This is a genomic window from Camelimonas sp. ID_303_24, assembly GCF_053543495.1.
Genome location: NZ_JBLLJM010000022.1, coordinates 57672 through 108979 on the forward strand (window position 1 = coordinate 57672; position 51308 = coordinate 108979).

35 protein-coding genes and 1 pseudogene are annotated in these 51308 nt (G+C 64.2%); 17 read left to right on the plus strand and 19 right to left on the minus strand.

From position 1 onward, the window contains the following. Nucleotides 1–399: 399 nt before the first annotated feature. Nucleotides 400–609: a NepR family anti-sigma factor gene (locus tag ACERNI_RS15805; RefSeq protein WP_448834216.1), complete on the plus strand. Its 210-nt coding sequence runs from the start codon at nucleotides 400–402 to the stop codon at nucleotides 607–609. A 65-nt stretch (nucleotides 610–674) separates the two neighbouring features. Here ACERNI_RS15805 and ACERNI_RS15810 read toward each other — a convergent pair whose 3' ends face one another. After that, nucleotides 675–1142, minus strand: coding sequence for a GNAT family N-acetyltransferase (locus ACERNI_RS15810; protein WP_448834217.1), 468 nt, complete (start codon nucleotides 1140–1142; stop codon nucleotides 675–677). A 256-nt stretch (nucleotides 1143–1398) separates the two neighbouring features. On the opposite strand from ACERNI_RS15810, the gene ACERNI_RS15815 reads away from it, so the two are divergent. Further along, the gene (locus tag ACERNI_RS15815) at nucleotides 1399–2103 is read left to right on the plus strand and encodes a hypothetical protein (protein WP_448834218.1); all 705 of its coding nucleotides are present in this window, start codon (nucleotides 1399–1401) and stop codon (nucleotides 2101–2103) included. A 363-nt stretch (nucleotides 2104–2466) separates the two neighbouring features. On the opposite strand, the gene ACERNI_RS15820 is transcribed toward ACERNI_RS15815, so the two are convergent. Continuing rightward, the gene (locus ACERNI_RS15820) at nucleotides 2467–4101 is read right to left on the minus strand and encodes an inorganic phosphate transporter (protein WP_448834219.1); all 1635 of its coding nucleotides are present in this window, start codon (nucleotides 4099–4101) and stop codon (nucleotides 2467–2469) included. A gap of 382 nt (nucleotides 4102–4483) precedes the next feature. Between ACERNI_RS15820 and ACERNI_RS15825 the strand changes: the two genes are divergently transcribed. Beyond that, on the plus strand, nucleotides 4484–6148 hold the full coding sequence (locus ACERNI_RS15825) for a Na/Pi cotransporter family protein (RefSeq protein ID WP_448834220.1): 1665 nt from the start codon (nucleotides 4484–4486) through the stop codon (nucleotides 6146–6148). A 97-nt stretch (nucleotides 6149–6245) separates the two neighbouring features. Here the strand turns inward: ACERNI_RS15825 and ACERNI_RS15830 are convergent, their stop codons facing one another. The 4 genes from ACERNI_RS15830 to ACERNI_RS15845 all read right to left on the minus strand — a co-directional run bounded on the left by ACERNI_RS15830 (nucleotide 6246) and on the right by ACERNI_RS15845 (nucleotide 10061). Continuing rightward, a complete protein-coding gene (locus ACERNI_RS15830; protein ID WP_448834221.1) occupies nucleotides 6246–6998 on the minus strand; it encodes a 2OG-Fe(II) oxygenase in 753 nt (250 codons plus the stop codon). 113 nt (nucleotides 6999–7111) lie between these two features. After that, nucleotides 7112–7777 carry a hypothetical protein gene (locus ACERNI_RS15835; RefSeq protein WP_448834222.1) on the minus strand — a complete coding sequence of 222 codons (666 nt, stop codon included), beginning with the start codon at nucleotides 7775–7777 and terminating at the stop codon, nucleotides 7112–7114. A gap of 263 nt (nucleotides 7778–8040) precedes the next feature. Further along, entirely contained in the window at nucleotides 8041–9258 is a 1218-nt protein-coding gene (locus ACERNI_RS15840) for an ABC transporter substrate-binding protein (protein ID WP_448834223.1), read from the minus strand. Nucleotides 9259–9431: 173 nt separating this feature from the next. Beyond that, complete coding sequence (locus tag ACERNI_RS15845) at nucleotides 9432–10061, minus strand: TetR/AcrR family transcriptional regulator (protein WP_448834224.1); 630 nt, start codon at nucleotides 10059–10061, stop codon at nucleotides 9432–9434. A 267-nt stretch (nucleotides 10062–10328) separates the two neighbouring features. On the opposite strand from ACERNI_RS15845, the gene ACERNI_RS15850 reads away from it, so the two are divergent. Both ACERNI_RS15850 and ACERNI_RS15855 read left to right on the plus strand, forming a co-directional pair. Continuing rightward, complete coding sequence (locus ACERNI_RS15850; protein ID WP_448834225.1) at nucleotides 10329–11153, plus strand: SDR family NAD(P)-dependent oxidoreductase; 825 nt, start codon at nucleotides 10329–10331, stop codon at nucleotides 11151–11153. Between the two features lie 134 nt (nucleotides 11154–11287). Continuing rightward, entirely contained in the window at nucleotides 11288–12847 is a 1560-nt protein-coding gene (locus ACERNI_RS15855; protein WP_448834226.1) for an acyl-CoA synthetase, read from the plus strand. 109 nt (nucleotides 12848–12956) lie between these two features. On the opposite strand, the gene ACERNI_RS15860 is transcribed toward ACERNI_RS15855, so the two are convergent. The 5 genes from ACERNI_RS15860 to atzF form a co-directional block, all read right to left on the minus strand. Then, complete coding sequence (locus ACERNI_RS15860; protein WP_448834227.1) at nucleotides 12957–13922, minus strand: alpha/beta hydrolase; 966 nt, start codon at nucleotides 13920–13922, stop codon at nucleotides 12957–12959. A 106-nt stretch (nucleotides 13923–14028) separates the two neighbouring features. Further along, nucleotides 14029–14808, minus strand: a complete 780-nt coding sequence (locus tag ACERNI_RS15865; protein WP_448834228.1) for an ABC transporter ATP-binding protein — start codon at nucleotides 14806–14808, stop codon at nucleotides 14029–14031. After that, nucleotides 14801–15658 (minus strand): ABC transporter permease, encoded by an 858-nt coding sequence (locus ACERNI_RS15870; RefSeq protein WP_448834229.1) that lies wholly within the window; start codon nucleotides 15656–15658, stop codon nucleotides 14801–14803. The genes ACERNI_RS15865 and ACERNI_RS15870 overlap by 8 nt, the downstream gene beginning before the upstream one ends. After that, complete coding sequence (locus ACERNI_RS15875; RefSeq protein ID WP_448834230.1) at nucleotides 15655–16620, minus strand: ABC transporter substrate-binding protein; 966 nt, start codon at nucleotides 16618–16620, stop codon at nucleotides 15655–15657. The genes ACERNI_RS15870 and ACERNI_RS15875 overlap by 4 nt, the downstream gene beginning before the upstream one ends. 49 nt (nucleotides 16621–16669) lie before the next feature. After that, nucleotides 16670–18520 (minus strand): allophanate hydrolase, encoded by a 1851-nt coding sequence (atzF, locus tag ACERNI_RS15880; protein WP_448834231.1) that lies wholly within the window; start codon nucleotides 18518–18520, stop codon nucleotides 16670–16672. Nucleotides 18521–18671: 151 nt separating this feature from the next. Between atzF and ACERNI_RS15885 the strand changes: the two genes are divergently transcribed. Further along, nucleotides 18672–19574: a LysR family transcriptional regulator gene (locus ACERNI_RS15885; protein WP_448834232.1), complete on the plus strand. Its 903-nt coding sequence runs from the start codon at nucleotides 18672–18674 to the stop codon at nucleotides 19572–19574. Nucleotides 19575–19628: 54 nt separating this feature from the next. Here ACERNI_RS15885 and ACERNI_RS15890 read toward each other — a convergent pair whose 3' ends face one another. Beyond that, complete coding sequence (locus ACERNI_RS15890) at nucleotides 19629–20900, minus strand: glycosyltransferase (RefSeq protein WP_448834233.1); 1272 nt, start codon at nucleotides 20898–20900, stop codon at nucleotides 19629–19631. 383 nt (nucleotides 20901–21283) lie between these two features. Beyond that, on the minus strand, nucleotides 21284–21487 hold the full coding sequence (locus tag ACERNI_RS15895) for a hypothetical protein (RefSeq protein ID WP_448834234.1): 204 nt from the start codon (nucleotides 21485–21487) through the stop codon (nucleotides 21284–21286). 378 nt (nucleotides 21488–21865) lie between these two features. On the opposite strand from ACERNI_RS15895, the gene ACERNI_RS15900 reads away from it, so the two are divergent. After that, nucleotides 21866–22282, plus strand: a complete 417-nt coding sequence (locus ACERNI_RS15900) for a DUF930 domain-containing protein (RefSeq protein ID WP_448834235.1) — start codon at nucleotides 21866–21868, stop codon at nucleotides 22280–22282. Nucleotides 22283–22460: 178 nt separating this feature from the next. Here ACERNI_RS15900 and ACERNI_RS15905 read toward each other — a convergent pair whose 3' ends face one another. The 3 genes from ACERNI_RS15905 to ACERNI_RS15915 all read right to left on the minus strand — a co-directional run bounded on the left by ACERNI_RS15905 (nucleotide 22461) and on the right by ACERNI_RS15915 (nucleotide 25422). Next, nucleotides 22461–22808 (minus strand): hypothetical protein, encoded by a 348-nt coding sequence (locus tag ACERNI_RS15905; protein ID WP_448834236.1) that lies wholly within the window; start codon nucleotides 22806–22808, stop codon nucleotides 22461–22463. Nucleotides 22809–23504: 696 nt separating this feature from the next. Continuing rightward, nucleotides 23505–24215 (minus strand): response regulator transcription factor, encoded by a 711-nt coding sequence (locus ACERNI_RS15910; protein ID WP_448834237.1) that lies wholly within the window; start codon nucleotides 24213–24215, stop codon nucleotides 23505–23507. 292 nt (nucleotides 24216–24507) lie between these two features. Then, complete coding sequence (locus tag ACERNI_RS15915) at nucleotides 24508–25422, minus strand: LysR family transcriptional regulator (RefSeq protein WP_448834251.1); 915 nt, start codon at nucleotides 25420–25422, stop codon at nucleotides 24508–24510. A 939-nt stretch (nucleotides 25423–26361) separates the two neighbouring features. On the opposite strand from ACERNI_RS15915, the gene ACERNI_RS15920 reads away from it, so the two are divergent. The 4 genes from ACERNI_RS15920 (at nucleotide 26362) to ACERNI_RS15935 (ending at nucleotide 32980) form a co-directional block, all read left to right on the plus strand. Further along, nucleotides 26362–27897, plus strand: a complete 1536-nt coding sequence (locus ACERNI_RS15920; protein ID WP_448834238.1) for an ATP-binding protein — start codon at nucleotides 26362–26364, stop codon at nucleotides 27895–27897. A 997-nt stretch (nucleotides 27898–28894) separates the two neighbouring features. Beyond that, nucleotides 28895–31549, plus strand: coding sequence for a YadA-like family protein (locus ACERNI_RS15925; protein WP_448834239.1), 2655 nt, complete (start codon nucleotides 28895–28897; stop codon nucleotides 31547–31549). A 4-nt stretch (nucleotides 31550–31553) separates the two neighbouring features. Continuing rightward, on the plus strand, nucleotides 31554–32165 hold the full coding sequence (locus tag ACERNI_RS15930; protein ID WP_448834240.1) for an invasion associated locus B family protein: 612 nt from the start codon (nucleotides 31554–31556) through the stop codon (nucleotides 32163–32165). Between the two features lie 65 nt (nucleotides 32166–32230). Then, nucleotides 32231–32980, plus strand: coding sequence for a helix-turn-helix domain-containing protein (locus ACERNI_RS15935; protein WP_448834241.1), 750 nt, complete (start codon nucleotides 32231–32233; stop codon nucleotides 32978–32980). A gap of 115 nt (nucleotides 32981–33095) precedes the next feature. Here ACERNI_RS15935 and ACERNI_RS15940 read toward each other — a convergent pair. The 3 genes and pseudogenes from ACERNI_RS15940 to ACERNI_RS15950 all read right to left on the minus strand — a co-directional run. Next, nucleotides 33096–33380 (minus strand): annotated as a pseudogene (locus ACERNI_RS15940) (transposase); the annotation flags it as partial. A gap of 154 nt (nucleotides 33381–33534) precedes the next feature. Next, complete coding sequence (locus tag ACERNI_RS15945) at nucleotides 33535–34176, minus strand: response regulator (RefSeq protein ID WP_448834242.1); 642 nt, start codon at nucleotides 34174–34176, stop codon at nucleotides 33535–33537. Next, nucleotides 34166–35599 carry a sensor histidine kinase gene (locus tag ACERNI_RS15950; protein ID WP_448834243.1) on the minus strand — a complete coding sequence of 478 codons (1434 nt, stop codon included), beginning with the start codon at nucleotides 35597–35599 and terminating at the stop codon, nucleotides 34166–34168. Before ACERNI_RS15950 ends, ACERNI_RS15945 begins: the two co-directional genes overlap by 11 nt. Before the next feature lie 748 nt (nucleotides 35600–36347). Here ACERNI_RS15950 and ACERNI_RS15955 point away from each other — a divergent pair. The 6 genes from ACERNI_RS15955 (at nucleotide 36348) to ACERNI_RS15980 (ending at nucleotide 51168) form a co-directional block, all read left to right on the plus strand. Continuing rightward, nucleotides 36348–43880, plus strand: coding sequence for a peroxidase family protein (locus ACERNI_RS15955; RefSeq protein WP_448834244.1), 7533 nt, complete (start codon nucleotides 36348–36350; stop codon nucleotides 43878–43880). Nucleotides 43881–43962: 82 nt separating this feature from the next. Next, nucleotides 43963–45759 (plus strand): type I secretion system permease/ATPase, encoded by a 1797-nt coding sequence (locus tag ACERNI_RS15960; protein WP_448834245.1) that lies wholly within the window; start codon nucleotides 43963–43965, stop codon nucleotides 45757–45759. Further along, on the plus strand, nucleotides 45756–48350 hold the full coding sequence (locus tag ACERNI_RS15965; protein WP_448834246.1) for a calcium-binding protein: 2595 nt from the start codon (nucleotides 45756–45758) through the stop codon (nucleotides 48348–48350). Before ACERNI_RS15960 ends, ACERNI_RS15965 begins: the two co-directional genes overlap by 4 nt. Before the next feature lie 46 nt (nucleotides 48351–48396). Further along, a complete protein-coding gene (locus tag ACERNI_RS15970) occupies nucleotides 48397–49743 on the plus strand; it encodes an HlyD family type I secretion periplasmic adaptor subunit (protein ID WP_448834247.1) in 1347 nt (448 codons plus the stop codon). Between the two features lie 160 nt (nucleotides 49744–49903). Beyond that, a complete protein-coding gene (locus tag ACERNI_RS15975) occupies nucleotides 49904–50338 on the plus strand; it encodes a response regulator (protein WP_448834248.1) in 435 nt (144 codons plus the stop codon). A 149-nt stretch (nucleotides 50339–50487) separates the two neighbouring features. Beyond that, nucleotides 50488–51168 (plus strand): LuxR C-terminal-related transcriptional regulator, encoded by a 681-nt coding sequence (locus tag ACERNI_RS15980; RefSeq protein ID WP_448834249.1) that lies wholly within the window; start codon nucleotides 50488–50490, stop codon nucleotides 51166–51168. Nucleotides 51169–51308: the final 140 nt, after the last annotated feature.

Sequence of the window (51308 nt, forward strand, 5' to 3'; positions counted from 1 at the left end):
CCTGGGCGTATGCCAGGATGCAGTGCGCCAGGATGAAAGCGGGGGCTCGCATGGGGATCACTGGAGGCGAAAGGTCTGCGCGACGGGCGCTTCTCTGGACAAGGTCCACGAATTGGCCTTCTGGCCTGGTGTTTGTTGACATGTCCTGAAGCCCAACCCGCAGATTTGCACCAAATGATAACCGCCACAGTATCGATAAGTTCCAGCTTTTTGGAACAAACTGGCTGGAATGGCGTTTGGCACTGGACGGTATGGGCGCCGGACCCATGGAGACAGCCAGTTTCTGGCATGAATCTTCAGGGCTCTTGCGCTGGGGCGACCGGCAGATTTGATGCGGATTGCGACAGGGAAGCACGCAATGATTTTGGCAAATGGGCGCGTCGGGGAGGCCTGGGCGCAATGAGCGGCTGGCGAATGGATGAGAACAGGAATGCCGCCAGCTGGGGCGGGGATGATGCGGCCAGTCTGTCGCATGGCATTGCAGACGCGGCCGTTGCAGCAGTCGGCCAGGCGATCGGCTTGCAGCTTCGGACCGTGTACAGCGAGGCGGTGCGCAACCCCCTTCCGGAGCGGTTTCAGGCGTTGCTGGAAAAGCTGGATAACGTCTGAGCCCGCGGACCCTTGTCAGCCGCGCGGCGTCAGCCACGCGGCGCTCAGCCTCCGTCGCGGGCCTGTCAGAGCTGCTTCTGCATGATGACGAAGGTTTCGCCCGCTGACGCGAACTGGTCGATGACGCGCCACCCCATGCGGGCGTAAAGGCCCGGCGCGGTGGACGTGTAAAGCGAGAGCCCCGTGATCCCGAGCTTGCGGGCGAAGGTTTCGAGTTCGTTGATCAGAAGCCGCGCATGGCCATGGCCGCGGTGCGGCGGGTCTACATAAAGTCCGGCCAGCCAGGGGTTCAGTTCTGGCCTGCCGGGAAGATCGTCAAGACAAAGCGCTATCATGCCTGCCGGCCTGTCCTGGACGAGCAGCGCCATCACCATTGGCAAGGGGCCGGGCCCTGCCGCGCAGGTCTTTTCAAGCGCGATGATGTCGGCGCGTGAACGGTCTCCATCACTGAAGAAGGCGTCCCAGCGCCATGCGCCGGTTGTCTCCGCCAGGTCCGGACGCTCCGTCAGCTTGACAATACGCGTTGCGGGCATGGGCGGGGCGGCGACATGGCTGCCTGTCTTTCCCCTTGAGCCGTCGCTGGCAGCAGGAGTGGGGGAGGTTGCGCCCCCGGCTGGTCTGGGCGGCCAGTTGTCAGGCATGGAGCAGTCCAGAAGCGTGTGAAGCCCGTCATGCGGGCGGGTCTCTGGTTGATGGCATGTCCATGCCTCCGGCGCCACCCTGATCCGCGCTGCGGCATGATGGGTGGTCTGCGTGACGCCGGCGGGGCTGGCGGCGCCAGGTATCCTCATGCTTTTGATGACCGGGCGCGCGCCGCCGCCAGGCAGGTCGGTGTTGCAAGTCCGTATCGAACCCGCGCCCGGCGTCCGCCATCTCGCGAAGCGCGCAGCCTGGAGTCGCCATGGCAGCCGGCAAGGGCGGGATGGGGCGGGTGGCGGGACGGATTTCAAAGCGCGTCAACCGTTGCCGTATCTTGACCAGTTCCCGGATCAGGCGCAGCTTTACAGCAATTCCGCAGGCTTGATCTGCCGGCTTTTTCCAGGACAGGAGCTACATATGCAGCAAATACAGAAGCGTGCTGGTCAAACTCCCTTGCGAGGCCTTCTGGCTGGAGGAACGGGGCTTGTGTTCGCAGCCGTTGCTGGAACGATCGCGCTATCCGCCTGCCAGACCAAGGCTCCGGCTCCGACGGGCAATCTGCTCACCGCCGCCGGATTTACCACGAAAGTGGCGGACACCCCGGCCCGGCAGGCCAAGCTGGCCGCCATTCCGGCTGGCAAGATGATGGCCCGGCAGGTAAAGGGCAAGACCGTGTATGTCTTCGCTGATCCGAAGGGGTGCAACTGCGTCTATATCGGCGATGAGACGGCCTATCAGAGTTTCAGGCAGTTGGGGCGCAACCGTTCGCTCCCCTCCGATCAGTCGCTGGTCGCTGAAATGAATTCGGAGAACAGTTGGGACTTCAATTCGATTGGTCCCGGACCGAACTGGTAAGCTGACGCCGGTTGAACCGCCCGGCCTCCGGGGGAAATGCCCGGAGGCAAGCGGCGGGCTCCCGTCCGGAGCGCCTTCGCGAAACGCGGGACCTGCTTTTCGCGAAGGGAATGCATATTTTCGGCGCGCCCATTTCTGACGCACTGGAAATGCCCCGCGACGTCCTTCGCGACGTCCGCCATATAGATCTGCGCGTTGCGGGTCGTGGATACGCCAGCGCCCTGGCGGCCAGAGCCTGGCTCAGGGCTTGCTCCAGGCGCTGATGCGCGTTCAGACGCGCGACGCCGGCCCGCATGGCGCGGCCCCGGCTCTTGATTCAGGACTTCCTGGGCCAAAATGCCCTTAGCCATGACCTCGTCAGGGTCAAACCATCTGCCGGAAAATCGCGTAGAGCGCGCCGGAAAGCAGGATGGCGCACGGCAGGGTCAGCACCCAGGCCATCAGCAGGTTACGGATGGTCGCGAACTGCAGTCCCGAGCGGTTCGCCGCCATGGTTCCGGCGACGCCTGAGGACAGCACGTGGGTTGTGGAAACCGGCAGGCCGTAGACGTCCGCCGCAAAGATCGTGCCAGCGGCGACAAGCTCCGCCGAGGCGCCCTGGGCGTAGGTCAGATGCGATTTGCCGATCCGCTCGCCCACCGTGACGACAATGCGCTTCCAGCCCACCATGGTGCCGAGGCCAAGGGCAAGCGCCACGGCGATTTTCACCCACAGCGGAATGAAGCGGGTGGCGGCGTCCAACTCGGTCTTGAAGGCCTTGAGTGTTGCCGCCTGCGCAACGGTCAGGCCGCTCTTGCTGTCTTTTGTCAGCAGGCGGATCGCCTCCGAGGCCAGGTACAGGTCGTTGCGGATATTGCGCACCGAAGCGGCTGGCGTCTTGCCGAGATCGCCGACCCGGGCGGCCTGGGCCGAAATATCATTCACCAGGGCCGCCAGGGCCGGATAGGTCGTCGCGCTGATGGCGCGGGTCGCGATGTAGTGCGACACGGCCGGACGCGGATCGCCTGAGGCGCCATTGTCTTCCAGCCCGCCATGGGTCGCGGCCATGGCGGTCATGACCTGGGCGGCGTCATGCGCGGTGACGTTGAAGGCCGCGACATGGTTGGGCGCCGGCGAGCGGTTCAGGGCATAGGCTGTCGGCGCGGCGCCGATCAGGATCAGCATGATCAGGCCCATGCCCTTCTGGCCGTCGTTGGAGCCATGGGCGAATGAAACGCCGGTGCAGGTGGCGATCAGCACGCCGCGGATCCACCATGGCGGCTGGGCGCCTTTGGGCTCGGCATAGAGTTCCGGCTTGCGCACGAGAAATTTCAGGGCCAGCAGCAGCAGCGCCGCCATGCAAAAGCCGAACAGGGGCGACAGCAGCAGCGACCAGCCGATCTCGGTGGCCTTCGACCAGTCGACGCCCGAGGTCCCGTTCTGGCCGGCAAACAGCGCATTGGCGACGCCGACGCCGATGATCGAACCAATCAGCGTGTGCGAGCTGGAGGCGGGGAGGCCGAGCGCCCATGTGCCGAGGTTCCAGATGATCGCCGCGATGAGCAGGGCGAACACCATGGCGAAGCCGGCTCCCGTGCCCGCTTGCAGGATCAGCTCGACCGGAAGCAGCGCGATGACGCCAAATGCCACCGCCCCGCTGGAGAACAGCACCCCGAGGAAATTGAAGACGCCGGACCATATCACGGCGACGTTGGCGGGTAGCGCATTGGTGTAGATGACCGTGGCGACCGCGTTCGCCGTATCGTGGAAGCCGTTGACGAATTCGAAGCCGAGCGCGATCAGCAGGGCCAGTACAAGCAGGGCGAATGGCGTCAGCGCGATGGCCGGCGCATCCGCCGCCATGACGTCGCTGTAAAGGCTGAAGGCCGCATAGGCGAGGCCAGCCGCGAGCAGCCCGAAGAATCCGGCAAATGCGGCGAAGCTGGTTTTTTGCGCGCGCTGGGTCCCCGTTACCGGGGCAGACGCTGGACGCGATAGCATGAGTGTGGTGTCGGCCATGGTCGCACTGGAGACATCGCGTCAGCCGGCGCCTGGCTGGCGCCGTCATTAAGCCGTCACATGACAAGCGAAGGCCTTTTTGGCAAGATGCGGCGGACGCGAAATCCCGTCGAATTCCCGTTCGCATTGATTGACGCGGGTTCCGCGGCCCGGATTCAGCTTTCAATTGCTCGCGATATCTGATGGCTTTGGCGCCTTGTGGCGCCTGCGGGCTCCGGCAGGGCGGCCCGGTCAGGTCCTGGGGCCGCCGGCGTCTTTACGGTCATCGAAGCCCGAAGCGGTTTCTGGCTCCGGTTCGTGGTGAAGCAGGGAACCGGGGCGGTATCGTGCGTCCGGTTGCCCGGAAACGTCCAGATTGCGCTGGGCAGGCGGAAGGGCGCTCATGTCGACACTTGTTGTCATTCTTGGCGGCGTCGGGCTGTTTCTGCTCGGCATGACCGTCATGACCGACGGCCTGAAGGCCCTTGCCGGCTCCTCGCTGCGCACGGTGCTGGGCAAGGCGGCGGCCACGCCGGTCTCCGGCGCCTTCTGGGGCGCGGTCATTACCCTGCTGGTGCAATCGTCAAGCGCGGTGACGATGACAACCATCGGCCTGGTCAATGCCGGCCTGCTGACTTTCCCCCAGGGGCTTGGCCTGGTGTTCGGCGCCAATGTCGGCACCACGGGCACCGGCTGGCTGGTGGCGTTGATCGGCGTGCGGGTCTCGCTGTCCACCTATGCCCTGCCGCTGATTTTTGTGGGCGCGCTGACGCGGCTGCTGGCCAGCGGCCGCATCGCCGCGAGCGGCGGCGCCCTGGCGGGTTTTGCCCTGGTGCTCTACGGCCTCACCACGCTTCAGCAGGGGATGGGTGGCCTCGCCGAAAGCCTGCACCCCTCCGATCTGCCGGCTGTGCTGGGCATGCCTGGGGTCAACTGGCTGCCCGGCATGGGCAGCCTGATGGTCCTGATCTTCGTCGGCCTGGCCATGACCGCGGTAATGCAATCGTCGACCGCCGCCATCGCCGTGACCATCTCCGCCTTTTTTGCCGGCGCGGTGAGCCTGGAGCAGGGCGCGGCCCTGATTATCGGCCAGAATATCGGCACGGCGACGAGTTCGGCGCTGGCGGCAATTGGGGCCAGCGTCACCGCGAAGCGTCTGGCCCTGGCCTATGTACTGTTCAAGCTGATCGCGGCGCTCATCGCCATCGCGGCGTTTCCGCTGACCACGCGGCTGATGCAGGGCCTGTCGTCGACGCTCGACGGCACGACCCTGCTGGCGGCCTATCACACCGCCTACAATGTGATCGGCGTCGCCGTTCTCCTGCCCGCCACCCAATGGTTCACCCGGGTGGTCACCCGGATGTTGCCGTCGCGGGAAACGGCGCTGGAGCGCGCGCTTGATCCCAGCGCGCTCGCCAGCCCGGTGATCGCTGTCGAAACGGCGCGGCGGGTTGTGGCTGATGTTCTGGAAACCACGGCTGCTTCGGCTTCCGCCGCCCTCGCCGGCGGCAGGGGCGCGGTCGAAACCGGGGCCGCCGCCGCCACGCTGGAGAAAGTATGGGCGTTCCTCTCCGGGCTGGAGGAAAAGCCGGAAAGCGCGGAGGAGCGCCTGCGTCTGACCAGCACATTGCACGCGCTCGATCATGTCGCGCGCCTGATCGAGGCGCTTGGCGCAGAGCCACCCGGCGCCATCCCGGCCGATGCGCCGGAGAGCGCCGCCGTCGCGCTTTGCGATGCGACGCTGCGCGACGTCCGGACAATTGCCGGCGCCATCGCCACGGAAACCGCGCTCAGCACCCAGGCGGCGTCCATTGGCTGGACCCCATCGGCGCCGGACGCGGCGGCGCTGGCGAGAATGGCCGCCGCGGCGAAACAGCTCGGGGAGATGCAGCGGGGGCTCCGGGCTGAGGCGCTCGCCGCCGTGGCGTCTGGCAAGCTGACCGCGTCAGAGGCGCTCACGCGGATCGATGCAACGCGCCGGATGGACCAGGTCGCCAGTCATGCCTGGCGCGCCGCTGCCCACCTGCTCGGCCAGGGCGGACCCCGCGTCGATCTCAACAACGCCTGAGGGGGACAATGAAAGCGGACGCGGGCGGGGCATGCCGTCTCGGCGGCGCTTTCCCCGCCCATGGCGCCAGACAAGGCGTGCGCCCAGCATTGTCCGCTCAGCGGGCGTCGTGAAAGATGATCCCGACGGTGTGGCGCATCCCCGAGCGGACGCGGCTGACGCCATGACGCAGATTGACGCGATAATTGCCCTTTGCGCCCCGGACCGGCCGGTTGTGGACCGCAAAGGCGATGGCGTCGCCCTGCCGCAATGGCGCCACCTCAACCCGGCTCTGCATGCGCGGCCGCTGTTCGGTGAGCGCGAATTCGCCGCCGGTGAAGTCGCGCCCTGGCTCGGAAAGCAGGATCGCCACCTGGAGTGGGAACGACAGGTCGCCGTAAAGGTCCTGATGCAGGCAGTTGAAGTCGCCGGGGCCATATTGCAGCAGCAGCGGCGTCGGCCGGCTCTGGCCGGCGTCGTGGCATTGTTGCAGATACGAGGCGTGATCGGCGGGGAAGCGCTGGTCGATTCCCATGCGCCCGTTCCAGTCGTCGGCGATGGCGGCGAGACGCGGATAAAGCGCCGTGCGGAGGCTGCCGATCAGGTCCGGCAGCGGATATTTGAAGTAGCGATATTCGCCCTTCCCGAAACCGTGCCGCGCCATGATGATATGACTGCGGAAATGGCGCTCATCGCCATAGAGCGCGGCAATGTCGCCGCATTCCGCCGGCGTGAGCAGTTTCGGCATGACCGCGCAGCCGTAGCTGTCGATTTCGCTGGCGAGCGCCCGCCAGTCGCAGGCGGCGACCCGCGCTTCCACGGACATATCCGTAGGCGCCGGGGCGATGGCGTTGATGGAGTGCTGCTTCATGCCACCGCCTCCTTGCGGTTCTGCTGGCGTTTGCGCGTGACGTTTCATGTGCGCGATGTCTTTGCGTGTGGCGCCTTCGCGCGGCGCCCTGGGCGACATCGGGCCAAGGGGCCTCAAAACGACCCACCGTCGCCCAGACTGGGGCGCGTGGCGCTGATCGAGGGGTGGAGCACGGGCTGGTAGCCCGCCGTCAGGGTCAGAACAGTCGACGGCGGGGTGAGCAGCCAGTCCGCGGTGCGCAGAACTTCCGGTCTCCCATAACCTTCGGCGGTCCAGCGATGGCCAAGGCCCCCCCGCAGGACCCAGGCCTCGCCGCCGACAGCAACAACCGCCCCGTCCGGCAGGTCCGCAGGAGGCCGCATGGGCGGATGCAGGCGCTTGCGCGCATGATCGGGACGTTCGGCATCGAGACGCTCGGCGTGGAGCACGCGATCCATCTGCGCGGCGGAGGGGGGCATCTCGCCCCGCGCTGAGGCCCAGCACGCCTGAAACCGCCTGGCGGCCTCACGGCGGCACAGAAAACAGGGGCGGTGCCCGGCGGCGAGCGCCACGGCTTCATCAAGGAAAAACAGCTCCGTCCATGACCGACGCGCCATGACGGCGCGACGCCGGCCCCTGTAGGCGCAGTCGCACACAAGCCAGGCCCGCGTCGCCCAACGTCTGGCCAGCAGGGTCTTCGTCGCCGGGTCGTGGATGATGCCGCGATTGCCCGTAAACAGACCCCGCTGGGCGATGGCGACGATCTCGCCAAACGGCGTGACGCGGTTCTGGAGAGGCATGGCATTCCTTTCGGGCCGCACGCTCCGGTCACGGTTCCTGCTGGCTCTGCCACACCATGCGACGGGCGCGGGCCGCAGGCACTCCGGATCCTGCTGTCAAATTCTCCGGTGCGGCCAACGACTGTTTCTGCGGCCAGTTGGGGCGCGGAAGGAGCCAGTGACGCCAGGCGGCCACCGCCGGATCAGCGCCCCCGATCGACGTCCAGGCGGGGCGTTGCCGGCGTCATGCGCGACGCCAGCCTTCTCCGGTCCTGAAACCTCGTTCACCGCATGTCGGCGCTGATCAGCTCACCTTCCATCACCCAGCTCACGCCGTTGAAGCGTCCAATCTGCATCTGGCGAATGGGCGAATAATCAGCAGGCGACGTATTCACCCGGATGCCGGGCAGGAGCATGGGCAATTCAACCTCAGACAGGTTCGTTGCCTGTTTCAGCAGGTTTTCCCGCGTCAGGTTATCGCCGCACTGTTCAAGCAGACGCACTGTCAGATAGGCCGTTGCATAGGCGATCACATTGCTGCTTTCCGAGATGTTGCCATGCTTGTACCATTCATCGAAGAATTTCTTGTAGGCGATCACATCCGGCGCATTGGCCCAGTAAGGATCATCCGCGCGCTTGAAAGCAAAGGCGCTGAGGAAGCCTTTGGCATTCTCCGGGCCCGCCGGCCGCAGCACCGTGCCGATGGATGCCGTCACGGCCGCAAGATAAACCTGCGGTTTCCAGCCGGTTTCGGCAATTCTCCGGATCGCCTGGGCGCCGAATTTGGGCGTCGCCATCAGGAAGAGCGTGTCGGCGCCGGTGGCTTTCAGGGCGACAATCTGGGAATCAATGGTTGTTTCAGATGTTTCGTAGCTGAGTTCCTTGACGATCATCGACGCGGCGGCCGCCCCGAGGCCATCCCGGAACCCCTTCGCGTAATCACGCCCGGCGTCATCATTCTGGATCAGGATGCTCACCCTGGCCTTGGGGTTGTGCTTCAGAAGATGTTGGGCGAACACCCGTCCTTCCATTTCGTAGAGCGCATAAAGCGCTGTTGAATATGGATAGTTCTCCGGATCGTTCCACTTCGAGGCGCCAGAGGCGATGAGCAGCTGCGGAACCTTTTTGGCGTTCAGATATTTCTGGACGGCGGAGCTTGTGACGGTGCCCACCTGGCCGATCATGGCGAACACTTCATCCTGCTCGACGAGCTTGCGGGTTTGCTCAACGGTTTTCGCCGGATTGTACGCGTCGTCCAGGCTGATGAACCTGATCTTGCGTCCGTTGACGCCGCCGCGCGCATTGATCATCTCGTAATAGGCGGCGCTGAGATGCCCGACGGCGCCGTAGGCTGATACGGGCCCGCTATAGGGAACGGTGTGGCCAATCCGTATTTCCCGATCATTGGCGCCCTTGCTGTATTCCGCCGCTCCGGCGGGGGGACCGCAGGACAAGATCGCGGCGGCGAATACGGGAGCCAGAACAGCTCTGATGCCTGACATCTTCCTCTCCTTTGCAGACGATCATTGATCGCACTGGGGCCGGGAGCATCCAGATGCTGGCCAGTGCCCCCCGGCGCGGTTGCCAGCCAGACGGCAATGTCTGGTCGGTCAGAACGCACTCAAAACAAGGAAAACAGCAGCCGTTGCCGGGCAATATGGATCGGAAAACGGCTCTAGTCGCCGGTCGGCGGCGCTCCCGTCCCGGCAGCGCCTTCCTGGGCAATTCCTGTGGCAAGCGCGTCCAGATAAGACTTCGCCACGGCCTGCAACGGGCGCGGGCCGTCTGGGCGCCACCATTTCGTCAGATGGTTGAAGGCGCCGAACAACATGCTGGTGGTCAGCAACGGGTCGCAGGGGCGGATGGAGCCATCCTCAATGCCGGCGCGCACGAGGTTGCGGACATCGCGATGCAGGGCGCGTTGCCGTTCACGGCTGCTGTCGCGAAGCGGCTGGGGGATGTCGTTGAGATTGATCAGGACGAGGCAACGTCCGAAGTCGCTGCAGATCAGCTCCGCATAGCGCTCGAAGAAGATGCGGACCTGGCCATAGCCGTTGACGCCCTTCTGCTGTCCTTCAGCCAGCGCCGCCTCGATCGACTGGAGGGCCTGTTTGCGACAGTTGTCCAGAAGCTGGTCTTTCGATTTGGCGTAATAATACAGCGCCGCCGCGGTCGTTCCGAGTTCGGCCCCGATGTGGTTCAGGGAAGTATTGTGATAGCCCCGCCGCGCGAATACGCTGCCGGCGGCCCGAATAACCTCCTGACGTTTGTCCTGATAGCGTTTGACCCGCACCGTTGCATCCATGAAAGCTGACAGCCCTGTTCGCAGTTACGTTCTGCTGGAACGCGCTCCCGGAGAGGAAGCCCCGGGAACGTGCTCTTGACATGCGATTCACTACATATCAATTTTATTGAACGTTCAATAGAATTTTAAAGCGCAAACGGTTTCAGGCGCCTGCAACCTGTCGGCAAAATGGCGGTTCATGGCGGACCTGAGGGGGGCTGTGACCCGCCGGGGCGTTCAACAATACCGCAGCCTGAACAACAGGCCGGAAGACAAGGGATGGAATACATGAGGCAGCTTGAGGGTCGCGTCGCGATCGTTACGGGGTCTGGTCGCGGAATTGGGCAGCAGATCGCGCTGCGCCTGGCCAGGGAAGGCGCGAGCATCGTCGTCAACGATCTGGATGAGGCGCCAGCCGCGGAAACCGTGACCCTGATCCAGGACAGCGGCGGCAAGGCCGTGGCCTGCGCCGGCGACGTCTCCGACAAGGACTTTGGCCACCGCATCGTCAGGACTGCCGTCGATACCTTCGGCGATTGCCACATACTGGTGAACAACGCCGGTTATACGTGGGACAACGTCATCCAGAAAATGTCGGATGAGCAATGGGATGCGATCATTGATCTGCACCTGAGCGCCCCATTCCGAATTCTGCGCGCCTTCTTTGACCACCTGAAAACCGCGACCGAAGCCGAAAAAGCCAGGGGCCTGCGGGTGGTGCGCAAGGTCGTCAATATCTCCTCGACCTCCGGGGTGAACGGCAATGCCGGGCAGTCGAATTACTCATCCGCCAAGGCCGGCGTGGTTGGCCTCACCAAAGCTGTCGCCAAGGAGTGGGGACGCTATGCGGTCACCGTCAATGCGGTGGCGTTTGGCTATATCCAGACGCGGCTGACCCAGCCGCTGCAGGCGGGCGACAGCGGGACGATCGACGTCGATGGCCGGCAGATCAAGGTCGGCGTCCAGGGCGGGCGGATCGCGGCGCTGAACCAGATGATCCCGCTTGGACGGGGCGGAACCCCGGAAGAGGCGGCGGGCTCTGTCTACCTGTTCTGCAGCCCCGACAGTGACTACGTCAGCGGCCAGTGCCTGGTGGTCAACGGCGGCGCCTGATCCGGATCATCCAGGCGGCCGCCGTCTGGCATGTGGCGCCGCCAACGTGACGGCGCAACTGTTGGGACGCGACCGCCCGGGCTCGCCGCCTTGTCCGGCGTCCATGCCCGCACTGTGTGTGGCGGAGGAAATACATGCATCTGACCGAAGGCCTGAGGCGCGCCTGCGCCGGGCAGGGAGACGCCGTAGCGGTGGTGTTTGGCGGGCAGCGCTGGACCTGGAGCCAGTTCGGCGACCGGGTGGCGCGCCTTGCGTCCGTGTTCCGCGCCCATGGCGTGGTTGCCGGAGATCGCATCGCCATGCTGGGGCACAGCAGCCACCGATATCTTGAGTATTACTACGCCGCGCTCTGGAGCGGCGGCGTCATCTGCCCCATGAACACCCGGCACAGCCTGCCGGAACTGCTGTACCAGGCTGCGGATTCCGGGCCTGCCGTCCTGATCGTGGATGATGCCTTCATCCATCTGGCCGGGTCGCTTCGCCAGGCCCTGCCGGATCTGAAGCTGGCCCTGCACGCCGGCGATGCGGACGCGCCGCCCGGCATGTTGTCCTATGAGGCCGAATTGGCGGGCAGCTCTCCCTGCGCCGACGCTGAACGGGGCAATGATGATCTTGCCTGCCTGTTCTATACGGGCGGCACCACGGGCCGCGCCAAGGGGGTGATGCTGAGCCACGCAAACCTGCTGGCGAGCATACGCAGCAATATGACGGCCTCAGGCCCGATGCCGCCTCCGGCGAGCCTGCACGCCGGGCCGCTGTTTCATCTGGCGGCGGGCGGCCGGGTTTTCTCAACAACCCTTGCCGGGGGGCGGCATATTGTGCTGCCGGCGTTCGCGCCGGCCGATGTGTTGCGAACCATCGCGCGGGAAAAGGTGACAGCCGCGACCTTCGTGCCCACCATGCTCGCCATGGTCATGCGCCACCCGGAGTTTGACGCCCATGACCTGTCCAGTCTTGAGCTGATCAGCTATGGCGCGTCTCCGATGCCGGAGACGCTGCTGCGCGAGGCCATTCGCCGGTTTCCCAAGGCCCGTTTCGCCCAGTCCTACGGCATGACGGAAACATCGCCCCTTGTGGCCCGCCTCGGGCCGGAGGATCACCAGCCGGATGGCCCGGCAAGCCACCGGTTGCGCTCCGCCGGCCGGCCCGCGCCGGGGGTCGAGGTGCGCATTGTCGACGCGGAGGATCGCGCTCTTCCGACCGGGGAGGTCGGAGAGATCATCGTGCGGGGGCCGAATGTGATGTTGGGGTACTGGGGCAAGCCGGAGCAGAGCGCCACCGCCATGCGCGGCGGTTGGATGCATACGGGCGACGCCGGGCGGCTTGATGCGGATGGCTACCTGTATGTGGTCGACCGCACCAAGGACATGATCATTTCGGGCGGAGAAAACATCTATTCCACCGAGGTGGAGAATGCGCTCCTGCAACATCCCGACGTGGCCCAGTGCGCGGTGATCGCCGTGCCGGACGCCACATGGGGCGAAGCGGTGCACGCGGTTATCGTGCCGCGCGAGGGCGCCGACCTGGATGCCGACGGGCTGGTCGCCCATTGCCGGACGCTCATCGCCGGCTACAAATGCCCACGGAGCGTTGAGTTCCGTAGTGATGGCCTGCCCCTGTCAAGCGTCAACAAGGTCGACAAGGCCAGGCTTCGCGAACCGTTCTGGAATGTCGAAGGCCGGCAGGTGAACTGATGCGCATCCGGGCTTGCGCATCGTCGAGCGTCGCAAGTCCAAGTATGCCCGTGCGAGCCGCTCCCGCCCGCCAGGTGGCCAGCGGGCGGGCGAGGCGAAGCGGGCCGGTTCAGGAGAGGGCGGCCCCGGTTTCGGGGACTTTTGCCCAGGGTTGCGCAGGTAATCGGGATGCGCGCAACATGTCGCGCGCCAGCGCGGTCAGCGCGCCATCCGGCCGGGCCAGTTCCTGAAGAATGGTGAAATGATTGGCGCCAGCGACAGGCGCGGCGCGACAGGGCCGGCCGGCCGCCGCGCTGGCTTCCGCCAGCGCCCGGGACTGGCGCTGCAATTCGGGCAGTTCATGCAGCCCCCAGGCAAGCGCCAGCGGCGCGGCGCGCGCGGCCGCCGGCCGGTGAAGCGGGCTGCACCCGACGATCTCATCCGCGGAAAGCCTGAGGGCGTCGTCCAGATAGCTGGCGGCGATCGGCGCCAGATCATGAATGCCGGAAATGGCCAGCACGGCGTCGACCTCCGCCATGTCCAGACAGCACGCCGCCAGGTGCCCGCCCGCCGACCAGCCGGACGCCATCAGCTGGTTGCGGGCAACGCCGCGCGCGGGTCCCTGGTCGCGCAGCCAGCGGATAGCCGCGCGGATTTCGCCAACGATGTGCGTCAGAGAGGCTTGCGGGGCCAGCGTGTAGCCGGGCAGGGCGACGTCAACGCCGTGCGCCAGCAACCCTTCCGCCATGCAGGAGAACATCTCCTTGCTGTTCCGCTGCCAGTAACCGCCGTGAATAAAGACAAACAGCGGCGCGTTGTCCTGGCCAGAGCGGAAGATATCGATGCGATTGCGGGGGGCGGAGCCATAGGGCAGGTCGAGCAATTCGGGCTGCCGGGCCCTGAGCGTCGCGCTGCGGGCCGTCCATTGCGCCAGCCAGGCGGCGCTGTCCGCTACCGCGACGGAATTGTTGTAGGCGGCGTCCAGCTTCCCCCTCCCCCAATTGCGCCAGCTCTCCCCATCGCGCCTGTTCTTCCCCTCGCGCCAGCTTCCGGCCTGGGGCGGGAGCGGGGCGTCGCGTGTGGCTGCATCGGTCATGACCGCTCCTGCGATGGTGGGTTTGGCAAGCACACCGGAGCGGGATCCGTTCAACCAGAAACGCATCCCGCCCAAACTTTTCGGGTTCCCGTGATCTTTCGCCGGATCACGCCGCCTTGCGGGCGTGGTGGCTGTGCAGACGCTGGTTCAGGTCGCCGCGAATGGCGTTGAACGCTGGCGAGGCGACGTCGCGGGGGCGTGGCAGATCCAGTTGCAGTTCACTGTCGATGCGCCCCGGCCCCGGCGACATGGCCACAACGCGGTCGGACAGGAACACCGCCTCTTCGATGGAGTGGGTGACGAACAGCACGGTCAGCCCGGTGCTGGCCCACAGGCCCAGCAATTCGTCCTGCAGGCGGTCGCGGGTCATGGCGTCGAGGGCGCCGAAGGGTTCGTCCATCAGCACCACCTCCGCGTCATTGGCCAGCACGCGGGCGATGGCGACCCGCTGCTTCATGCCGCCGGAGAGCTGGTGGGGGTAAGCGTCCGCGAACTTGCCGAGGCCGACCATGTCGACATAACGGCTGACCGTGTCCTGGATCTCGGCCTTCGGGCGGCCGCGGGCGGCGAGGCCGAAGCCGATATTGCCGCGCACGGTCAGCCAGGGAAACAGGCCGTAGTCCTGAAACACCATGCCGCGCGACGGGTCCGGGCCGCTGATCGGCTTGCCCCACATCAGCGCCTCGCCCGAGGTCGGCTGCTCGAAGCCGGCGGCGATGCGCAGCAGGGTGGACTTGCCGCAACCCGAGGCGCCGATGAGGCAGATGAATTCGCCTTTGCGCACCGTGAGGTTGGCGCCGGCCAGCGCCTGGATGCGCTGCCCCGAGAAATCGAAATTCTTGCTGACATTGCGCATTTCGAGGATCGGAATGGTCGGTTCAGACATGGTTCGGACTCCAGGAAAGCAGGCGGCGGCCCAGCAGCATCACCAGGCGGTCGGAGAGAAAGCCGAGGGCGCCGATGGCGATCATGCCGGCGATGACGATCTCCGTGCGCGACAGTTGGCGGGCTTCCATGATGATGGCGCCAAGGCCGGTCTGGACGCCGGTCATCTCGCCGATGACGATCACCACCCAGGCGAAGCCGAGGCCAAGACGCAGGCCGGTGAAGATGGCCGGCAGCGAAGCTGGCAAAACCACGCGGCTGAACTGCGCCGGGCCCTTGCAGCCAAGCATGCTCGCCGCCTCGAACAGCCGCGTCTCCACGGCGCGAACGCCAAACACCGTATTGATGAGGATGGGATAGAACGCGCCGAGGAACACCAGGAAGAACGCCGAACGCGGGCCAATGCCGAACAGGATCATCGCCAGCGGCAGCCAGGCGGTCACCGGGATTGGCCGCAGCAGTTGCAGGGTCGGGTCCAGCATCTGCCGCACGAACGGCACGCGGCCGATTAGCAGGCCGAGCGGCAGCGCCACGAGCACGGCGAGGCCAAAGCCGCCGAGCACCCGCCCCACCGACGCCAGCACATGGGTCAGCAAGGTCTGGCTGAAGGCGTCGTCGTTGATGCCGCCGAAAGCAAGGTCCCAGAAGGCGCGGGCGACTTCCGCCGGCGGCGGCACCAGGCTGTAGGCCGCGCCAGCGGTGGCGAAGTGCCAGCCAGCGAGAATGGCGGCGGGAAAGGCAAGGGCCAGGGCGATCTGGCCGGTCCGGCCGCCGAATTCCCGCAGCCGGGTGGTGGAGATGCGGCCATGACCGCGCGCCGCGGGCGGCGCCCCCTGCATGACGATGCTCATGCGCGTCCTCCAATCTGGTCGATGGCGCCGGTCTGGAAGAAGGTGGCGAAATCGGGCAGCCGCCGGATCTGCTTCAGGTCAAGCATGCGCTGGGCGTAGGTTTCGCCGCGCTTGCGGTCCTCGGGCGTGAAGTCCCACACCAGATCGACGTTGGGCACGGAGCGGGCGATGGCTTCCGGCTTCTGGCCCAGCTTCGCGACAGCCATGGCGGCCATGCGGTCGCGGTTGGCCATGGCGAATTCGCAGGCCTTGCGATGCACCTCCAGCAGCACCTTCACCTGTTCCGGCCGCGCCGCCAGCGTGTCCTTGTGGGCGGCGGTGATCATGTTCAGCGCGCCCAGCGGCGTGCCGTAAGGATATTCGACGATCTTGCCGATGCCGGCGGCGAGGCTGACGCCTGGGCCAGGTTCGGCGCCCACATAGGCGTCGACGTCGCCCCGGGCGAGCGCTGCGTGCATCTCCGAGAAGGAAATGCGCACCGGCGTGATGTCCTTCACCGACATGCCTTCCTGGGAAAGGCGTTCGAGGATGAACATCTCCTGGGTGGAGCCCGGCCAGATGGCGACGCGCCTGCCCTTCAGACCCCTGATGGAATTGATGCCGCTGTCCTTGCCGGCGACGACGCCGACGCCCTTGTTGCAGGCGCCGGCGATCAGCGCCACCGGCTCGCCGGCCGAGGCGCCGAGCAGGCCGGCGGCGATGCCGAACATGCCAAAATCGACGGACTTCGTGACGACGGCATTCTTGCCCTCGGTCGGGCTTTCGAAGGGAATGACGTCGATGCGGTAACCGGCCGGGGTGAACTGCTCATAGAAATAGGGCGCGATGGAGTGGATGAGCTTGAGCGCGCCCATGCGGATGACGACCGGCTTGCCGGACTGGGCGCGGACGCCGGTGCTGATGACGGCCGGGGCGGCGAGGGCGGCCATGGCGCCCATCAGGAACTGTCTGCGCTGGATCATGATGTGGCTCCTTTGCCTGGCTTCAGGCGGGGTTCTGATCAGACGCCGGTCAGGCGGCGCGGGCGGCGGTCAAAAAGGCGCGCCAGCCGCCAAAACCGGTGATGTCGCGGGCGCCCGCGACGGCGTGGGGTTCGCAGAGAAAGCCCTTCACGACCGAGCCGTCCTCCAGTTCCACCGAGCCAATGCCCAGCGGCGCAGGTATCTCTGCAACAAATGTGCCAAAGGCCTCCGGCGTCAGGCGCCACAGTTCGAGGGCGACGCCGCCGCGGCCGCCGTCGCGCAGCAGGCCGGGCTTGGCAGGCGTGCTTCCCGCAAGCGCATAGAGGCTGTAGCCGTCGCCTGTTTTCGCGGCGCCCAAAAATTCGGCATTTCGATCGGTTAATTGCCAGTTGAGCGGCTCGCCGCGCAGATGGGCGCCGACCACCGCCAGCGTCACGCCTGCGCGCGGCGTTGTCGCGACTTGTGTTGTCGCGACCTGCGCGGTCGCCGCCAGGGCCTGGCGCGTTGCCCCAAGCGAGGCTGCCGGCGCGGCCCGGTGCAGCAGGTCGCCAATGGCGGCGAGCCTGCCGTCGCTGAAAGCGGGACCGACAAGGGTGACGCCGGTGGGACGCCCGGCGTAAGTCAGGTCGGATGGAACGGCCAGCGCGGCCAGATCCATCAGGTTGACGAAATTGGTGAACAGGCCAAGCCGCGCATTGCAGCCGACGGGATCAGCCAGCATGGCGTCGATGGACGGGTGCTCTGGCGCGGTGGGCGTCAGCACGATGTCGACGGCGCTCCAGATCGCTTCGGCCTGGCGGAGCAGGGCCGCCAGCCGGTATTGCGCCTGGAAGGCGTCGACGGCAGACCAGTTCTCGCCCCGGGCGATAACCTCGCGCACGACGGGGTGAACGCTGGCGGCGTTGCCGGCGAGAAAATCGCCGATCGCCGCCAGCCGCTCGGCGACCCACGGGCCCTCATAAAGCAGCGCGGCCGCCTGGCGCAGGGGCGTCCAGTCAATGGCCACCGCCGCGCCGCCGATCGCTTCCAGTCGCGCGATTGAGCGCGCGTAAGCCGCCTGGACGATGACATCGCACGAGGCCAGGGTTTCGGGGTCCAGCACGCCAAAGCGGAAGGGCGCGACCGCCGGCGTCGCCAGCGCATCCGCAGGCGCGCGGCGGGAATACGGATCGGCGGCGTCGAAGCCGGCGATGATGCGGGTGACCAGCAGGGCGTCGGCGACGGTCGCCGCGAAAACCGAGACACAGTCGAGGCTGCGGCAGGCGGGCGTGACGCCGCTCGTGCTGACCAGGCCCTTTGTCGGCTTCAGCCCGACCACATTGTTGAAGGCGGCGGGAACCCGGCCCGAGCCGGCGGTGTCGGTGCCGAGGGCGAATGGCGCGAGACCGGCGGCGACGGCGATGGCCGAGCCGGAGCTGGAGCCGCCGGAAACCAGCGCCGGGTCAAGCGCCGACGCAGGGATGCCATAAGGGGAGCGGCTGCCGTTCAGCCCGGTGGCGAACTGGTCGAGATTGGTCTTGCCAACGGGAATGGCGCCAGCCGCAACCAGACGCGCCACGGCTGTCGCCGAAACAGCCGGCGTATAGGCGAAGGCCGGGCAGGCGGCGGTCGTGGGCAGGCCGGCGACGTCGATGTTGTCCTTCACCGCGAAGGGAACGCCATACAGCGGCAGATCCGCGCCGGCGGCCAGACGGCGGCGCGCCGCCGCCAGCATCGTTTCGACAGCCGCGAGTGGCGTGACCGAAATCCAGGCGTGCGAAGCGGTGGCGGCGCTGATGGCGGCGTGCGTCGCCCGCAGATCGGCAAGCGCGTCGCGGCCCGCCAGGTATGCGGCGACCCGTGACGACAGGTCGGCGAACGGCAGGTTGTCGGGCGACAGGTCGTCCAGATCGGCGGGCATTGGCAACTCCGGCGTGATGTGATCGCCGGAACAGGTTGGTGCTCCATCCTGTTGCCGTCTATTGCCCGTTTTCGAACAATGTGTTTCTTAAAACGCAACGCCATGCGATCTGACGCCGGACATGCATGGGGCCCCACGGGAAGCAGGGACGATGAAGCATCTCAGAACGTTCGCGTGCATTCTCGACGTGGCGAAGAGCGGTTCGATCCGCAAAAGCGCCGAAAGGCTGGCGCTGACGCCCTCGGCGCTCACCCGCAAGATCCAGGATTTTGAACAGGAAATGGGCGTGACCCTGTTTGAGCGCCTGCCCCAGGGCATGCGCCTCAATCCGGCGGGCGAGCTGGTGGTGCGCCATATCCGCGACCAGCTCTCGGATTTTGAACGCATCCGCTCGCAGATCGCCGATCTGTCGGGCGAGCGGCGCGGCCACGTTTCGGTGGCGTGCAGCCAGGCATTCGCCCACGAATTTCTGCCGGCCGAGATCGCCGCCTATCGCGCCGCTCACCCGCTGGTGTCGTTCAATCTGATGGTGCGCGATCACGCGCACGTCGTTGCCGCGCTAACTGCATTCGAAGCGGATCTCGCGGTGGTGCTGCAGCCGCCGCCGGCGCCGGAGTTCATGCCGCTGCTGGTGCTGGAGCAGCCGGTCTGCGCCATCGTCGCGGCGGATCATCCGCTGGCCGCGACCCGGGGGCCGGTGCGGCTGCGCGATTGCCTGCGCTGGCCGGTGGTCATGCCCGACCGCAGCCTCGCCATCCGCTATCTGCTGGATGCGGCGCGGCTGCGCGTTTCATTGCCGGTGCAGGTTGCGCTGGAAACCGGCTCGTTCGAGGTAATGCGCAGCTACGCCATGCGTGAGCATGTGGTGACGTTCCAGATACGCGCCGGCGTGCCGCACGAGAATGAACAACTGGTCGCGCGTGAGATCGACGCCCGCGACATGGCGCCGGCGCAGACCGTCGTCGGCCAGTTGCGCGGGCGGACCCTGCCGGTCGCCGCCGCCAGGTTTATGGAGCAGGTCGTGCGGGCGCTGGCATCGGACGCTGGTCGTTGAAGCCGCAGGCCGCCGGGGCCTGGCCAGGCGGCTGTGCCCGAAGGCGCGCCATGGTCAGGGGCGCCAGGGGGGCGGCAGAGGCGTCTGCGAGGTCTGGCTGAGGCCCACCTGGTTGAGAAAGGTCTGGAAATCGGCGAGATCGCCGGCAATCGACGGGGTTTGCGAATAGGCGAGGGCCGCTTTGGACGCCGTTTCCAACCGGACCGGATCCAGCAGCATGGCCGCCATTTGTGCGGGCTCAATCGGAAAGGCGCATCTGTCGCTGCCTTGCGGCAGCCCATCCAGCGCATGGCGGGAGCCAAAAACGGGCTTGCCCGCGGCCAGAGCTTCCATGACCTTGATTTTCAAACCCGTGCCGTCGACGGGCGCGATCACGACTTTCACACGCGGGTAGAGGGCGTCCAGATCATCGACAAACCCCAGGAGGCTGACATGATTTGTGCCGGCAGCCGCCGCGATAATCCTGGGGTTCAGGCTGACTTCGCCCGCGATCGCCAGGGAGAAGCGCTGCAACAATGCGCTCTGGCTGGCGAGAAAGCTGGCGATGCCATCGACGTTGAACGGATTGCGCGAGCCGACGAACAGCATATCGTAGTCGTAACCTGGGCTGGATACCCTGATTGCCCCGGCCTGCGGCCCGGCAGCACGATAGTTGGGCAGAAAAAACACCTGCTTGTCCGGGAAGAACAGCCGAAACATGCCGGTTTCTGTCTTTGCGATCGACAGCAGCGCCCCGGCGCTTTGAAGTAAGCCAATCTCACTCCGGAATTTCTCAATGATCCGGGTGCTCGTAATCTCATGCCTGAACCGCTTGCTGAACTGCAAAAAGTCGAGGTCGTGCGTCTCGATCGCGCAGTCGCGTGGGCGAACGCCGTTCAGCTCAAGCAATCCATTGGCGTAATTTACAATATACAATGCGTCTGGATGTTTCTTGCGGAGCGCGTCGTAGCCGGGCGTCGCGCCTGGCAGACGCAGTTTCAGCAGTCGTGGTATCAGGGCTGGAAACATGCCGAAGAGCTTCTTGCGAATTTTGCTCCAGTACAGAAGGAGCGACGTGCGGCGGTCCAGCACCAGCGGCACGGTCGGAAATTGCTGTTTGAACAGCGCGATCTCCTCCGGGCCCCAGGGGCACTCGACATGGTTGGCGTAGCTGTACATGGTTACGGCGCAGCCACAGCCGAGCAGGAAGGTGAGCAGCGATTTTACACGGGAATGCGCGCCGTTCTGACGGTTTACGAAGGTGCCGTTGAAGTAAAGGATCAGGGTCCGGGGAGCCGAACGTGGGGTTGTGACTGCGGCGTCTGAATGGCTCGCGCACATCGCCATTGGCTCCAGAACTGGTGAGTGGATGTTTCAGCACGCATTTTTCGTGGCGTGCGCCGGGGTCAGCCACGCGCGGCCCCCGGCCGAAAGGCGGAAAACAGGCCTCTGTCCAGCCGCCGCCGTCATGACCCTCCCCAGGGCCCGGATTTGCCGCCCGGTTCGGGCGGTTGCCCGGAACTCCGGTATCCGGCAATTTGCACGCTGGCATGGCTCATACGCCGTCACGTCAGTTGTTTTTGTCTGAAAGCTCCGTATGGCGAGCGGGGCGCCGCCTTCGGGATTCACGGTCACGAAGATGCAGGCGCAGCCATGGCCCGAAAATCTCAGGCGCTGCTTGTGCTCTACCCAAACCCGATGTGTCAGACGCACCGGGTTTGGGTATGCACTTACTTTTTCTGGGGCGCTGCGGCGGGAGCGGCCTGTGGCTTGGCCGCTTCCTTGGCGGGCGCCGCAGCCTGGCCGCCTTGCTTCTTGGCGTCAGTGGCCTGTGAAGCCGCAGGCGCCGCTTTGGGTTTTTGCTCTGCCTGGGCAACGGTGGCCAATGGGGCAACGAGCAAGGCAGAAATGGCCAGTAGCTTGATGGCGCGCATTCATTTACTCCCATTTGTCCGGACCACTTGCGCTGGCCGCTGGGAAGCCGGCGCAGTTCGTCTCTCCGGTTTGATCGACTGCATCGCTGCAGGGTAACCACAGTGCGCTGCCGTCGAGCTCTGGAAGTTGGCGGCCAGAACCATATCAGCGTCAATTTAGCACTTTGGATTACATGCGATTGCTCCGGAGCAAGGCCGCAGCCGGCGCCGGTTCGGCCTGTTGCGATCCCGGCGCCCACAGGCGCCGACGGGCACGTCGCGCCGCTGCTGGCGCGGGCCCCTGCCACATCGCAAGGCGCATCGCGCAACTGGAGCGCAGCCCAGCCCTGCGCATCGCCATGTTGACAGGGATGCGCCGCCGATATTGAAGATCGGCGAATGATCGTTCGGTACCCCTCGGGCCTTCCGGCCCTGGCGCTGCTGGTCAGCGCCGCACTCGCCCTGCAAAGCAGTTTTGCTGTCGCTTACGACGCCAGGCTGCGCCCCCAGTTCGACCGCCTGGAATACGACACGCGACTTGAGGAAGTCTGCGGCACCGAAGTGGGTTTGAGGATCAGCAGGGAGCATCGCGGCTTCCTGGTGGACAAGGTGGTGGCCGACACGTTCAGGCGAGAGGTCCAGGTCAGGAACAGGATTGTTGCCAAAGGGGCTGTCTTCCGCAGTCGCGGCAAGTGGTTTCATCTTGCATTCGAATGCGAAACCGGGCCGCATCATATGGACGTCCACAAGATGTCCTATTCGATTGGCGCAGAGATTCCCCGCTCCCAATGGGCGCGCCACTACCTGTATGATTAGGGAGCTTCCGGTCGGCTGGAGCCGGCAGATCGATTGGCGTGCATTCAAAACAAAGAAAATCAGGGCAGTTGGCCAGCCAGGCTGATCGCGAACTGCCCCTGGGGGCGCCGTAGGCGGGTGTGGCCCATCCAGCGCCATCAGCGGGGCGGTGGCTACCCTGCCGCCACCTGCATTGTTTCTACCGCCGGCAGAGATATTGCCAGCGCCGGTGATCCGGTGGATAGCGGCCAGCCGAACAGTCCGCGCGCGCCGCGCCATCCAGAGCCATGAAGCAGGATTTGCCTTCGCGCATGTGCTGGCACCAGCCGATGTCCGTCCGGTCGCTGAACGACATGAAGCACGATTTGCCTTCAACGTAAGCCTGGCAAAAACCCCGGTCCCGGCCGTTGAAGGCCATAAAGCAGGACTGCTTTCCCGAGCAGATCGCGGAGGCTGCCGGCATCATCTGGGCGCTGGCGGTTGTCGCGCCTGGCGGCGCCATGCTGTACGCAACAAGCAATAACCCTATAAACCGTCCCATTCCCATGGCTGCTCTCCCTGAGACGCAGAAATGGCTGACCCAATATACCAATCGGCGCGCATTCTGCATCCTGTCAGGGCCTGCGGGCGGCGGTCAGAAGCATCCTTTTCTACAGTCAGGCCAGGGGCGGCAATCACGCGTGTCGTGCACGCATGCCGTGCTTGCGCATGACGTTCTTCCTCGCAGCCGGCTTTGGCCTGGTACAAGGCAGCCATCCTGGAACTGGCGCCACGGCGGTGACTTTGCTTGGCATATTTTCTGCTTTGCGGCCTGTCGCAGCACAAAGACCTGACAGTTCCACATTCTGATTGCCCTGTGGGCGAGGCGTTCTGTGGGTTTGCTGCGGTTCTCCGGGCGCCGGCGCAAGATCAGAAGCGGGATCTGGCGAGGGGCATCGCTGGAAAGCCCAGCGGTGCGTGAAAATTCGGGGCCTCCAGACTGGAGATTGGCCCGTGGCGCTGAAGGGTTGAACCCATGTGGTCATTTGGAGATGTCGGGCGCTTTGATGGCCCGCGCCAGTTCCGCCGTCACGGGGATTTCCGCAACCCGGCCAACGCCAGCCAGCGGCGTCGACAGGCTGGCGTTTCCAGGCGTGGGGCGAATGCTGACATCTTCTGTCGCAGATTTTCAAATGCGCCCGTAGCAATAGTTGCGCCGCGCAGCCAAGGGTAATTCTGGAGAGCAGCAAAATATTCCGTAATATTATGAGGAAAATGTAAAACCTGCTCCGCGAATGGCGTGAAGTGGAAGCGTCATATCTGCTTTTTTGGCGCGCTTCCGCAGGCGGCTGACAATCGTATCCAGGTGTGCGTAGTTGAAATCATAAATGTCCTCGCCCAAAGCCTCCACGAGAGCTTGCCGCTCAACGGTCTCGCCACGCGCGTTGAACAGGCGCCTGAGCAGACGTTGTTCTGCTGTCGTCAGGCGGAGGCGATGACCGGCGCCATCCGTCAGCACCCAGCCGCCTTCAACCAGATCCCATTCTGGCGATTGCCGGGGAGTCTGGCTGTCCCTGTCAAGGCGGGCAGTCACAGCCGCCACGGTGGCGGCCAGTTCCCGCACGTCAACAGGTTTCACCAGATAGGCGTCCGCGCCAGTCCGGAGGCCGCCGACCCGGTCCTCAACGGCCCCCCTGGCCGTGGCCATGATGATCCCGACAGGTTGAGACGCCCGCAAATGGGCGGCTATGGACAGGCCGTCTTCCCCATCCAGGCCGATATCAAGAATAACGATTGTGGAGGGTCTGGCCGCATAGGCCCGGTACAGGTCTGCGGCGCCGCCGAAGCCCTGCACGTTCAGGCCGAGTGCTGAGAGTCCGAACACCATCTCTTCCCGGAAATCTTCGTCATCATCAACGAGATAAATCAGAACTTCACCCGGCGAACTGTTGAGTGTGAGCGTCTCCGCGGACATGACGGCTCCTCTCTGGCGATCCCGCGTTCGATTTCAGTTTCTTCGCCCGTTGTCAAACCCGCGGACCAGCGCCGCGCGCATGCCCCGGCGCGGGGGCGCCGATTCAACGATATGGCGGTGACCGGACAAGGGGGCGGCACGCGCCGATTCCGGGATTTCCCGAAATGCGGGCCTGTTGCCGGATCATGCTGACTGCAATGGCCATATCCGGCCGTTCATGCCGCGTCGCAAGCAGACTGAAGGGCCGCGTTCCACCGGGTGGCTGACGGGGAGGGGCCAGGCATGTCTGGGATCATGAGGGCAACCCCGGGGCGTTGATGTGTTGCTTCAGGAGCATCTCGAGCCAGTCGGCAAACAGGGTCAAACGCTTGGGCAGGTGCTGCCGGTGTGGGTATACCAGACTCATCGGCATCGGTTCAGCCCGGTGATCAGGCAGGACCTCAACCAGTTTGCCGGCTGCCAGCAGGTCCTGGACATCGTATGCGGGAACCTGAATCAGGCCCAGTCCCGCCAGACAGCATGCGATATGGGCCTCTGCATTCCGCACGGTAATGCGGGCGCGCAGGCGCGCGGTGCGGACGACGCCAGCCTCGATCCATTCCCAATGTTCAGTCCGGCCGCCAGGCCCGGAATAATGGATTCCCCAATGCTCCTGAAGCGCAACTGGACTGGATGGCGCGCCATGGCGGGCGAGATAGGCGGGACTTGCCACATTGACCAGCGGCAGAACGCCGATGCGTCGGGCGATAAGCGTGGAATCCTGCAACACGCCGACTCTTAGGGCGCAGTCGACGTTTTCCCGGACAAGGTTGACCAGCCGGTCCGTGGAGCCCAGGTCGATCTCAATATGCGGATAAAGTTCGAGGAATTCGATCAAACGCGGCGCAATGACAAGCCGGCCAATCCAGCCTGGAGCATCAATCCGCAGGCGGCCGGATGGCTGCGCATCCGTACGGCGGTACAGTGTTTCCATGTCCTCGACTTCAGCGATAACCCGCTGGCAACGCGCGTATAAGGCGGCGCCCTCCTGCGTCGGCGAGACGGTGCGGGTGGTGCGGTGAAGCAGGCGGGCGTCAACGCGCCGCTCCAGCTCCGAAATCGCGGCGGACACGGAGGAGCGCGGCATGTCCAGTTTCTCGGCCGCGCGTGCGAAGCTCATGCACTCCATGACGCAGACGAATGTACGGAAGAGGTCCACGCGATCCAATATGCTGGCGCCCGATTGAACAGAAATCCTGAACAGAGAGGTCAGAAGCGCCGGCTTTTTCCCGCAGTTCCAGCAAGTATCATCCTGATCTGAAAAGCAGCGGCCAGCACAGGTCGCGCTGAACCCTGGATCGACCGATTTGCCCACCTCAATCTGCTACCTAGCAAGATCTGACCCGGACGGCCAATGCACAAAATGGCTCTTGCTGGCATATGCTTTCACATCTGGCCGGTAACGCTTTGGGCAATTGATGTGATTGTCAGTAAATGGCCGGGCTGTGCTGCAGCCGCATTGCGAAGCCGTTGAGGCTGTACGCAAACTCCCCCCGTAACGTCTGACCGTTGCGCCCATGGCCGCGCCAGTGCGCCCGGGAAACGGGGCGGCATTTCCAATCGCCTTGCAACCCCTGGCTGGCCATTCCGGCGCAACCGGACGGGCGCTGGTGGCTGCGCATCCTGGCCGGCTCTGCTGGCCGGGGCGTGCACATATCGCGCCAGCTGCCAGACGTCAGGTGGCCGGGCGAACAGAATGAAGGCCGAACCAGGTGGGTCGGAAACCAGCATGAGCAGTGTGCAGCCGCTCCGGGGCCAGAGATGGCGCCAGATTCCGCCCATCATACGTTGGGGAACACTGGGCGCGGCTGTCGTCTGGCTGGCGCTGGTCGCCGGCCTGGGGTGGTGGTCTTTGCAACGCATGGTGGCTGAAGAACTCAGCCGCGTGGCGGTCAGCGCTGAATACGAAGCCATAACAACGGCCCGCGTTGTTGACCGGCTCTTCACCGAACTGACCAGCGTGGCCAATATGGTCGCAAGCCAGAGCCAGGTGATCCAGCTCGCCGCGCGCTATCGCACCGACCCCCCTGGCTTCGAGGAGCTGACGCGTCAGGAGCGCGCCCAAAAATTCACGGGTGATCCGCTGGTGCGCAGGGTTGGCGATTTCATGCGGGATCTGTCCAGCGATCTGAAGTACGCGCGTATCTATATGAACAATTTGTCATACGATACGGTTACGGCGAGCAATTGGGCTGATTCATTCAGTATCGTTGGTCAGATTTACGCGGGGCGGGGCTATCTTGCCGATGCCCTGAAGGGCGGAAAAGGGCAAATGTTCGGCATTGCGCGGCTGAACCAGAGCCCGTCCTACTTCGTGGCCAGCCGCATCGAAGACGCCAACGATGCGCCGTTGGGCTCTGTCACGGTCAAATTCGATGCTCCGGATATGGCGCACTATCTGGCGGGGCGGCATATCACGCTGATCGTCAACCGCCAGGGACGGGTGACGACCGCTTCGTCCGAACCGTTCATGCTGCGGAATGTGGCGGCGCTTTTGCCCGTGAGTGTTCTGCTCCCTTCCGACGGTGATGAAGATCTGGGGGAGCCCATGGACGTACGCGCCATGGGCGACGGAAGCAGGCCCGGCCTGTGGCTCATTGATGGGCATCCCTATCTCGTGCGCCGCGAGCCCCTGACCAATGCAAAATACCAGCTGCTGACGCTGGCCGCGCTCAACCAGCTTGAGCCCATGCGACAGCAGCAATATCTGATAACGGGGCTCATTGCTGCTTTCGGACTGAGCCTGATCCTGCTTGCTGGCGGCGTCGCCGCCCATCTTGCCGGCCGTCGTCAGCGGGCTGTGCAGGACCGGATTCTGGCCATCTCCCAGGCCGCGGAACGGGATCTGACCATCAAGGTGCGCGAGAGAACCGCCGAGCTTGCGGAAACCAACGCATCGCTGAAAGCGGAAATGGACCAGCGCCGTCTTCTGGAGGAAAAGCTCCGCCAGTCGCTGGACGCCGTGAACGACGCCCTCGCGCAGCAACAGGAGTTTGTGGCCGTGGTGTCCCATGAGTTCCGTGGTCCGCTGGGGGTCATCGCGGTGACAGCCGATAACCTGCTGTCCTCCCAGAAGGACGGTCCCGATCCCGTCAAAATGCGGATCGCGAAAATCGGGCGCACGGTCAGAAGAATGTCGATGCTGATCGAGAATGTGCTTGCTGGCGACCGTCTCAACGCCGCGCATGTATCAGTCGCCGGGACCGGCGCTTTCGATTTCAATGAGATACTTCATGCGGTCAGGTCAGGGCTGGATGAGGCGGCGGCTGCGCGCGTCAGTGTTGTTCACGGCGATGCGGCAATCGTGAAAGGCGACCGGGTTCTCCTGGAGGTAGTGGTGCAGAATCTCGTCCAGAACGCCCTGAAATATTCAGCCGCGTCGAGCCCCGTGATGGTGAAGGCGTCGACATCTGGGGGCAGGGTATTCGTTGATGTGGTTGACCAGGGCGGCGGCGTGGCGCCCATGGAGCAGGAGCGCATATTCTCCAAGTACTATCGTGTCCCGGGGCAGAACGTCAGTGGTTCTGGTCTTGGACTATATATTTCGCGGGAAATTGTCCGGCAGCATGGTGGCGATCTCACGTTGGCGGCAAGCGGCGTCTCCGGGTCGACGTTCCGTTTCTCGTTGCTTTCAGGCGCTTGATCCAGCCTTTGCCGGCGCCGTCATGGTGAGGCGGCGCAATCATCATCGTAAACCGGCGCCATGCGTCGCAGCCTGCTGGTTTGATGACAGCCGTTGCGCCATGTCGCACCCCGCCGCCGCCGAAAAGCGTGTCCGCCGCTCCCAAAGCCACTCCGGCCCTGATGCGATGGCCCAAGACGGAGGCGCGTCGCAAATGACTTTGCCCGTGACGACATTGCGCCAGTTCATGGCCATGGCGGCGGCGTGCATGGCGCCCCTGTGCGGCCCCAGAGGTGGTTGTTGGATGAAATATTTAAACTCCATTTGTATCTATAAATACTTTCAGTAAATATCGGAAACATTATCCAAACGACCAGATTAATCGTTAAATTATATCAAGTGCAGACAGGCTCTGGAAACGGAGACGACATAACGTGTCAGTTTGTGTCATTTTCTGATGTTGTTCGCGTTACTGGCGATGTTTAAGACACGTTTCTGTGAGCAAATGGATCGACGCGGTATCCGGGATTACACGTATGGAAATATCCGACGCAATTTTCGCGTGTATCCGGATTATTGGCTTTAATTTCCAGCTATAGATCCGAAATTTTTCAGGTTTTGCGTAGCATTGAAGCTGCGTGACGATATCTGTTGTCGCGAATGCGCTCGCATTCGCCGTTAAGTATTTGGATCTCTGGATTTGGGTGCGCGTTTCCCAGCTCTCCCGGGCAGGAAGTGGGGAGGGACTGGGGATCTCAGTTCAGGAATGTCGCCCGGTTCTTGCGGCGTGAGTGTGCAGATTCGTAATCTGAGGGGTATTGGGGTGTTTGGTCTGGAAAGCCCGGAAGGGCGCAATTCAACAGGTTGCCGGCAGTTTGTTGAGGGCAGGGCGGCCAATGCTGATGGGGCGGGGGGCGGGCGCAAGCGATTGGCGTCGCTTCTTCGCCGTTCAGCCCTGAGAATGGGCGTGAGCCGAAACGCCTTGGGCGTTGGCGCCCTGGGTGTTGCGGTGTCTGCCATGATGGCAGTGACGCCAGCCATGGCCCAGCAGTATAGTGCGGGCAGCGGCTCGAGCACATCGCAGGACCGCGACGTGGCGGTGGGCGTGGGGGCGGTCGCAAGTGGCGGGCACTCCGCGGCGTTCGGCGACGTTGTCACGGCAAGTGGGCTCCGGTCCGCGGCAATTGGTTCCCACACCACGGCAAGCGGCCAGTATTCCGCGGCGCTTGGCACCGCAACAACAGCGTCGGCTGACTATGCCGTTGCTGTTGGCTCCCAGGGCACGATGGCAAGTCAGGCGCGCGCGCTGGCTGTGGGCTACAACGCCCAGGCAACGCATGCAGACGCCGTTGCGATCGGTGGCGGCGCGCGTACAAAAGCGGCCGTGGCTGCTGGCGGCGTGACAATCAACGGCACGTATTACACGTTTGCCGCAGGGGCGCCGGCAAGCGTTTTCAGCATCGGCGACACCGGGTCAGAAAGGCAGTTGGTCAACGTTGCGGCCGGACAACTCTCCGCCACCAGCACGGACGCGGTGAATGGCTCCCAGCTGTTCCGCACGAACGAAGCGGTGACGGCGGTAAACACGCGCGTCACCAATCTGAATAATGGGGTGGTCGACGGCGCGATTGGCGTTGTCCAGCGGTCCGCAACGCCAAATGTGACGGTGTTGACGGCGGCGGGCGGCACAGCTGCGGCTCCGGGCTCCGCGCAGAAGCTGACCAACGTGGCCAACGGCGTCGTCAGCAGCGCCTCCGGGGAGGCCATCAACGGTTCGCAGCTTTATGGCGTGTCGCAGTCGATCGCCAGCCACCTTGGCGGCGGCGCAACGGTTGGCGCCAATGGCGTCGTCAATGGTCCGACCTATACGGTCCAGAACAATCCGTACACAACGGTGGCGTCGGCGTTCGGAGCTGTCGACAGCAGCCTGGGCGCGCTCAGCGAGACGGCCAACCGTGGCTGGGATCTGCAGGCCAATGGCGACGCGAAGACGGCGGTGAAGCCGGGCGATACCGTGCAGTTCCTCAATGGCCAGAACATCAAGGTAACGCGCAGCGGCGGTAATGTGACAATCGCCACGGTCGACGATCTGAATGTGACGAGCGTCACGGCCGGCAATGCCCAACTGGCAACCAATGGTCTGACGATCACTGGCGGGCCGAGCATCCTGACGACAGGCATTAACGCCGGAAACCTCAAGGTGACGAATGTCGCTGCCGGGGACATTGCATCGGCGGGATCGACGGATGCGGTGAACGGAGGCCAGCTCTACGCGACCAATCAGGCCGTGGAGGCGCTGGGCAACGGTGTTTCCAGCGGCGCGATTGGAATCATCCAGCGCACGGCAACGCCCAATGTGACGGTGCTGACAGCAGCGGGCGGCACAGCGGCAGTTCCTGGCGCAGCGCAGAAGCTGACCAACCTGGCCAATGGGGACGTCGACGCTGCTTCCACCGACGCCATTAACGGTTCGCAGCTTTATGGCGTGTCGCAGTCGGTCGCCAGCCACCTCGGCGGCGGCGCGACGGTTGGCGCGAATGGCGTCGTCAATGGTCCGACCTATGTGATCCAGGGGCAGAGCTATGGCACGGTCTATGACAGCTTTGGCGCCGTCGATAGCCGGTTGACGTCGATCGGCCAGCAAATCGACGGCATCGCCAATGGCGGCGGCATCAAGTATTTCCACACCAACTCGCAGGCTGCCGACAGCCAGGCTGTTGGCGCCAACAGCACCGCCATCGGTCCCCAGGCCGTTGCCACGGGCGCGGCCAGCATTGCAACCGGCATGAACGCCAGCGCGCAGGGCAACAGTTCCATTGCGCTGGGCGCCAACGCCACGGCCACGAATGCGGGCGATGTCGCCATCGGCGCGGGGGCGAGCACCCAGGCAGCCGTGCAGACAAGCACCATGATCGTCAACGGGCGAACCTATGACGTTGCCGGAACCGCGACAGCGACGGTTTCGTTCGGCAGCGCAGGGGCCGAGCGGACGCTGACGAATGTTGCGGCTGGCCGGGTGAATGCGTCCTCTACCGACGCGATCAATGGTTCGCAGCTCTATGCGACCAACCAGGCGCTTGAAACGCTGAGCGGCAACGTCGGCGTTATTGGCCAGAACGCGGTGATGTACGATACGGACAGCAATGGCGCGAAAAAGAACGCGATTACCCTGCAGGGTGGCGACGCCAATGCGCCAGTGCTGCTATCCAATGTGGCGACTGGCGTTGCGGACAATGATGCCGTCAATGTCGGACAGCTGAAGGGCGTTGCGGCAGGCACGCTTGCCTCGGCCAACAGGTATACGGACGACAGCACCGCAAGAGCCCTTGCGAGCGCCAACACTTATACCGACCAGAAATCTGCTGAAACGCTGCAGGCCGCCAACAGCTATACCGACCAGCGGTTTGGCATCCTGTCCGGCGCCATTGGCGACGTGCGGAGGGAAGCGCGGCAGGCGGCTGCCGTGGGTCTTGCGGCTTCCTCGCTGCGCTACGACAACCGGCCTGGCAAGCTGAGCATGGCGGTTGGCGGCGGCGCCTGGCGCGGCGAAGGCGCGCTGGCCGTTGGCCTGGGCTATACGAGTGAAAGCCAGGTGCTGCGCGCCAACATTTCCGCGACGTCGTCGGGCCGGCAGTGGGGCGTGGCGGCTGGCCTCAGCCTTACGTTGAACTGAAGCCATGACGTCCGCAAAGGCTTGGGTTGCCAGCATTACTGTAGCTCTGGCCTTTGCGGCGTTGTCCGCGAGCGGGGTTGCGGCCGCTGGCCCTGTACGAAAGCCGGCAACGGCGGAGGCGCCTTTCGAGGCGTCTCCCGGCTACGACATCAGGCCGTCCGATGTCGTCGTTCCGGACAATGTCCCGATTGGCCAGTATCGGCGCGTGATCAGGCCCTTCCAGTACTGGACGCTGATCTGCGACGAGAATATCGCGAAGAAAAAACGGGTCTGCAATATCACCCAGACCGTGGCCAGATCTGACAAAACGGTTGCGTTCAGCTGGTCGCTCGCCGCCTCGGAAAATGGAAAACCCTTTTTCATTTTGCGCATGCCGCAGGACATGGAGGCTGGCCAACCGGTTTTGCTGGATATTTCAGACGGGGGGGCGCCGGTTTCTGTGCCGGTCAAGGGGTGCAATGGCTCTGTCTGTATAGGCTACCTGCAGATTGGGCCGCGCGTGCGGGCCGCAATCAACAAAGGCAACGTCGTGCAGGTCTCCTATCGCCAGGGCGCGGGGGTGACGCAGTTTCGCGCGCCCCTGCGGGGTCTGGCGCAAGCACTTTCCGGTATCTGATCGGCCGGGCAGCGCGCAGTGTTCAGCAGAAAGTTATGAAAATGGCGTCATCAGCATTGGGGAATATGAAAGCAGCGATGGCTGCCGGCCTGCCGGGCGATGGAAGTCTGGGTGAGGGGCTTGTTCCGGGCGCGGTCGGGCCTGCGACTTCATATAATGACAGGCGCGCCCAGGCCGGAGACAGCATAACGGCGATCATTCAGCCGGAACGCTTCTCGCGGGAATGCATTCTGACATCGCTGCAGATGCGCCAGACGGAGGAGCGCTATCTGGGTTTTGAGGCGCTTGAAGAGTGGCAGGCTCACCCGCTCGCATCGTGCTGCTCGCTGATTGCGTGCTGGCTGCCGCATGCCGATGATGACAGTCGTCAAAACCTGGTGGATCGCCTCCTGAGCATCAGGGACGTCGCGCCAAAACCGCGCATTGCGCTCGTTTCTGAGTTTGGGAAGGTGTCAGAGGCCGCAGGTTACATTCAGCAAGGCGTATCTGCGATCGTGCCGGTAGCCACCAGCCTTGAGTTCATGACGAAGATATTTGCGCTCGTCCGGGCCGGCGGCGACTACATCCCTGCTTCTCTTATGCGCAGCCTGGAAGTTCCCCGGGAGGCCGTCGACTGTTCCAGGGTCCTGTCGCCAAGACAGGTTGCTGTGGCCAGGGCGGTTGCGCGGGGTGCGCCAAATAAAATTATCGCACACGAACTGGCGATGTGCGAAAGCACGGTCAAGGTTCACGTGCGGACGATCATGAAGAAATTGAAGGCGAAAAACCGCACGCATATTGCATACATGCTGAATGATGATCTGCGCATTGCGTGATGCGCACGTTGGTTTTTGGTAATTATTTGGATATCGAGTTGTATTGCGATTGGGTGGGCTTTGCGACGTCGGAGAAATTTGCGAGAGAGTTGCCCCGTCGGGCTGTGACGCGCCTGGAGTCGATCATGGCGATATCATTCTCGCAACCGTCTGAGGCCGCTTCGAGAAGCCGAACCCTCACCCCGGCTTTTCGCCGCCGGGCAAACCGGGGGCAACGCGTTGTGCAGGGACCATAGCGCTGAGGTATCTCAGCCCAGGGCGAGCCGGTGCGAGAACGCCACGAAATCCCGTTGAGCGCCCGCATGTCGTCAACGCGAGGAGCACCCCGCGGCTTGTCGGGCAAAAGCGGCGCTATAATCGCCCATTCATGGGCGGTCAGTTCGTGGCGACGACGGCTCATCGAGGCTCCCCACAATCAGGAGCCGTGAACCACTGGCTGGCCAAAGCGCCAACAATCTTATGCGTGCACGCCGCAGGGTGTTCACTTCACAAGAGCCATTTCGGCATGGTCGACGCCGCCCCCTGGCGCGCGACGGCTTGCGCGCTGACCAGGCTCACTCCAGCGGTCCCCACTCCCTCTGGGCAATCAGGCTGGCGACCACCCGGTTCCTGACGTTCAGCTTCTCCATGATGCGCGTCATGTGAAACTTGACGGTCTTCTCAAGAACGCCCAGCGCTTCTCCGACCTGGCGATTGCTCAGCCCCTGCGCAACAAGCCGGAGGATCTGTTTTTCGCGCTCGGACAGCGTATCAATCTGGCGTGGCGTCGTTTTCTCCTTGATGCGGGACAGGAGCGGTAATGCAAGGTTCGGGGAGACAAAGGTTTCGCCATTCGCCACGTTCCTGACAGCTGCGATCAACTGGACGGCTTCGATGCCCTTCAGAATATAACCCACGGCGCCGGCCTCGAGTGCAGCGATGACGCGTTCATTTTCCTCGGAAACGGTCAGCATGACCACGCGCGGTGCATCCTCTTCCGCAGCAATGGTCGCCGCCGTTGCCATTCCGTTTCCCGGCATGGAGATATCAAGGAGGATGACGTCGGGTTTCAGGCGACGCGCCAGCTCAATGGCCTGTTCTCCCGAGCCCCCGTCACCAACGACTTCAAGGCCGGGATCCAGCCCCAGCGTCTGGATGACGCCCGTACGGAACAGCGGATGATCGTCAATCACGACCACGGTGATTTTACGCACCATCGTTCCCCCGCATGATCAGTGTCATTTCCAGCGTTGTGCCACCGTCCTGGTTGATCACGAAAGCAAACGCGCCGCCGAGGCTCTCGACGCGCGCCCGCAACCCGGTCAGCCCCAGGCCTGGTTTGATCACGCCGCTGCCCTTCGCGCCGGCTGGGCCGCCGTCACTTACCGTCACGTTGAGAAGCTGATCCTGCAGCCTGCAGACGACTGACTGGCTGTTCCCCGGGGCGTGCCGGTGCGCGTTCAACAATCCTTCCTGCAAGAAGCGATAGGCGCAAATCTTGACCGCGTAGGTGGCGTCGCAGTTGAGCGCCTCGCAGGTCAGGCTGACCTTGCAGCCCGTGCGGGTTTCGTGAAGGGCGACGACGCGTTCGACAACCTCCTGCAAGGGGAGTGACTCAATTTCGGGCAGCATCAGCCCATGGGAAATCGTGCGGAGGTCCCGCAGGGCGTCATCCAGGATGCCGGACATCGCCTGCAACTCCCGATTGCGGTCACTCGCCGTAACAGCCCTGCGGACGAGTTCGACTTTCAACACGGCGAGCCCCACCAGTTGCGCGGGGCCATCGTGCAGATCCGCAGCGACATTACGCAGATAAGTCGCGTTGAGTTCGACGAGCCTGCCGGACGCTGCCTCGATCTTGCTACGCAGGCTGCGGTTCTGGTCAGAGACGCGCCGGACCTGATCGATGCGCTGCCTCAGGGCGGTGTGCTGCGCGCTGATCAGCTTGCTGGCGCGGTGAACGGTGCCGAACAGGCTCAACATGACGGCAAGCGTCAGCAGCGCTGTCGTGAGCCAACTGCCCAGACGTACGCTGGACAGACGCTCCTGCAGATCATCGGGCGCCTCATGGATTTCCGCGACAGCGATAATCCTGCCCGAAAGCTGCTCCCGGACCGGAACATAGATTTCAAGATACTTTCTCTTGAAATTCCGCGCCATATGCTCAAGCGAGTCAAGGTTCGTGTATTGCGCCGACACCTTTCCGGTCAGGGCTTCCAGCAGTCCGGGCGGCGGATCAAACCGGCGTCCCATGAGATCGCGTGACTTTGAGTAAACGATCAATCCGCCTTCTTTCCATATTTCAAGATGCGGAAAGCGCGTCTCAAACGCCTGATCCTCCTTGGTATTCACTCCCAACAGCTGATCCAGGGCGGCGACGCTTTCAGGCGGCAGGGTTTCGCTGTGCGCGAGCGCCTGCAGGTTCGGCGACAGGACGCTGTCCAGAAACAGGGCGGTGGAGGCGGCGGTGTTTTCTATCGTGACGTTTGTCACGATACGCGACGTAATGATGCCCGCAACGGTCATGACAACGAGCATGACCAGGCCGCCGGTGATCGCGAACTGACGCGACAGGCTTACGGGCGCCCGCAGGCCAGGAGCAGTGTGAACGTCCGCATCGGCGCGTGCTGGCATGCTCATCCGTCCCCCACCAAATAAACATAAACTGAGCCTTGATCTGTCACCAGCGGCATTTCGACTGGATCTGGCTTGGAAAAAGGTATGAGAGGCGCCTGAAGAGTAGCCGGATGCACCAACAAGCCGCGGCGGCAAGTTTTCTGGCAGCTGAATTGGTCCCCGTTATGCCGGAAACACGGGCATAACCATGGGGACTTGAGCATAAAGCGACATGCGGACGCCGTCGCGCCACAGGATCTTGTACAGCGCGCCGCCGTGCTTCCCGAAGAACATGCAGGTCCCGCCATGAGGCCAAAATGTTCCTGCGCCAGCAGGGCAGGGCCATGCATCCCCTTCTTATGCTGGTGTGGCCAACGCAGATCCACACGCCAGAGCTCGCAGGGATGATCGCAATGCCCGCAGAACCACGCTGACACGAAACGGCGACAAGTCCAGTCACGCGTTGCGACGCGCAGGCGTCAAGCAGTTTATTCCGTATTTTCAGATCGTTGCATCGCTGGCGCCTGAGACAGGCAAGGCCAATGTCCCTGGCGAGGCTGGACCAAGGTCTGGATCATCCGCTCCCGACGGTCCAGTTCGCAGCGCGCCCAGAGGCTGTGAAACTCGCAAGACCTAGTGCTGTTACGCCGATACTTCGGATCTACTAATAATTTCTGAAGCATCGTTGGGCTTTGCCTGTGCGTCGCCGTGTAATCGTTAAGGCTGCGATGGCGCTGGCGCCTGACCGGCGAGACAGGCAAAGGGGAACGCGATGGTCAGCCTGGTCAAACACGATCTTGAGTTCATCCTCAAGCAGATCAAGATTGCTGAGGCGCACGCGGCTGGAGGCGACCTCGCCACGCTCGTGGGAAATCCACTGGCGCCCTACGGGCTGCGAACGGTCGATGGCAGCCACAACAACCTCATTCCCGGCCGCGTCGAGTGGGGTGCAGCTGACAATCAGTTTCCGCCAATGGTCTCGCCTGGGACGCCGCTGAACGACGGCGACGGCGACAGCATGAACTTTGGCCCCGGCGGCGTACTGACCAATACTGATTACGGCGCTACTGGCGATGTGGCCGACGCAGACCCCCGGCTGATTTCAAACCTGATCGTTGATCAGTCCCTGGCCAATCCAGCCGTCATTATCGCGGCGCTGGAGCACGCGGAATACCAGGGCGACATCACGGCCGCGGTGACGGCGCTGCAGCAGGGTTACGCAACGTATCAGGCGCTTGCCGCGGCGGTGGCGGGGAACGAACCGGAGCTGGCGCCCATCCGGGCCGCCTGGCAGGCCAGCGTCGCCGCTTACGGCATCGAGATGGACGGGACGACAGTCATCCTGCCCAACGTCTCGCCAGATATCGGCGATTCCGCGCCCTACAGCTCCATATTCACCATCTTCGGCCAGTTTTTCGATCACGGGCTCGATCATGTGGCCAAGGGCAACAACGGCACGATCTATATCCCCCTGTCGCCAGATGACCCGCTGTATGACCCGACGCCGGGCGCCCGCACCAACTTCATGGCGGTGTCGCGCGCCAGCACCAGCGACGGCGCGATGAACACAACCACCCCATGGGTCGACCAGAACCAGACCTATGGTTCGCACGCATCCGTACAGGTGTTCCTGCGCGAATACATTTTGATCGACGGCAAGCCCGTCGCCACCGGCCACCTGCTCACGGGGGCGCAGGGCGGCATGGCCACCTGGGGCGACGTGAAAAAGCAGGCCGCGGACATCCTGGGCATCCGGCTCACGGACAATGACGTGGGCAGCGTGCCGCTGCTTGCGACGGATGAGTACGGCAATTTCATTCCTGGCGCGAACGGCTTTCCGCAACTGGTCGTTGGCTTCGGCGCCAACGACCTGGTTGAAGGCGTGGCCGGCGCCGGCGCGGTCGATCCGGCGGCGGTCGGCGCTTTCCGCACGGCCCAAGCCTTCCTGCTCGATATCGCGCACCGCGCGGCGCCTGGCTTCTATGATGACGACCACAATCCAGCCACGCCGTCCGTGGCGCTGGTCCCGGACAACGACACCGACGCCGGGAATCTCAATCCCGCCGGAACCTATGACAATGAACTGCTGGACGCCCACTTCATCGCCGGTGACGGCCGGGCCAACGAAAACATCGGGCTCACGGCCATCCACCACGTATTTCATGCGGAGCACAACCGCGTCGTTGAGCACGCCAAGGACGTCATCCTTGCGACGGGCGACGTGGCGTTTCTCAATGAATGGCTGCTGAATGACGTAACGTCCATCCCGGACGCTTCGGACCCGGGCCATGCGGCATGGGCCGCAGACCTGCTGTGGGATGGCGAACGACTGTTTCAGGCGGGGCGCTTCACCACCGAGATGGAGTATCAGCATCTGGTGTTCGAGGAATTCGCCAGGAAGATGCAGCCCGACGTTGACGCCTTCCTGTTCGAGCCCGACCCGGACATCAATCCGGCGATCTTCGCGGAGTTCGCCCATGTCGTCTACCGCTTTGGTCACTCCATGCTGCGGGAGACCATTGACCGGGTGCATACGGATGGCGCGACCGATCATATCGACCTGTTCGAGGGCTTTCTCAATCCGCTTGCCTACGACAAGGGAGGCGCGCTGACCCATGACGTAGCGGTAGGCGCCATCATGCGCGGGTTGAGCGGCCAGGTCGGCAACGAGATCGACGAATTCGTCACTAACGTGCTGCGCAACCAGCTTGTCGGCATTCCGCTGGACCTGGCGGCCATCAATATCGCCCGCGGCCGCGACACCAACATGCCCACGCTGAATGAGGCTCGCGCCCAGCTCAAGGCCGCAGCTGGCGGTGACAGCCAGCTCGATCCCTACGTCAACTGGGTCGATTTCGCGCTCAACCTCAAGAACCCTGCGTCCATCGTCAACTTCATCGCCGCCTACGGCACACATGAGGCGATAGCGGAGCAGGACAGCGTCGCAGGCAAGCGCGCGGCGGCGATGGCCATCGTGTTCGGGACCAACCAGACCTTCCTCGACGGCATCACCAACACCACAAAGGTGATCCTTGCTTCCAGCATCACCGACCGTCTGGACTTCCTTAACGGCACAGCCGGGTGGAGCGGCATGGAAGCCGGCCTCAACAACGTCGATTTCTGGATCGGAGGTCTCGCGGAGAAGAAGATGGACTTCGGCGGCATGCTGGGGTCGACGTTCTCCGCCGTGTTCGAGCTGCAGCTGGAAAACCTCCAGGACGGCGACCGGTTCTACTATCTGTCGCGCGTCCAGGGTCTCAATCTGCTCTCCGAACTGGAAGGCAATTCGCTGGCAAAAATTGTCCTGCGCAATACCGATCTGGGTGAGGACGGCTCGGCCATCCCCAGCGACATCTTCTCGCGGCCAGACCTGACGCTCTATCTGGATGCAGCGCGTCAACTGGCCATGACCGGCCTCTCCGATCCCGAGCACGGCAATCCAACGCTGCAGGCCATTTCGCAGCTGGTCGAGCGGCGCGATGCCAATGGCGACGGCGTCGCCGACTACCTCCGTTACAATGGCGGCGACCATGTGGTCATTCAGGGCACGTCTGGCAACGACACCATCATTGGTGGTGAAGGCGATGACACGCTCTGGGGCGGCGCTGGCAATGACCGGCTCGAAGGGGGCTATGGCGTCGACCATGTCCATGGCGGCGCTGGCAATGACATCATCACCAATGCGGGCGCCGACATCGGCGCCGCAGACTTCCTGCACGGCGAGGAGGGTCACGATGTCATCCATGGCGGCTCTGGCCTGGCGCTGACGTTCGGCAACCAGGGTCAGGACTTCATGGTGGCTGGCCCCGACGGCAAGACTGTCATGGGCGGCGTCGACAATGACTTCATCCTCGGCGGCGACGGGATGGACTTCCTGCTTGGCGAGGCCGGCGATGACTGGATCGAGGGCGGGGGGCGCTTCGACACCCTGGCCGGCGAGAACTCCGAGCTGTTCTTCAACTCCTCGATCATCGGCCACGACGTGCTGAATGGTCAGCGCGGCGACGTCGACTATGATGCGGAGGCCGGCGACGACATCATGTTCCAGGGCGTCGGCATCCAGCGCAGCAACGGCATGGCCGGCTTCGACTGGGCGATCCACAAGGGCGATGAAGTCCCGGCCAATTCTGACCTCGGCATCCCCATCTTCGCCACGCAGGAGAATTTCATCCTGCGCGACCGCTTTGACCTCGTCGAGGGCCTCTCGGGCTGGAAATACAACGATGTGCTTACGGGCCGCGTCGCACCGGTCAACACGCGCGCCGAACTGACCGGCACGGCGGCAATCCCTGGCCCGGACTCCATTCTGGACTCCTATTCCAACGCCCTGCTGGAGAAGAACATTTCGCTGGTCGCGGGCCTCGACAAGCTGGTGGCCCACGCCCCGCGCCACATTCAGGTCGGCAATGACGGCACGGCTGAAGTCGTCGCCCTGGAGACCAGCGACGCCACCGACATCCTGCTCGGCGGCGGCGGCAGCGACAGGATCAAGGGTCTCGCGGGCAATGACGTCATCGATGGCGACATGTGGCTGAATGTGCGCATCGCCGTCTATGCCCGCGACGCCAATGGCGAATTGACCGATACGGTGATCGCCACTGCCGACGGCATGACCGGCAAACTCTACAACACGCCCGCCGGCCTTGCGGCGAAGGACCCCGCCGATCTCTACAATCCGGCCGGCGCGGCCGGTTCAGCTGGCATGACGCTGGATCAGGCGATGTTCAGCCGCGCCCTTGACCCGGGCCAGTTGCAGATCGTCCGCGAGGTTCTCAATGGCAATCAGGCGGGCGACATCGACACGGCGGCCTATATCGGCCCGCGCGAGCAATATGGCTTTGGCGTCAACCGGGACGGCAGCCTCTATGTCAATCATGCGCCGCCAGCGGCCGACGAAACGGAGACGCTCGGTGACAACGTGGAGGGCGTGACCGCACGGCCAGTTCTCGATGGACGCGACACAGTGCGCAATATCGAGCGGCTCGAGTTCACGGACCTGACCATGAACGTCATCAATGGCGCGGACGCCGGCGAGACGCTGAACGGCAATGCGCCCGGGACCGGCCTGATCCATGACGTGATCATGGGCTTCGGCGGCAATGACACGCTGAACGGCGGTACGGGCGATGACGTGCTGATCGGCGGCGTCGGCGATGACAGGCTTGACGGCGGCGCCGGCGACGACCGGTACATCTACGGCCTGAACGACGGCCAGGACGTCATTCAGGAGAGCGGTGGCAACGACAGGATCTCGATTGCAGCGGATGGAGTTGCGCTGGGCGCGCTGAATTTCATGCGCGAGCAGGACAACGACCTGCGTATAGATATCAACGGCACGCGCATCACCGTCACAGACCATTTCGACAGCAATGGCGCGGTCATCGAGACCATCGCCTTCGACAGCGGCAGCTACGGCGGCTACGATTTCTATCTGGCCGACGACGAAGGCGACGAGGTGTTCCGCGGCGCCTATGCGCTCAGCACGGACGACAACGGTGAACTCACTGCGGCGGCCGATGTCGACACGATCCTGATTGATCGGGACAACAACCAGAGCTCCACGCTTACTGGCAACACCGGCGATGACATGCTGTTCGGCAACGGCGGCAATGACACGCTCAATGGCGGCTCCGGCGTCGATCTCCTGGTTGGCGGTTCCGGCAACGACACCTATACCGTCGATGATCCCGGCGATACTGTCGTGGAACTGGCCAACGGGGGAACGGACACCGTCCGCACGTCGCTCGTCAGCTACAACCTTGACGCCAATGTGGAGGCGCTCGTCTACACGGGCGCAGCCGATTTCACCGGCTCCGGCAACGGCCTCAACAACACCATCAGCGGGGGCGCCGGCGCGGACAGTCTGTATGGCGGTGATGGCGCCGATACGCTCAATGGCGGAGCCGGGAACGACGCCCTCCACGGTGGGGCTGGCAATGACATGCTAAACGGCGAGGCCGGCAATGATGTGCTGACCGGCGGCGCCGGCGATGACACGATCGATGTGGGCAATGGCTTCAACATTATCGTCTACGACCAGGCCGGCTTCGGCGCCGACGTCATCAACAGCTTCGACGCTGCTGGCGGCTCAATCGCCAACCAGGACAAAATCGACCTGAGCGGCCTGGGCGTCACCGCCGCCAACTTTAACCAGCGGGTGTTCGAATCCAGCCCCGGCGGCGGCGCCACCTTGCTGACCATCCGGGAGGGCGGGCCCGGCTCCGCCATTCAGGGCGCGATCCGCATCAATGGCGTAACGGCGAACAACATCGACCAGAGCGACTTCATCCTCGCTCCGCCGGTCATCAATGGCACGAACAGCGCCAATACGCTCAGCGGCGCCGCTGCAGGCGACGTCATCAACGGACTTGGCGGCAATGACGTGATCGATGGCTTTGCCGGCAATGATGTCATCGACGGCGGAGCCGGCGACGACACGATTAACGGTGGGAGCGGCGACGACGTCGTCCGCTGGACCGCTCCGGCGAATGGCTCAGCCGGGTGGGATGTGATTGACGGCGGTTCAGAGGGCAGTGCCGGCGACGCCTTCGAGATCACTGGCTCCGCCAGCTACGAGATCTTCCGCATCTATCCCGCGGAAGACGCCCTTGCAGTCGTGCCGGGCCTGACGCTGCGCGGCGCGGCGACGGAGATCGTCATCACGCGGACGACCGTGGTCAACGGCGTGGAAGGGACGCCGCAGGTGATCGCCGAACTCGCGGAAATCGAGGAGATCATCATCAATGGCTCCCCCGCCAGCGGCGTGGGCGAGGCTGGCGGCGACAGGTTCGAACTGATCGGCAATTTCGCTGAACTGGGCGAAGAAACCAGCCTGCGCACCAGCACGATCACCATTCTCGGCTCCGGGGGGAGTGATACGGTCGACATCTCGAAGCTCGCCTCGGCGCATCGCGTCGTGTTCAAGACCAGCGGCGGCAATGACGTCATCATCGGCAAGTTGCGGCCCCAGGACGTGGTCGAACTTGAGGCCGGCAAGACGCTGGCGGACTATGCCCGCACGAAGAACGCTGACGGCTCCACCACCATGTCGAGCGGCGCGCACACCGTCACCTTCTTCAGCGAAGGCGAGGGGCCGCAGTTCACCCAGGGCGGCGCCGGGCATGGGGATGGTGGCGATGGCAGCGGCCAGGCTCCGGTGGGCGGCGATGATGGCGACCAGGGCGATAGCGGGGGAGATGATCGCGAGGACGATCTGGACCCGGTGGGCGGTGGCGATGACGCCGGCGCAGGTGAGGAGGGACAGGACGACGAAGAGGAGGACGATGACGCCGGCAATGATGACAATGGTCACGACGACGCCGGTTGTGGTCAGGACGAAGACGACGATGTCGAAGATGGGGTGGGGCAAGGCGGCCCGACCAATCCTGTGCCCTCGGGAGGTGGCGCCATGCGCATTGGCGCGGCCTCGGCGGATGTGCTCACTGGCGCCGCTGGCAACGACAGCATCTTCGGACTGGCGGGCGACGACGTTTTGTTTGGCGAGGCCGGCGACGACATGATTGCGGCCGGTGACGGCTCCGACCATGTGGACGGCGGCGCCGGGCGCGACACCATCTTCGCGGGCGACGGCGATGATCGAGTGTTCGCCGGAGCCGGGAACGATCTCATCCACGGCGAAGCCGGCGACGACAGGATCTTCGGACATGACGGCGATGACATCATAGACGCAGGAGCCGGCAACGACACCGTCGTGGGCGGCGCGGGCGGCGACCTGTTCATCGCCTCGGCCGGCGACGGCGCTGACACCTACTACGGCGATGACATCGACGGCGGCGTGGGGATCGACACTCTCGACCTCTCCGCCATCAGCGCGAACCTGACCGTGGACCTGGGCTCTGGCCTGCTGGGACGCGGCGCTGCGCGCAGCAGCGAAAGTGGCGTCGACACCCTGTGGGGCATCGAAAACGTCGCGACCGGCTCCGGCGATGATGTGATCACCGCCTCGCACGCGGTAAACGTGATGGAAGGCGGAGCCGGCGAGGATGTCTTCCGCTTCCTCGATGTGGCCAGCGCCGACGGCGACGTGATCTTCGACTTCGAGCCCGGGGATCTGATCGATCTCTCCGGCATCGACGCGAACGCCGGAACCGCGGGCAATCAGGGCTTCACGCTGGTCAGTGGTCCAGAGTTCAACGCGGCGGCGCAGCTCATGGTGTCCTGGGAGGAGCGGGACGGCGTCGCTTACACCATCGTGCAGGGCAATGTCAGCGGCGGAGCGACGGAAGATTTCCGCATCGCGCTCAAGGGGAGCCACGACCTGAACGCCTCCAGCTTCGTGCTGTGAGCCGTCAGGCCCCCGGCGGGCGGACCATCAAGTCCGCCCGCCATCGCCCCGAACGCACCGTCAAACCCAAGGCTATTCCGCCATGGCCATTTCCTCCAGCCTCGCCCCGGGTCGTAAACACGACAGCGCCGTACTGACCAGGGATCTCCGCCGCCTCGCGCCATTTCTGTTCATCATCTCGGGGCTGATCAACATCCTCGCGCTCACCGGCTCCTTCTACATGCTGCAGGTCTATGACCGGGCGCTGACCAGCGGCAGCGTGCCCACGCTCGCCGCCCTGTCCGTCCTCGCAATCGGCCTCTACCTGTTCCAGGGCGGGTTTGACATCATCCGCTCCCAGGTGCTCGTACGCATCGGGGCCCGGCTTGACCGCGACATCGCCCCGCTGGCGCACCGGGTTGCCATCGACATGCCGCGTTTCGGTTTCTCCAGCGCCGAGGCGCTGGAACGCGGGCGCGACGTGGATACGGTGCGCGGGTTTCTTGGCAGCCAGGGTCCGGGCGCCCTGTTCGACCTGCCGTGGATTCCCCTGTACTTGGCCTTCGTCTATTTCCTGCATCCCTGGCTCGGGGCCATGACCCTCGCCGGCGCGGTGACGCTGGCCCTGCTCACCATCCTGAGCGAGGTGCTGGCCCGCGGCGCGAGCAACAGCTGGCGGCAAGCGGCCATCGCCCGCAACACGATCGCTGAAAGTCACGCCCGTAACGCCGAGGCGGTGCGCGCCATGGGGTTCTCCAGCCGCGCGGTGGAGCGTTTCGATCAGCTGAACCGGAAACATCTCGACCTGCAGACCCGCGCCAGCGATGTGGCGGGAACCTTCGGGGCCATCTCGCGCGTCCTGCGGATGATCCTGCAGTCGGCAATCCTGGGCCTTGGCGCCTTTCTCACCATCAAGGGCGAGCTCTCGGCTGGCGCAATCATCGCCGCCTCCGTGGCCTCGGCCCGGGCGCTGGCGCCAGTGGACCAGGCCATTGGCAACTGGAAGTCCTTCGTCTCGGCCCGTCAGGCCTTTGCCAGGCTGCGCGACACTCTGGTGGCGCTGGGCAAGACTGTGGAGCCCATGGAGTTGCCGGCGCCAGGCCAGTCCCTGAAGGTCGACCGGATCACCGTGGCGGCGCCTGGAACTGGTCAGGTGCTGATGAGCGAGATCAGCTTTGAGGTGGGCGCAGGGACGGCGCTCGGCGTCATAGGTCCGAGCGGCGGCGGCAAGACCACCCTGGTGCGCGCGCTTACGGGCATCTGGCCGTGCCTGCGAGGCTCGGTCCGGCTCGACGGCGCCCAACTGGAGCAGTGGTCCGAAGAGGCGATCGGCCGCCACATCGGCTATCTGCCGCAGGAGGTGAGCTTGCTCGACGCCAGCGTGGCGGAGAACATCTCGCGGCTGGACCCGAGCCAGGATACCGGCGCTATCGTCGCGGCGGCCAGGGCCGCGGGCATCCACGAGATGATCGTATCGCTGCCTGAGGGCTACCAGACGCAACTGGGCGCCAATGGAGCCGCGCTCTCGGCGGGCCAGCGCCAGCGCATCGGCCTCGCCCGCGCGCTCTATGGCAATCCTTTCCTTGTTGTCATGGATGAACCCAACTCGAACCTGGACGGTGAGGGTGAAGCCGCCCTGACCCGCGCCATCGACGGCGTCAAGGCGCGCGGCGGCATCGCCGTGGTGGTGGCGCACCGGCCCAGCGCCCTCGTGGCGGTCGATTTCGTCGCGGTTATCCAGAACGGAAAGCTCGCGGGCTTCGGGCCCAAGGACGCAATCCTCAAGCCGGGCTTCCGGCAGCCAGCCCCGGAGCGGCCGGAAGCGGATTCCGACCCGCGTATGCCGGCGGCGAGCGGACTCAATCTCGCGGGCAATCTGCGCAGGAGGGCGCCGGCATGATCGGGATCAAGGCCTTCAAATCCGCCAGAAAGGCGACGCCGACGATCGAGGAAGCCTATGGCAAGCTGCGGGAAGCTCCCCGATCCTCACGCTGGCCATATGCGACTGTTGCCGCAATTCTCGCCCTGGCGACCTATTTGCGCTCGTTGTTTCTGGCGGAAGCGAAACCCGAGCCGCAGGAGGAGGAGACGCCCAGGGATGACGCGGACCCCGCGGGGCCGCAACTGGCTGTGTTGCAAACAGCCGCCGCCGACGACCTGGCCGGCGACGCCAGGGCTGGCGAGGAAGAGGCGAGCGCAAAGCAACGGGTCGGGTCATCGGGGGCCAGCGACGCTCCGCCTGCTCCCGCCTCATTCCTCGGCGTCGACAGCCCTTCCATTGACTACGGCCGGCTGCCGGCGCTTGCCCTGCCGAACCCCATGGTGACGTTCGGAATTGGCGTGGCCAGCAATGACAATGGCGGCGCGCGCGGAAGCTTTGCTGCGTTCCATGCGGGCGGCGGCGGCGGCCGTGGCGGTGGCGGTGGCGGAGGAGCAGAGGACGACGTCCCGGCGCAGCTTCCCGTGACCAGGTCGCGCCCGGACGCCGTCCAGCCGGCCGGGCCCGATGATGAGGCCGTTGACGGGGAGGGGCCGCGCGCCTCCAATCGCGCGCCGCGCCCTGGGTCGCGCGTAAACCTGGGCGAAACCGGCGTGTGCCTGACGCTGACGCTCAGCGCGACGCTCCTGCTCGCGGGCGCGACGGATGCGGACGCCGACGTGCTGTCCGTGACCGATATCAAGGTTTCCTCAGGAGAGATCACCGCGACCGCCACAGGCTGGGAGTACCGACCCCTCGCCGGATACTACGGCGAGGTCGTGTTCACCTATGGCATCACCGACGGAACCGCCACGGTCGCCCAGACCGCGGTTATCCAGGTTGTCGAATTCCTTGAACTGGATGGCACGGCGAAAGACGATAAGCTCACCGGCACAGATTGCGCCGACCGCATTCGTGGCGGGGCTGGCAATGACGCCATCGACGCGCGCGCCGGCAATGACATTGTCCACGGCGGGGCTGGCAACGATGTGATTCTCGCCGGCCTGGGAAATGATATCGTTTACGGCGGCGATGGCCATGACGTCATTCATGGCGGCGCGGGCAATGACCAGCTGTATGGCGAAGCCGGCGACGACCTGCTGGTCGGAGGCGATGGAAACGACGAGCTCGCCGGCGGCGACGGCGACGACAGGCTCCATGGCGACGCCGGCGATGACACGCTGGCTGGCGGCGCTGGCGACGACTACATCGAAGGCGGCGCCGGCAATGACGCCATCGACGGCGGCCCGGGCGACGACCAGCTGCATGGCGGCGACGGCGCTGACCATATCGTGGCTGCCTCCGGCAATGACGTTATCACCGGCGGCGACGGCGACGACATCATCGATGCCGGCGACGGCGACAATGACATTGATGGCGGGGCTGGCAATAACACCATCCTCACCGGCCTTGGCAGTAACCGCATCATCGCTGCGGACGGGGACAATATCGTCACCGGCGGCGACGGCGCAGAGCTGGTTCAACTCGGCAACGGGCGCAATGTGGCGCGCCTCGGCGGCGGCGATGACACGGTCGCCGCCGGCGGCGGCGACGACCGTCTGTTTGGCGAGGACGGCGACGACACCCTGTTCGGCCAGGGCGGCGACGATTTCCTCGACGGCGGCGATGGCGATGACACGCTTGCTGGCGGCGCTGGCGACGATGAACTGAGGGGCGGCGCGGGGGACGATCTCATCGACGCTGGCGCCGGTGAGGATGAAATCGACGGGGGCGCCGGAAACGAACTCCTGCTTGCTGGCGACGATGACGACGAGGCCAGGGGCGGTTCGGGCGACGACGTGATTGATGGCGGCGCCGGCGATGACGCGCTTTTCGGCGAAGCCGGACATGACATCCTGATCGGCGGCGAAGGCCGGGACGCCTTGTTCGGTGGGGCCGGCGCTGATGTGCTCGATGGGGGCGGCGGCGCCGATCTCGTCAGGGGAGGTTGTGGAGATGACCTGGTCGTGTTGTCGCTGGATGGCGCGAACGACTGCCTTGACGGCGGCGAGGGCCACGACGTGCTCGATCTCTCGCAGACGACCCTAGGAGTTTACGTCAGTCAGGAAGAGAACCTGGCGCGGGGCGCGGAAACCGGCGTTGACGCCATCAGCGGCTTCGAAGTCATCATCGGCGGCTCAGGCGACGACCATTTCATCATGAGTTCCAGCGCCACGACGCTGACGGGCGGCGCCGGCGACGACACCTTTGAGTTCACGACCCCTCTGGCAAGCGCAAGCGGTCTGACGCACCAGATCCTCGACCTGCAGGAAGGTGACCACATCGTCGTCAGGCAATACCAGATTTACAGCGGCGGCGGAAAAGATCCGGCGGGCGCAGACCCGTTCCGTGACGTCTACGGTGAGACGCCCGCTGACAATCGTCCCTTTCGCTTTCGTGTGGAAGATGAAGGCGGCAGCCGGAAAACCTATGTCGATGTCTATGACGGGCAGAATGAATCTGTCGCTTACTTCATAGAGATCCAGGGAGAACATCAGCTCTACAGCATCTGAACCAGCGCAAGCAGAATTACCGCTGGCGCCGCCGGAGGGCATGCCCATGAACGCACAGAATTTTGATTCCCAACAGTTCAAAAGGCCAGCGAGCGGGGCCATCCGCGGGAAGCGGGGCGACCTGTCCCTTGGCGCGCATGTCATTGCAGGCGTGACCCTGACCATGCTGCTGGTCGCCGGCTTCGGCGGATGGGCGATCTCCGCCAATCTCAACGGCGCCGTGGTCGGGCAGGGCGCCGTCAAGGTGGATCAAAACCTTAAGGAGGTTCAGCATCGCGACGGCGGAATCATACGTTCCATCGCTATCCGCCAGGGCGATCAGGTCAGCGAGGGGCAGGTGCTGTTTCGCCTTGATGACGTACAGACCCGGGCCGAACTCTCCATCATTCGTGCGCAACTGGCTGAGAATCTGGCGCGCGGCGCGCGGCTGGCCGCCGAACGGGACGGGCTGGCCAGCATCACATATCCCCCGGGGCTGGCCGCCTATACCGTCGAGGCGCCGGACATCATGAAAGGCGAAACGCGCCTGTTCAACGGGAACCGCACCAACAGGGAAAGCCGCAAGGAGCAGCTTGAGATCGCCATCGTCCAACTGGGCGAGGAGGCGAAGGGGCTGGGGTCGCGACGCGTCGCCAAGACCGAAGAACTGCGCCTGGTCGAACTGGAGCGCAACAAGTTCCTCGGCCTGTTCTCCAAGGGGTACATTGATGGAAGCCGGGTGTTCAATATCAACCGGGAATGGACAAGGTTGCTCGGCGAACAGGGAGAGATCGAGTCAGCGCTGGCGCGCGCCAGATTGCGCATCAGCGAAACCCGCCTCCAGATCATCGCGATCGACGACGGCGCGCGCACCGAGGCGCAGCGGGAGCTGCGTCAGGTTGAGGCAAGGCTGGCTGAGCTGCACGAGCGGCGCGTCGCCAATGAAGACCGCCTTTCCCGCACCGACATTCGCGCGCCCATCGCCGGAACAGTCAATGAGATGACCGTCTTTACGGTAGGGGGGGTCGTTTCCCCAGCGGCGCGACTGGCGACCGTCGTACCTCTTGGCGCGAAGCTCATGATTGAGGTGCGGATCGCGCCCACCGACATTGATCAGGTCAGGCCAGGGCAGATGGCGCGGTTGCGCTTCCCGGCCTTCGACCGCAACACGACTCCAGAAATTCCCGGCAAGGTCAGCCATGTCTCGCCCGCTACCACGCGCGACCCTGCGACCGGCCAGAGCTACTATGTGGCGGAGATCCAGCTGAACGGCGAACCTCCCTCGCTTCGGGATCGCAAGCTGGTGCCTGGCATGCCCGTTGAGGTGATGATCACCACGGAAGAACGCACGGCGCTCTCTTACCTTGCCAAGCCCTTCCTGGATCACGTCAGCCGCGCTTTCACCGAACGCTAGGAGGCGCAGGCCCTCTCAGGTCCGTCGGCGTGCGGGCCGGGGGCATGCTCCCCCGGTCGGGTCAAAAGACGCGTCGGGGAGCCGGGCCGGCAACAGACGGTCGACGTTCAGCGGCGGACTTGCCTGAACGAAGCGAGCCATTCCTCCTCGGGGCCAGAGCATGAAACGAATGATGGTTGGCATAGTCGACCCCCATCCCCTGCATACGGAAGGGGTGAAGGCGCTGCTCTCGTTTAGCGACCGGTTCGAGGTCGTCGCGATCGGGACGGCCACACGCGATATCGCAGCAATCTGCGTCCGGAGCCGCCCGGATTTGCTTGTGGTGGAGATTTGCATGGTGGGTGATCCGCTTCAGGAGATCCTTCTGGTTTCCCGAAAGTTTCCTCAGACAAAAGCCATTGTCCTCACGAGCATGGAGGACGCAGCGAGCATCCGGCGTGCGCTCGCCTGCCGCGCGCGCGGTTATGTTCTGAAGCGTACAGCGGATGAAGATCTTATCAAGGCATTCGACGCTGCGAGTGTCCAGGCAGTCTATGTGTCGCCGCCAGCTGTGTCATCGCTCCTTTGTATTGGAGGCAGGGATAGCGTGATCTGACGAAGCGGCATCAGGAGCAGATGCGCCTACCTCAAATAAGGTAGCCATCTACCGCGCCGACTACCCCAATTGGGTTATTCGGATTCTGCCGCCGCCATTTACAATAACCGTAAACACAACAATGGCGATCTATCGCGAAAGGGGGGCACATGGACCGTAAGACTGTCGCGGTTGTTGATGGCCACCCATTGCTTGTGCAGGGCCTTTCTCACATCGTACAGGACAGCCCTGTATTCTCGCTGGAGGCTGCCGGGTCAAAGGCTGGCGATATCTGCGCGATAGCCTTGCGTTACCATCCAGCTGTCCTGGTCATGGACCTGAATATCGAAGGCTATGGCCCTGGGGTCATTGCTGAAGCGCTGGCGCACGCGCCAGACATGAAGATTGTGATCTATACGGCCTCAACTGACGTCGAGCAGGCAGTTCGTGCGCTGGAAGCGGGCGCCAGGGCCTATGTTCTCAAGGGCAGCCCGGCCGAAAGCCTGATGGAAGCTATTGGCGCGACCTGTCGGGGCGAGATTTATATCACCCCTTCCTTTGCGGCTGGCGTCATCGCTGCACTGCAGAAGCGGGCGCTGGACCGTGAGCAGAATGGACCTGCCCGGCTCAGCGTGCGGGAAGCCCAGATCGTCAGCTTGCTGCTTTGCGGAAAGCGAAACCGTGAGATCGCTGCGACTCTGTCGCTAAGTGAGAAAACGGTCAAGGGTTACATGACTTTGCTGATGCAGAAGCTCAATGCGCGCAACCGCCTGGAGGTCGTGCTGGCTGCCCAGAAGCTGGCCGCTTCCCCGATCGCACAGCAGCGCGCGGCGACTCGTCCGCCAACGTGAACGCCGCACCGACGCGCCAAAAACCATGATGGCCTGCTGCCGGTTTTGTGGACAGCGGGTTAAGCTAGCATAGCGCGGGCTTCGAACTCCATGGGGCTGATGTAGGCCAGTTTCGAGTGCCGCCGACGCGGGTTGTAGAA

What these genes read in the sequence shown, in the direction of transcription:
- ACERNI_RS15805 (WP_448834216.1), top strand. Translation starts at nt 400, where the DNA reads ATGAGCGGCTGGCGAATGGATGAGAACAGGAATGCCGCCAGCTGGGGC.
- ACERNI_RS15810 (WP_448834217.1), bottom strand. Translation starts at nt 1,142, where the DNA reads ATGCCCGCAACGCGTATTGTCAAGCTGACGGAGCGTCCGGACCTGGCG.
- ACERNI_RS15815 (WP_448834218.1), top strand. Translation starts at nt 1,399, where the DNA reads ATGCTTTTGATGACCGGGCGCGCGCCGCCGCCAGGCAGGTCGGTGTTG.
- ACERNI_RS15820 (WP_448834219.1), bottom strand. Translation starts at nt 4,101, where the DNA reads ATGGCCGACACCACACTCATGCTATCGCGTCCAGCGTCTGCCCCGGTA.
- ACERNI_RS15825 (WP_448834220.1), top strand. Translation starts at nt 4,484, where the DNA reads ATGTCGACACTTGTTGTCATTCTTGGCGGCGTCGGGCTGTTTCTGCTC.
- ACERNI_RS15830 (WP_448834221.1), bottom strand. Translation starts at nt 6,998, where the DNA reads ATGAAGCAGCACTCCATCAACGCCATCGCCCCGGCGCCTACGGATATG.
- ACERNI_RS15835 (WP_448834222.1), bottom strand. Translation starts at nt 7,777, where the DNA reads ATGCCTCTCCAGAACCGCGTCACGCCGTTTGGCGAGATCGTCGCCATC.
- ACERNI_RS15840 (WP_448834223.1), bottom strand. Translation starts at nt 9,258, where the DNA reads ATGTCAGGCATCAGAGCTGTTCTGGCTCCCGTATTCGCCGCCGCGATC.
- ACERNI_RS15845 (WP_448834224.1), bottom strand. Translation starts at nt 10,061, where the DNA reads ATGGATGCAACGGTGCGGGTCAAACGCTATCAGGACAAACGTCAGGAG.
- ACERNI_RS15850 (WP_448834225.1), top strand. Translation starts at nt 10,329, where the DNA reads ATGAGGCAGCTTGAGGGTCGCGTCGCGATCGTTACGGGGTCTGGTCGC.
- ACERNI_RS15855 (WP_448834226.1), top strand. Translation starts at nt 11,288, where the DNA reads ATGCATCTGACCGAAGGCCTGAGGCGCGCCTGCGCCGGGCAGGGAGAC.
- ACERNI_RS15860 (WP_448834227.1), bottom strand. Translation starts at nt 13,922, where the DNA reads ATGACCGATGCAGCCACACGCGACGCCCCGCTCCCGCCCCAGGCCGGA.
- ACERNI_RS15865 (WP_448834228.1), bottom strand. Translation starts at nt 14,808, where the DNA reads ATGTCTGAACCGACCATTCCGATCCTCGAAATGCGCAATGTCAGCAAG.
- ACERNI_RS15870 (WP_448834229.1), bottom strand. Translation starts at nt 15,658, where the DNA reads ATGAGCATCGTCATGCAGGGGGCGCCGCCCGCGGCGCGCGGTCATGGC.
- ACERNI_RS15875 (WP_448834230.1), bottom strand. Translation starts at nt 16,620, where the DNA reads ATGATCCAGCGCAGACAGTTCCTGATGGGCGCCATGGCCGCCCTCGCC.
- atzF (WP_448834231.1), bottom strand. Translation starts at nt 18,520, where the DNA reads ATGCCCGCCGATCTGGACGACCTGTCGCCCGACAACCTGCCGTTCGCC.
- ACERNI_RS15885 (WP_448834232.1), top strand. Translation starts at nt 18,672, where the DNA reads ATGAAGCATCTCAGAACGTTCGCGTGCATTCTCGACGTGGCGAAGAGC.
- ACERNI_RS15890 (WP_448834233.1), bottom strand. Translation starts at nt 20,900, where the DNA reads ATGGCGATGTGCGCGAGCCATTCAGACGCCGCAGTCACAACCCCACGT.
- ACERNI_RS15895 (WP_448834234.1), bottom strand. Translation starts at nt 21,487, where the DNA reads ATGCGCGCCATCAAGCTACTGGCCATTTCTGCCTTGCTCGTTGCCCCA.
- ACERNI_RS15900 (WP_448834235.1), top strand. Translation starts at nt 21,866, where the DNA reads ATGATCGTTCGGTACCCCTCGGGCCTTCCGGCCCTGGCGCTGCTGGTC.
- ACERNI_RS15905 (WP_448834236.1), bottom strand. Translation starts at nt 22,808, where the DNA reads ATGGGAATGGGACGGTTTATAGGGTTATTGCTTGTTGCGTACAGCATG.
- ACERNI_RS15910 (WP_448834237.1), bottom strand. Translation starts at nt 24,215, where the DNA reads ATGTCCGCGGAGACGCTCACACTCAACAGTTCGCCGGGTGAAGTTCTG.
- ACERNI_RS15920 (WP_448834238.1), top strand. Translation starts at nt 26,362, where the DNA reads ATGCGGGATCTGTCCAGCGATCTGAAGTACGCGCGTATCTATATGAAC.
- ACERNI_RS15925 (WP_448834239.1), top strand. Translation starts at nt 28,895, where the DNA reads ATGATGGCAGTGACGCCAGCCATGGCCCAGCAGTATAGTGCGGGCAGC.
- ACERNI_RS15930 (WP_448834240.1), top strand. Translation starts at nt 31,554, where the DNA reads ATGACGTCCGCAAAGGCTTGGGTTGCCAGCATTACTGTAGCTCTGGCC.
- ACERNI_RS15935 (WP_448834241.1), top strand. Translation starts at nt 32,231, where the DNA reads ATGAAAGCAGCGATGGCTGCCGGCCTGCCGGGCGATGGAAGTCTGGGT.
- ACERNI_RS15945 (WP_448834242.1), bottom strand. Translation starts at nt 34,176, where the DNA reads ATGGTGCGTAAAATCACCGTGGTCGTGATTGACGATCATCCGCTGTTC.
- ACERNI_RS15950 (WP_448834243.1), bottom strand. Translation starts at nt 35,599, where the DNA reads ATGAGCATGCCAGCACGCGCCGATGCGGACGTTCACACTGCTCCTGGC.
- ACERNI_RS15955 (WP_448834244.1), top strand. Translation starts at nt 36,348, where the DNA reads ATGGTCAGCCTGGTCAAACACGATCTTGAGTTCATCCTCAAGCAGATC.
- ACERNI_RS15960 (WP_448834245.1), top strand. Translation starts at nt 43,963, where the DNA reads ATGGCCATTTCCTCCAGCCTCGCCCCGGGTCGTAAACACGACAGCGCC.
- ACERNI_RS15965 (WP_448834246.1), top strand. Translation starts at nt 45,756, where the DNA reads ATGATCGGGATCAAGGCCTTCAAATCCGCCAGAAAGGCGACGCCGACG.
- ACERNI_RS15970 (WP_448834247.1), top strand. Translation starts at nt 48,397, where the DNA reads ATGAACGCACAGAATTTTGATTCCCAACAGTTCAAAAGGCCAGCGAGC.
- ACERNI_RS15975 (WP_448834248.1), top strand. Translation starts at nt 49,904, where the DNA reads ATGAAACGAATGATGGTTGGCATAGTCGACCCCCATCCCCTGCATACG.
- ACERNI_RS15980 (WP_448834249.1), top strand. Translation starts at nt 50,488, where the DNA reads ATGGACCGTAAGACTGTCGCGGTTGTTGATGGCCACCCATTGCTTGTG.